Origin of the sequence: Lapidilactobacillus achengensis, from assembly GCF_003946655.1 — a bacterium.
GTDB classification, from domain to species: domain Bacteria; phylum Bacillota; class Bacilli; order Lactobacillales; family Lactobacillaceae; genus Lapidilactobacillus; species Lapidilactobacillus achengensis.
In genome coordinates, this window is sequence record NZ_RHOV01000002.1 from 172,745 (window position 1) to 230,415 (window position 57,671).

A 57,671-nucleotide genomic window follows, 5' to 3' on the forward strand; every position below is an offset into this window, starting at 1 on the left:
TATAGCATCCAGACTACCATTATAACAAAAAAACGGGGCGAAAATATTAAAATTCCATGAGGCTTTGCTTTCGGCGCCTTTTTATTCGCGCTGGCGAGGAAAATAGAAAACTCGCAACCAAGAGCTTGTGGTTACGAGTTTTTCTGTTTTTGAATGGGTGAACTAGCTGAAAAACTAAAGTAGGTTGGCCGCAGCTTGCGCTGCGAAATTCGGGGTTAGCTCGCTGTGGGCGCTGTTTTGAGCCAATCCGCAAAGTGCGCGGCTTGTCTCAAAATCAGGCCTTGTCCTAAGCGGCAGAGCCGCCAAGGACAATTTCACGGCGATCTCACCCCGAATTTCTCCGCTCCAGCCGCTCAACGTTATAGCAGCCGTTTGAGCACTCACGCCCGTTTGAGCACTCACGCCATTTGGCAAGCTATCGCCAATTGATGGGGATCCCCGCAATTGATGGCCGTGGTTAGTGGGTACCAGCTTTAAATTGGTGACACCAGTGCAGTCTGTCTGATGAACAGACCAGATTCTTGATGAATCTGCCAAATCGGTCGGTTTTCAACCAGAATCCGTTCAAGTGCGATAATGATGTTCAGCTCACACAATGTGTCCCGATCTCCTAATCCAAATCCGTTGGCATTGCTGTACCACTCCAAAATTGGTAATTGTTTTGACCTCTCGCTTGCAAAACCTCTTCGTCAAATCCTTCGCTTCATTTGCAGATAGGCTCAATGCTGCCTAGCAACCGCCTCAGGACGTGTGGCTCAGCGGTGAGATTATTCTTAGCGATTTATCGCTTAGAATAAGGCCTGATTTTGAGACAAGCCGCCGGGCTTGCGGATTGGCTCAAAACAGTGCCCACCGCGTTCGGAACAGAGTGTGAACCGACCCGGTCAGCTCCTGAGCATTAGCCTAGCAATTGTTTTGGAAGCCGCACTTTGCTTCCGGAAAAATTGCGTAGCTAAGCGCAGGGAGCTGGGTCGGTGAACACGTTTCCAGCCACGACAAACGTCCTGAGGCGGTTGCGTTCCCATCCCAACCCAGCACACCTGCAATCAAGCACGGACTTCCGGAATCAGTTGGCATTGCCGTACCACCCTAAAAAGAGTGATTGTTTTAACCTCAACCTTGCAAAACCACTTCGTCAGATATCTATCTTCGATTGCAGATAGGCTCAATTCTGCCTAGCAACCGGCTGGGACTGCGCGGCTCAGTGGTGAAATTGTCCTTAGCGGCTTTGCCGCTTAGGACAAGGCTCGATTTGAAGACAAGCCGCGCACTTTGCGGATTGGCTTCAAACGACGCCCACCACGTTCCAGTCCGCATCAGCAGTCCCAGCCGGTTGCGCTCACGCGCAACACCCCGCACACCTGCAATCAAGCGAACAATCAGGAATAGAACCCCGCCGTTATCACAAGAAAGGCTACTTCAACCCCAGTCGCCGGAAAATCAAATCGACCCGGCGCAAATGCCAGCGATAATCAAAGGCGTCATCCAACTGTTCCGGCGTCAACTGCGCCATCACCTGGGGATCATCCGCCAACAAAGTCTTAAAGTCCAACCCCTCATTCCAAACCAAGGCGGTTTTGCCCTGAACCAAATCGTAGGCTTGCTCGCGGCTCAAACCGCTCTCAACGAGTTTCAACAAAACTCGTTGGCTGAAGATCAAGCCGTGGGTCAGGTTAAGATTCTGGAGCATTTTATCCGGGAAGACGCCAAGGTTGGTCAAGATCTGGTTGAAGCGCGTTAACTGATAGTCCAGCAGGCTGGTCGCGTCAGGTAAGACGATCCGTTCAACTGAGCTGTGGGAAATATCCCGTTCGTGCCACAGACCAACATCCTCCAACGCAGGCGTTTGATAGCCGCGAAGAACGCGGGCTAGACCGGTCAAATTCTCAGAACCGATCGGATTGCGCTTATGCGGCATCGCCGAAGAACCCTTTTGACCAGCGGCGAAGCTTTCTTCGACTTCGTGGACTTCAGTTCGTTGGAGGTGGCGGATTTCTAAGGCGAAGCGCTCGATGGAAGTGGCAATCAAGGCAATCGTCGAGAGATATTCGGCATGAAGGTCACGGGGCAGGACCTGCGTGGAAATGTCTTGCGCGCGCAGCCCCAACTTTTCGGTCACAAAAGCTTCGATTTCTGGTGGAATATTGGCGAAGGTGCCGACTGCGCCGCTGATTTTACCGGCTTCGACTCCTTGGGCCGCGTGTTCAAACCGTTCAATGTCCCGCTTGAGTTCGGCGTACCAAGTTGCCAAAACCAGGCCGAAAGTGGTTGGCTCAGCATGAACGCCATGGGTGCGCCCGATCATGACCGTGTCCTCAAATTCCACGGCCCGCCGCTTGATTGTGGCCAACAACTCATTCAAATCGGCGCGGATCAGGTCGTTGGCTTGTTTTAAGCGGTAGCCTTGAGCGGTATCCACCACATCCGTTGACGTCAAGCCAAAGTGGATCCATTTGCGCTCGGCGCCTAAAGACTCGGAAACGGCGCGGGTAAAAGCGACCACATCATGCTTGGTCACTTTCTCCAATTCTTGGACACGCTCGGCGTCAAAGCTGGCGTTGGCTTTGATTTTAGCCGCGTCAACCGCCGGGATCTCACCTAGGGTTGACCAAGCTTCACAGGCCAAAACCTCGACTTCTAGCCAAGATTGATATTGGTTCTGTAAGCTCCAAATTCGCGCCATTTCTGGGCGGGTATAACGTTCGATCATGTGCTCTCTCCTCCGCTACTGTCCATTGTTGAAACGTGCTACACACAACTGACTTTTCCGCTTAACTACGCTAGGATTCTGGAAGCAAACCCGCTTCCAAACTCCTAGCTAGGTTAATGCTCAAAGTCAACCCGTTGTGTTCCGCACTCTAAACGTGCTCACCACCCCAGCTCCCTGCGCTTAGCTACGCAATTGTTCCGAAAGCAAAGCCCAGCTTTCAAAACAATTGCTAGGCTAATGCTCAGAAGCTGCCCAGGTCGGCTCGCACTCTGGTTTTACCATAATTCCGTGTGTTCGACCAATTCTATTAAACTGGCGTGGTCATTGGCGATGATCATGGCCTCGCCAATGGTGGCGCCGTCAGCGACGCCGGTGATCACTGGCCAAAACAGGAACTGCCAGTTGGCTCGCTTCTGGATCTGCGCGAAAACTTGCGGCTCTGATTTCGCGGGCAAACTTAATAGCGCCCCTGCTTGCCGCAAATAGAGTTCCGGCAAGGGCCACTCGCAAAGGCTGCGCAACTGTAAGTCATACTGCGAAAAATTAGTCACACTGTCATACAGATCGGCGCCTTGATACGGTCCGGGATAAATGCGATCAACGAAGAGAATCCCCGCCTCAGTAGCGAAGAAAGTCACCCCCAAGAGACCTTGATAATCAAGGTTCTCAGCGATTTGAGTGGCCACGCGCTGGATCTCGTGAACCAGGGGCGCCGGCATTTCTTGATGGGCCAAGGCGCTATGGAAACGGCCTTCGCGGGCAACGGTTTCCAACACCGGCAACGTTTGGATTCGTTGTTGCGCGTCCTTCGTGACCATGATCGCGTATTCCTTGCTGACTGGCACCCACGATTCCAAAATATAACTACCATCACTGAGCTGCCCGGCCAGGCGGTTCACATCTTCCGCGGACTTCAAAATATAATGCGCCTGACCGATGCCCTTTTGGATCGGCTTCAAGACGCTGGGAAAGCCAATGGAGTCAACCGCCGCGCGAATATCGGCCAGCGAAACCGCCATCGCGTAAGGGGGAATATTAATGTTATGGTCTTCTAGGAATGTCTTCTCCAAGTACCGATCTTGCGTCATCGCCAACAACTCGGTGCCCTGAGGTAATTTGGCGCTGATCTGGGCTTCATTTAAACTGTTGATACTGATTTTCTCGTCTTGGAAAATCACCACCGAACTTGCCGCGGCTAACTGCCGCAACCGCTGAACATCAGTGGGCGCGCCAACGATCACCTGGTCGGCTTCTTTGGTGGCCAGGTCACTGGCGTCGGGCACCAGTAGATTCACCAAGAAACCCATCCGATGGGCCGCTTGCGCCAATTGCCAATTACTTTGGCCACCACCAATAATGCCAATATAAGAACGTGGATAAATGAAACTCATCTGCACAAACCCTCTAACTTCATGATTTGACGGCAACACGTGCTTGCCGTAACGCGACTACTATTGTCATTCTAGCAAATTTGACCGGGAAAAACACTTCTTATGCCGTCAGGACGCCGATTGTCGCGTCCGCGAACTGACATTGACACCGTCTGTTCAGGCTAGGCGAAAACAACCTGACCATCGGCGAAGGCTTTGATCCGTGCCAAAGATTCGGTCTGGATCCCTTTTTCATCCAATAATTGCCGACCTTTTTGGAAGGATTTCTCGATGACAATACCCACGCCTTCAAGGGTCGCGTCCGCGGCGGCGATGATTGCCATCAAACCTTCGACCGCCTGACCGTTGGCGAGAAAATCATCAATGATCAGCACATGATCATTGGCGTCCAGGAATTTCCGCGAGATCGAAATCTGATTACTGGTTTTCTTGGTGTAGGAATAAACGGTGGCCGTGTAAAGATCGTCTTTCAAAGTCAACGACTTGTGCTTGCGCGCGAACACCACCGGCACCTTCATCGCTAACCCGGCCATGACCGCCGGCGCGATCCCCGAGGACTCCACCGTCAGAATCTTCGTGATCGGTTTGTCCGCGAAGAGCCGCTGGAATTCTTGACCAATGGCGAACATCAATTGGGGATCGATTTGGTGGTTCAAGAAATTATCGACCTTCAACACGTTTCCCGGTAAAACTTGACCATCTTGGCGAATCTTTTCTTCTAAGGCGCGCATAATTCATCCTCCTAGTATTGTTGCGTGATTTTAAAAGTCTGTAGTTGATGTGTTTCTGCGATCATTGGTGTTGGCGGCGCTTGGTTGACGCTTGGGCAACGAAGCCTTGGGCGCCAATCATTGAGCAGCTATGCATTGAGTAGCTATGCATTGGACAACAAAGCCAAGCGCGACTGAGCTCTCCGGCGACGCTTTAATTGGCGCTGGTTTGATCATACTGATCCAGCTTGTAGGTTTCCACTAAAGAGACGATTTTGGCGGCATATTCTGGATCGGTGGCATAGCCATCTGTTTCCAAGGCCTGAGCCGCCGCATGGTAGTCTTTGGCCGCCAAGAAATGCTGGTACTGCTGGGGATTCCAGGTTGTGCCGCGCACAAATAATTGGGCATGGTCCAAAATCGAAGCGGCGTACGAGTCATAGACGCGAAAACGGGCGGTCACCGTTTGCCACTCGCCGTTAACATATTCTTGCGTGGTCATTTCCTGGGTATTCGCGGGATCCGAGCCCTTCACCCCAAATAAATTGTTATATTTGGCGCTGAGGGCACTCTTGCCCCAATTACTTTCCAGGATCGCCTGGGCAATGGTCACACTGGGCAGCACCGCATAAGTTTGGTGTAACTTAACGGCTTCCGGTGCCACTTTCTTGATGAAGTCCCGCTTTTCCTGCCGCTCGCGGGCAGCCGCTTGCGACGAGGCCGCCTGTTGCGCCGCAAGGTTTTCTTCCTGTTGATGGGAGTGGAGAAACAACACCACCACGATTCCCAAGACAAAGAAGATCAAGATCCCCAAGAAGAAATTATTCGTATCGACCATTTTGCCGCGCGACCGCTTCGGCTTGCGCGGTGGACGCGCCGGCGTGGCTCTTTTCTTTTTAGGCTGATAAGGCAACAACGCCCACTCCTTTGTTTCGCTAAATTTACCCCATTTTTCAAAAAAACAGTTGCAATTAGTTGACCGGTCGAACGAAGCAGCGGCTTGGCGCTCAGCCTCTTGGACCCACCTTGAGGAAATCGACCAACACTTGTTGCTTTTGCCGCCTAGGTAATTCTTGGGCTAGCACGACCATATCACGTAATTGGATCCCGTCTTCGAAAATCGGTTGATCATATTGCTTAAAGAAATCGCGGCGCACATGATCGAAGCGAAAACCTTGACGCAAATAAAAACGCAGATTCGCCAGCGAAGCATCACCCGTTCCCACCAGCAAAGTTTCTTGATGGGTAAGGACCGCTTTGTGCCAGATCCAAGCCACCAACCAGCCGCCCAATCCCTGATTTTGCCTGGTGGGGGCCACCGCCAGATTCATGATCTCCCAAGTCGGCGCCATCGCTTCATCCGCCGGTACCGGCCGCACCGCAATGCTGGCGATAAACCGATCATCCTGACGCAAGGCCCAGTAGTCACAGTCCAGTAAATAGCGAGCGATCATCCCCTGATCCTCATCGGCCAAGCAGAGTAACGCCGCCAATTGCGCCCACGCTTCGTCCGCCGCCAATTGCCACAAGCTGATTCCTGACGACCACTTCAGTAGCTCACCCATCTGATCATTTCCTTCCATCTTTCAGCGCGCGATGGCTCCAACCCACCTACCCCGCTAAAAAGTGACTTTGAATTCTATTATAACGATTTTTCTCCCACTTTACCGCCTGATTAGCAAATTATCGCGGTAAACTTGCCTACTAGGACCTCATCTGGTCTTTAAACGAACATTTCGATCTCCTATTCAGGTTGGCGTTTCATCCAGTCATTTCATCCAGGCGTTTCACCCAGGCTGGCAAGGCTGTTCGGCTAAGGATATTGAATTAATTGTACAAAAAAAGGACCGGCACTTTGCCGATCCAAAAAACTTTTTAATCAAAAATTAATTAGTCTTTGTTAACGTTAACGGCTTGAGGTCCGCGATCGCTTTCTTCGATGTCGAAAGTAACGCCTTGGCCTTCTTCAAGAGTCTTGTAGCCGTCGCCTTGGATAGCTGAGAAATGTACGAATACATCGCTGCCATCTTCGCGAGTGATAAAGCCGTAACCTTTTTCTGCGTTAAACCATTTTACTGTTCCGTGTTCCATTAGAACGTTTCCTCCTTGATAAAGCTAAAAATTTGTATGTGTGTATTTCTGTGTGGTACTTGTTGGAAGAAAGTCTATGCGAACAATCGAACCAATACCATTCAAAAAGTACAACTCTTATACTATCATGCAGGGCGAAAGAATACAAGCGTTTTTGCGGAAATTGTGCGGACTTTCTTTATTACAGCAACAATTAAAACGCATTCATGGATCGCCTTTTTTTATCATCTTCCTGCCATTTGTTGGCACTTAATGACCGCCTAGGCTAATCACCGACCAACCTGTCGGCTCATTTTTCAAATTCTTCTTTAATGCGCGTGGTGAATATGGTAACTTATTAACTATAAGGGGAGTCAAACTCATGAAAAAAACACCAGTTTACTTAATTTTATTAGCGCTACCACTGCTGATCCTGCTGACCGCTTGCCAGAAAGCGACCGATCACACCGCCGATCTCAGGAATGACGTGCAAACGATCCAAGCCGAGATCGCCACCCAACGCAAGGAACTCAAGACGATCTACCAAAAATACGCACAATTACAAAAGGCTTTCGCCAAAGAGCAAAAAAATAACCCGGAAACCAATCTATTGACCGACCATTCGACCCGGACCTACCGCCTGAATGAACAGGCGCGAAAAAGTTTGGATCGTCTAGGTCGTAGCCAAAAACAAGTCTTAAAGATCAATGAACGGGTGAAAAAAGTCGATATCACCCGCATCAACGGGCTGACCTCGGCGGAGGTGACAGAACTGACTCAAAGTATCCACATTATTTCTTTGGATCATGAAAACTTTACCAATTTTATTTCGGCTTTCCAGAAAGATCAGACCGAGTTTTATCGCGACGCCCCAGAATTGTTCGCGGCGGACAAGGATGGGCTGGATGAACGCCAATCGCGATCACGGCGCTATCTGGGCGCGGTGGATCAACAACTTGAAATTTTGCAAGTCAATTTAAATAGTACCGAAGCTGCCGCTAAAAAAATTCTCAAGAGCATCAGTTGAGAGTTTTTTTATTTCCGCCAATGTGCTGACCATGAGGGGAGATTGTCCGCAGCTTGCGCTGCGCGTGGCGTTGGTGGTTGGCAGATGTGGTGGGACTCCAGGTCGGGCTGGGGGTGGTGGAACGCGGCGGGCACGATTTTGAGCTTTTCGGAAACCCACCGAAAATCTCAAAACTCGGCCTTATTGTAGGCGATAAATCGCCAACAATAATATCGCGGCTGACTCACCCCCAGCCCGACCTTCCGTCAACAAACGAACGGACCACCAACGCCAGAGTGCGGAACACAACGGGTTGACTTCGAGCATTAACCTAGTCAGGATTTTGGAGGCCGGTCTTGGCCTCCAGAAGACTGACGTAGTTAAGCGCAGAAGTCAGTTGTGTAGAGCACGTTTCAACGCCACGCTCCGCTCCAGCCGCTCAACGTTTTAACAGCCGTTTGAGCACTCACGCCAACCAGTAGGCTATGGTCAAGTGATGGGGAACCACGCAAATGACGACCGTGGTTAGTGGTCACCAGTTTTAAATTGGTGACCCCAGTGCAATTTGCCTGATGAACTGGGTCAGGTTCTTGATGAATCAACTGAATCGTTCGGTTTCACCAAAAGATTGTTACGGAAACGAGTAAAAATGCTCAGCCTACGCAAAAAGCCCCGACTCCTAATCCAAATCCGTTGGTGTTGCCGTACCATCAAAAAAGTGTGATGGTTTTGACCACCACACTTGCAAAAGCACTTCGTCAAATCCTTCGCCTTCGATTGCAGATCGGCTCAATTCTGTTCAGCAACCGGCTGGGACTGCGCGGCTCAGTGGTGAAATTGTCCTTGGCGGCTTTGCCGCTTAGGACAAGGCCTGATTTTGAGACAAGCCGCGGGTTTTGCGGATTGGCTCAAAACAGTGCCCACCACGTTCCAGTCCGCAACAGCAGTCCCAGCCGGTTGCGTTCCCGCCCAAACCCACCAAAAACCTGCAATCAAGCGTAACCCAATGAACAGAAAACATTTTTTCCAGCAGAGAAAACCATTAAGACTGCCGCCGCTGCCAAACATGAATCAGCGGAATCCCCAACAGTGGCACGATAAACAGCGCGCTGATCGCCTCGGCCAAGCCGTTGACCCCCAGCACCGTCAACAAAATGACAAACAAATTCCGCGAATCCCCTTGGTAGCCCAGTTGGCTCAACAAGGTACTGGACTGATTCAAGTAAAATAAGCTGGACAAGGCGATCACGGTAAATGTGTTCAACGCCGCGCCGAAGAACCCGATCAGCCCATAACTCACGGCCTGAGGAATTTTGAGTTTACGCAACCAGCTGGCGCCAAGACCGGTCAACCAGCCAACTAGAAAGCGGGGCACAATGGCGATGACAGGATTAGCGAACAATAGAAACGTGACCGTTCCTGGCATGGTATAAGCGCGGATCAAGGAAGTGACGCCCCAGATCAAGCCCAGTAGCGCGCCGTCTTTTGGCCCCAGCATCACGGCGCCAACCATAACCGTCATGACCATTAATGTAATCACCGGCATCCCTGGTAAAAGTGGAATATAGCCGAGAAACGGAACAAACGATTGTAAAATCAGAATAGCTGTAAAAATACCAAGGATCGCGATTTCTCGTGCCTTACCACGACTTCGATTCATTTCAGTCACCTCATTGAATAAATATGCCGGACAAGATTACGCAACCTCCGCTGACCGCGACAAATCAATCAGCACCATTGTTCTAAACTGGTCTAATTCTACCTGAACCCCTGAGAAAAAGAAAGTCCCGAGCCGTTGAAGTTTGGCAGACTGGTCGAAAATAAAACAGCGGCTCAAAATCAACCCGTTGTGTTCCGCACTCAAAACGTGTTCGCCGACCTAGCTTCTTGCGCTTAGCTACGCAATTGTTCCGGAAGCTGACCATGTCGGCTCACACTCTTTTTTGAAACGTGCTCCACACAACTGACTTTTCCGCTTAACTACGCCAGGCTTCTGGAGGCAAAGCCCAGCCTCCAAAAGCCTGGCTAGGTTAATGCTCAAAGTCAACCCGTTGTGTTCCGCACTCTGGCGTTGGTGGGCTGTTCGTTCGCTCGGCGGAAGGTCGGGCTGGGGGTGAGTCAGCCGCGATATTATTCTTGGCGGCTCTGCCGCCTAGAATAAGGCTCAGCTTTGAGATTTTCGGTGCATTTCCGAAAAGCTCAAAGTGACGCCCGCCGCGTTCGAAACAGAGTGTGGAACGCAATGGGTTGCTTTTGAGCACGACTAGCGATTTTGCTGGATTGATGCAATCAATCAAGTGAAATTGCGTATCGGCGCAGAAAGCAATTGCGTGGAACACGTTTCCACCACCCCCAGCCCGACCTGGAGCCCCACCACATCTGCAATCCACCAACGTCACGCGCAGCGCAAGCGACTGCCGATATTTTTCCACTTGACGGCTTGGAAACATTGCCGTAAACTAAACCTAATCAATCAACGGAAGGACGAAAAGTTATGATGACAAACGTAATGACATTAAATGGACGTTGGCAAAGCCGGTAAGCAAGTCGTCATCGAGGTAGATGCGACTTGTGCTCTTCAGAGTGCTCATCGCATCTGCGCCGGCCAACTTTTCGTATGAAGGGGTCCGCACGGATGTTAATCCGCCAGCGGGCCTTTTATTTTTGGGTATCCAGGTGGACTGGGTACCCTTTTTTTCGAATCATGTTTACCGAACCGGCTTCTTCCGCTTAACTACGCAACGATTCCGGTGGCAAAAATCGCCACCATAATCCTGGCTAGGTTAATGCTCAGAAGCTGACCAGGTCGGCTCACACTCTGCTTTGACCAACAATGATGAAATGAGGTAGGAAAAAATGAAACGGTTATATGGGTTAATTGGGCTGATCCTGGTTTTTCTGGGCTTTGCTTTCGTTAAGGAACGGCAACAAGATCAGCAACAAGCGGCAGTGCCAACTGTCGGGATCTTACAACTGGTCTCGCACCCGGCCTTGGACGCGATCCACCGGGGCATCATCGCCGGACTGGCGGATGAAGGCTACCAGGTCGGCAAAAATATCAAAATCGATTTTCAAAACGCGCAAAATGATCAGAGTAATTTGAAAACAATGAGCGCGCGCTTCGTCAACGAACAGGCCAGCGCCATGATCGGGATCGCCACTCCGGCAGCGCAAGCGTTGGCCAATGCGTCGACGACGATTCCTGTTGTTTTAGGCGCGATCACCGATCCGGAGGGGGCCCATTTGGTCAAGAATAACCAGCGACCAGGCGGTAACGTGACCGGGGTATCTGATCAAGCCCCCTTGAAAGCTCAGCTGAAATTGATTCAGCGGATCATGCCGCAGATGAAAACATTGGGAATCATTTACACCTCGTCTGACGACTCCGCCACCGCGCAATATCACCAATTCGTCAAAATTTGCCAGGCGGCCGGAGTGCCTCTCAAGGCCTATTCGATCGCCAGCACCAACGATTTGAATCAAGTCGCCCAACAAATGATCAGTCAAGTTGACGCGATCTATGTCCCCACAGATAACACCGTGGCCAGCGCGATGCAGACGCTGGTGGCCACGGCCAATACCGCCAAAATCCCGGTTTTCCCAGCGGTGGACACGATGGTCAAGGCGGGTGGTCTGGCGACCTTAAGCATCAATCAATATCAATTAGGCGTCGCCACCGGCAAAATGACGGCCAAAATTCTTAAAGGCGCCGTGCCGGCCACGACCCCGATCCACTTCGAGCGGAAAGGTGAATTGACGTTAAACCTTAGTGCCGCCAAGAAACTGGGCATCACTTTCCCAGCGGATCTAATCAAACAAGCGCAACAAGATGGGGAGGTTTTCAAATGAGTTTAATGGTTTCAGCAATCGGTCAAGGTTTGTTGTGGGCGGTTCTAGGCGTGGGCCTATTCCTGACCTTCCGGATCCTTGATTTCGCCGATATGACGGTTGAAGGCACCTTCCCCTTAGGCGCGGCGGTTTGCGTCGCCGGGATCAGTCACGGGCTCTCCCCGCTGGCCGCCACGTTATTGGCTTTCGTGATCGGGAGTTTAGCCGGTTTGATGACCGGATTATTATATACCAAGGGGCACATTCCGATCCTGTTGGCGGGAATCCTGGTGATGACCGCCTGCTATTCGATCAATCTACGTATTTTAGGCCGGGCCAACTTGTCATTATTAGGGCAAAAAACGCTGTTCAAGCTTCCTTTTCTGAAAAGTTTGCCGCCTTACTTTGACGGGGTTTTCTTAGGGGCGGTGATCATGATCCTCGTCACGAGTTTGGTGATCTATTTCCTGCAAACCGACCTTGGTCAGGCCTTTATCGCGACCGGCGACAATCAAACCATGGCCCGTTCTCTGAGCATCAACACCGACCGCATGAAAATCCTCGGCTTAATGGTTTCCAACGGCCTGATCGCTTTTGGCGGCGCGCTTGTCGCCCAAAATAACGGCTACGCGGACGTGAACATGGGGATCGGTATTATTGTGATCGCCCTGGCCTCGATCATTATTGGTGAGGTGGCCTTTGGCGAATTGACCTTGAATCAACGTTTGGTGGCGGTGACTTTAGGTAGTATTTTGTACCGCTTCGTCTTACTGCTAGTCTTGAAACTTGGCTTCAACGCCAACGACTTAAACTTACTGTCCGCCATTGTCTTGGCGCTATGCATGATGTTGCCGGTCTTCGAGCAACACTTACACCTCAAACACTTATTGAAACGGGGGTTAGATCGCAATGTCTAAACCATTATTGGAATTACAAGATCTGGTTGTAAAAGTCAATCGCCAGACAAACGAAGAATTACGAATCCTGGACGATCTTAATTTGACCATCAATCAAGGCGACTTCATCACCGTATTAGGTTCCAATGGCGCGGGCAAATCCACCCTATTCAACGCCATCGCCGGCGATCTCGCGTTAAGCAGCGGCCAAATCAAGCTCCACGGCAACGATGTGACCCACGATTCGGTGGAAAAACGGACCCGCTTTCTCGGTCGTGTTTTCCAAGATCCAAAACTGGGCACGGCGCCGCGAATGACCGTGGCGGAAAACCTATTATTGGCTGAGCGGCGCGGACAACGGCGCGGCTTGCGACCACGACATTTGAAACAACAACACCAACGTTACCAAGAATTAACGGCAGCCATGGGGAATGGTTTGGAGCAACGTTTGGATACCCCCACCGGGAACTTGTCCGGCGGGCAACGGCAAGCGTTAAGTTTCCTAATGGCCACGATCCGCCGCCCAGAACTATTGCTACTGGACGAACATACCGCCGCGTTGGATCCCCAAACCAGCCAAAGTTTGATGACCTTGACCGAACAGCGGGTCAGCCAGGCCCAACTTACTTGTTTAATGATCACCCACCATTTGGAAGACGCCCTCACCTATGGCAATCGCCTGATCGTCTTACACCAAGGCCGGATCACATTTGACGTCACCGGGGCGGCGAAACAAGCGTTGACCAAAGAGCAGTTGTACCAATTCTTCGCCACGATCGACTGACACTGAGTTGGTCATCGTTTACTCGCAATTTTAAAGGTTGCAAAAAGCCAGTCCGCGGCGATTCACACCACGGACTGGCTTTTCTTAGCTGAAGCTTGTATCGAATTATTTAGACAATTTGCTGGCAGCAGCTTCGTCCAAAATCAAGATCACATTGTCATGATTTTGCAAAGCGCTAGCGGGAACATGAGTTGTCACTGGGCCTTCAACCGTTTCTTTGATGGCATCAGCTTTATCAGCGCCATACGCGATCAAAATAATTTCCTTGCCCTTCATGATCGAACCGATCCCCATGGAGATCGCGAAACGAGGCACATCTTTTTCATCGGCGAAGAACCGTGAGTTCGCGTCGATCGTGGATTGCGTCAAGGCCACTTTTTGGGTTTTGCCGTCCAAGTCAGAACCAGGCTCGTTGAATCCGATATGACCATTGCGGCCGATCCCCAAAATCTGGATATCGATTGGGTGTTCCGCCAATAATTTCTCATAAGCGGCCGCCGCGGCGTCTGTATCTGGATTAGCCCCATCAGGCACATAGCTCGCCTTGAATGGCTTCTTGCTGAAAAGATGTTCATTCATGAAATAGTGATAGCTTTGATCGTTGTCAGGCGTCAACCCAACATATTCATCCAAGTTCATTGAAACCATTTGGGAGAAGTCCAGGTCACTTTGGCACATTGCCTCATAAAGTGAGATCGGTGTGCTCCCAGTCGCCAGGCCTAAGACCTGCGCGCCATGCGCCATTCCTGCTTTGATCAGTTCGAAAGCGGCTTGTCCGCCGGCAAGTTTATCTTTAACAATTTTGATATCCATCCATACATCCTCCTTGTTTGGTCTAGTCCAATTTACCGCGAAATGAGCGTTTTGTCAAGACTGGCATGCATTTTTTCTCGCGCGGTTTTGCGAAAAAGTGTGCGGCTTGGTTCTTGGTCTGCACTTGATTGCTGGTGTGGTGGGTATCGTTTGAATTGATTTAGATGTTTCGATTTCTATTCTGGAATCCGTGCCTGATTGCGGGTGTGGTGGGTGTTGCGCGTGAGCGCAACCGGCTGGGACTGCTGTTGCGGACTGGAACGTGGTGGGCGTCGTTTGAAGCCAATCCGCAAAGGCGCGGCTTGTCTTCAAATCGAGCCTTGTCCTAAGCGGCAAAGCCGCCAAGGACAATTTCACCACTGAGCCGCGCAGTCCCAGCCGGTTGCTAGGCAGAATTGAGCTTATCTGCAATCGAAGCTGGATATCTGACGAAGTGGTTTTGCGAGATTGAGGTCAAAACAATCGCCCTTTGTGGAGTGGTATGGCAATGCCAACTGATTTCAGAAGTCCTGTGATTGATTGCAAGTGTGATGAGTTTGGATGGTGACGCAACCGCCTCAGGACGTTTGTCGTGGCTGGAACGTGGTGGGCATCGTTTGAAGCCACACGTCCTGAGGCGGTTGCTAGGCAGAATTGAGCTTATCTGCAATCGAAGTTGAATATCTGACGAAGTGCTTTTGCAAGCTAGAGGTCAAGCAATTGCCCACTTTTGGGGTGGTACGGAAACCCCAACTGATTCGGATTAGGCGGTCGAGACATTTTGCGTAGGTTGAACAGTCTCTACTCGTTTCCTTAACAATCTTTTGATGAAACCGACCGACTCAGATGATTTATCAAGAACCTGCCATAGTTCATCAGGCAAATTGCACTGGTGTCACCAATTTAATGTTGATAACCACTAACCACGGTCGTCAATTGCGTGGTGCTCCATTCATTGGTTATAGCTTGACAGTTGGCGTGAGTGCTCCAATGAGTAAGATATCGTTGAGCAGCTGGAGCGGAGCGTGGCGTTGGTGGTCCGTTTGCTTGCTTGGCGGAAGGTCGGGCTGGGGGGTGAGTCAGCCGCGATATTATTGTTGGCGATTTATCGCCTACAATAAGGCCGAGCTTGAAGATTTTCGGTGCACTTCCGAAAAGCTTCAAGTCGTGCCCGCAGCGTTCCACCACCCCCAGCCCGACCTGGAGCCCCACTACACCTGCCAACCACCAATGCCACGCGCAGCGCAAGCTGCGGCCAAGCTACTTTCAGCAGCAACATCAGCCAAAACTACCGGGTAACCTGCGCGCAAACCCGGCACAGATCGCTTCATGGATTAGAAATATTCATAAAAAACAGTATTAAGCCAAAAGGAGGAAATGAGATCGCTTTTATTTTACAGAAAATTCATTTTTTATTGACAAAAGACGGAATTTATACTAGTATAAATTTAAAAGAGTGGCCTTACCATCATAAGCTACACGTCGGGCACCCATGCCCGTAGGCAAATGTGGGTTAGGATACTTGGGAATGAAAAACAAAATATAGTTGATGAATGACAGGTTTTCAACACTTTATTGAGGAGGATTATCAATGATTGGCGATAAAATGGTGATTTTGACAGCACTTGTAATCGTGATTGTGCTGCTTTTGATTTTGACGATTGCTGTTCTCCATTTAGTGAAGGAAGTTAAGCGTTAGCAAGAAAGCAGCGCCACTGTTCCTGACGAATTGATCTGGGCCACTTCACACGATTAGGAAATGAGCTGGTCCGTGTCAAAGCGAGCAACCAATTCATTAAAGATTTAAGGCAATTTCTTTGACGGCATGATTCTGATATTCCATCGGGATCATGTCGTTGCGCATCTCTAGGCCAACGCTTGATTTCCAGATTCCGCCGCTCAATCCAGTGAAGCGCACAGCGTCTTCCTTGGGTCTTGACCCCGGCGGTCCAAGTAGACACGGGCATTAAGCGGTGGGCGCAACCTGCGCGCAAACCTGTCGCAAAATTTTGTTGACCTGGCTTGTAAAATAACTTATAATTAATGTTGCATTGTTTCGCGGGCATGGCGGAACTGGTAGACGCGCAAGACTAAGGATCTTGTGGCCACTTATGGCCGTGGAAGTTCGAGTCTTCTTGCCCGCATCGTGCAACCTGTGAGTGCTGTGATCATTTGATCCAGCGCTTTTTTTGTGGGCAAAATCGCGCGCCAGCCAAGCCTTGATGGTCGGGCTTTTTTTGGCTACGGACAACAGCGATTAGATCGCAAACTAAAAAACCAGCGTTACCACGAGGGCAACGCTGGTTTGATGGTGACTCAGTCTTGAGCCGGCGCGCCAACAACCGTGGCGATGGCGCTGATCAACTCGTCGGCGGCGTCGAAATCTTCATCGCATTCCATAAAGGCCGCGTGGGCGATTTCGCGCCAAGGATCGGTCACATCCTTATATTGGTGCTCGAACTTCTTGATCTGATAATGCCCATCAGTGGTAACCAGTACGATCAGGCAACCTTGCGCCGATTTATACGCGTGGGTAAATTCTATTGGAAAAGTGGTTTCTGCCCGCGCCGGTCGCTGCTGGCGTCCTTTGATCGTATCCCCAATGTTTTGGGCTAATAAAGCCAGTTGCATGTTATCTTTCACCTCAATATCTTCAAATCAATGGCCGTAGCTTCAATGGGCCCGCACACCAAGCCGAGTCTGCTGATGCGGCGGGAGCTAGCAGCCTGCTATCTCTGCGTTGCGGTGGTGCTAAGCCGAAGCCTGCAGGCGTAACTGGCCCTGACAGCGACCGCAAACAAAACGTTGCAGATTGATCCGTCGTTGTCGCCAATAAACCTGACCACACTTTTGGCAGCGGTACTGATAGCGGGCTGGGTGTTGCGGCTGGCGACTCGACGCCGCTGTCGCGGGAACATAGCGGGAACCGCCCACTTGCGCCAACAGCGTTTTAAACGCCGGGCTGCGATGCTGATAAGGCTGACCACTTAAATGCAAGTGGTAGTGGCACAACTCATGTTTCACGATCCCGACAAAATCCGCAGGGCTCAGGGTGGCCGCATATTTCGGATTGAAATCCAAATGATGATCACCAATGAAATAACGACCGCCGGTGGTTTTCAGCCGCGGATTGAAGCGCGCTTGGTGCCGAAAAGGCCGATGAAAAGCGGTCAAAGAAACCTGTTCTACCAAGCGCTGCAGCTCCTGATCAGTCACGAGGAAGCCCCCGCATCGTTAAACTGATGCGGTCCCGGTCCAAGTCGACCTCAAGGATCTTAACCTTGACGATGTCCCCCACCGCGACTTCACTGCTAGGATTTTGGACAAAATAATCGGCCAGTTGGGAGATGTGGACGAAGCCATCATGCTTAACGCCAATATCCACGAAGGCGCCAAAGTCGACCACGTTGCGGATGGTCCCTTGCAAAATCATTCCCGGACGCAGATCCTCGATGGCCATGACATCTTGGCGCAACAAAGGCGCCGGGACGTCATCACGCAGGTCACGTCCCGGCGTGATCAGTCCCTTAACGATATCCTGCAGGGTGCTCCGCCCAACTTGATATTCCTTGCTTAATTGTAAAAAGTTCAGAGATTTGGTGGCTTTACGCATTTTATCCGAGCCCAGATCAGCCTTGGTCAAGTGGACGCGGGCCAGTAATTGCTCCGCCACCGCATAACTTTCCGGGTGAATATCGGTATTATCCAAAGGCTCGGTGCCCCCGATGATTCGTAAGAAACCAACCGCCTGTTGGTAGACTTTCGGCCCAAGGCGCGGCACTTTCTGCAATTCCGCCCGGCTGGTAAAACGCCCGTGCTCATTGCGATAAGCGACAATATACGTCGATAACATTGTGGACAAGCCGGACACGCGCCGCAACAGATCAACGCTGGCCGTGTTCAAATTAACGCCCACACTATTGACCACATCTTCGACCACGGTATCCAGGCGTTCACCCAGCGCTTTTTGGCTCACGTCATGCTGATACTGACCGACGCCGACTGCGCTCGGGTCGATTTTCAACAATTCAGCCAGTGGATCTTGCAGGCGCCGGGCGATGCTGACCGCCGAGCGTTCCTCCACGTGCAATTCGGGGAACTCAGCGCGCGCCGTGTCACTGGCGGAATAAACCGAGGCGCCAGCTTCATTGACAATGACATAATAGATCTCCCGCGGACTGTGCTTGATCGTTTCCGCCACGAATTGTTCCGACTCGCGACTGGCGGTCCCGTTGCCAATGGCGATCATCGTCACTTGATATTTTTCTAAAAAGTCGAGAAAAGCTGGTCCAGCGGCGGCTCGCTGTTGTTGGCTAGCGGGCTTATGCGGATAAATGACCAGCTTGTCCAGAAACTTCCCAGTACCATCGACGACGGCCAACTTGCAGCCTGTCCGATACGCCGGATCGAAGCCTAAAACGACCTTTCCTTTTAGCGGTGGCTGTAACAACAGGTGACGCAGATTCTCACCGAAAACATTGATTGCTTGGGCGCCAGCGCTTTCCTTCTGATTGGTGCGGAATTCCCGCGCGATCGCCGGCCGAATGAAGCGGCGATACGCGCCAACCGTGGCGTCTTTCATCTGCTCGGAGGCGAAATAATTTCGCCGCGAATCCGCTTCTTGGCTAAAGCGCGCCAAAATCGGCTCGCTATCAACATTGATCGCCACCCGCAAAACGCCTTCATTTTCGGCCCGATTGATCGCCAAGATCTGATGGGCCGCCAATTTCGTTAAAGGTTGCGTGAAATCGTAATACAGGCGATAAACACCCTTCTCATCCGCCGCCTCATCCTTAACTTCAGCCGTCAACGTCCCGTGGCGCAAAGTGTAATCCCGCGCCCACTGCCGCCAAGTCGCCAAATCACCCAGTTCGTCAGCGAGAATTTCATGAACCCCGGACCAAACTGCCGTCACATCTGGCAAACCTTTTTGCGAATCACAATAAGGCAGGGCCTTGCTTTGCCACTGCTCCGGAGACAGATCCAATTGCTGTTTGATCTCCTCAGCTAATGGCACCAGCCCTTGAGCGCGCGCCACGGTCGCCTTACTCTTCCGCTTTTGTTTAAACGGCAAGTACAGGTCTTCCACCTGTTGTAACTTGTCCGCTTTTTCCAAGGCCCGCTTCAACGCCGGCGTCAGTTTACCCTGTTCCGTGATCACCCGCAGGACATCATCCTTGCGTGCGAGCAACGCCTCCGCCCGATTGAAAGTCGCCTCAATCTCGCGAATCTGGACCTCATCAAGACTGCCCGTCCACTCTTTACGATAACGGGCAATAAATGGCACCGTATTGCCTTCGTTGAGCATAGTCAAGACCGTGGCCACGGCCGCCGGTTTATAGGACAATGCCGCCTGTGTTTGCATTAACGCTCTTGATTCTAAAATCATAACCGTTGTAATCCCTTTTCCTCGGCCAAAAAATGGCCGTTTCTCCTAATTTATCCCAAATGACGCGCTGATTTAAACCAAAGCGGTGATGCGTTGTAAGTACTTGCTCATCCGCTCCGTCGCGTCATCTTGTTGCGCTTCCGCCGCCGCAAAAGCCGCTTGATCGACCGTCTGATCTTCATGCAGACTGGCCGCCATCGCCTGACAACCATCAGCAAAGTCCTGATAAGCCGCGACCAACAATTTGTGATTGCCCATTAATCGCGCTGGAGCAGTTCCCTTCGCCAAACGGGCGCAAAGTTGCTGATACTCTGCTGACCGCTCCGTGAAAACGTCCCGGGTTTCTGTGTACTTAACAGGGGCCATCGTCGCAACTTGATCCGCGGCCAACGCGTCCTTCAACGCTCGAAACATTGGATCCAATTCTTCTTGGATCTGTTCAGTGCGCTCCACGACCTGATTGATTGTCACGCCATAGTGCATCGCTTTTTGCTGCATTTTATTAGCCATTTCGTCTACCTCTTCAAAATTGATATTTCTATTATAACAGAGTGCGGAGCGCAACGGGTTGACTTTGAGCATTAACCTGGCTAGGATTTTGGAAGCGGGTTTCGCTTCCGGAAGCCTAGCGTAGTTAAGCGGAAAAGTCAGTTGCGCTCCGCACGTTTAGAGTGCGAGCCGACCTGGGCAGCTTCTGAGCATTAGCCTAGCAATTGTTTTGAAAGCTGGGATATAGATTGGCCGCAGCTTGCGCTGCGAAATTCGGGGTGAGCTCGCTGTGGGCGTCACTTTGAGCTTTTCGGAAGGACGCCGAAAATCTCAAAGCTGAGCCTTGGTCTAAGTGGCATAGCCACTAAGACCAATTTCACGGCGATCTCACCCCGAATTTCTCCGCTCCAGCCGCTCAACGTTCTAACAGCCGTTTGAGCACTCACGCCAACGGGCAAGCTATGGTCAATTGATGAGGATTCGCGCAATTGACGACCATAGCTAGTGGTTACAAGCTTTAAATTGGTGACACCAGTGCAAACTGCCTGATGAACAAATCGAATTTTCAGTGAATCAACTGAATCGATCGGTCCCAAATCAAATTTTGATTAAGTATGCGCAACAAAGTTGTTGGCACAACCCAAGATATATCACCCTATTCATCAAATCCGTTGGCCTTGCTGTACCACCTCAAAATGGGCGATTGTTTGACCTCTAGCTTGCAAAATCGCTTCGTCAAATTCTTCGCCCATATTGCAGATAGGCGCAATTCTGCCTAGCAACCGGGTCGGGCCATGCGGCTCAGCGGCGAGATTATTCTTTGCGGCTTTGCCGCTTAGAATAAGGCTCGATTTTGAGACAAGCCGTGGGTTTCGGATTGGCTCAAAACGACGCCCACTGCGTTCCAGCCGCACAAATGGCCCGACCCGGTTGCGTCCCCACCAAACCCGCTAGACCTACAGGTTCAAGAATAGCGCCCATTCCTCTGGAATCAGTTGGCATTGCCGTACCATCCCAAAAAGGGCAATTGTTTGACCTCTAGCTTGCAAAACCACTTGGTCAGATACCCAACTTCGATCGCAGATGGGCTCAATTCTGCCTAGCAACCGGCTGGGACTGCGCGGCTCAGTGGTGAAATTGTCCTTTGCGGCTTTGCCGCTTAGGACAAGGCTCGATTTGAAGACAAGCCGCGCACTTTGCGGATTGGCTTCAAACGACGCCCACCACGTTCCAGTCCGCAACAGCAGTCCCAGCCGGTTGCGCTCACGCGCAACACCCGCCACACCTGCAATCAAATGACTGAACAAAAAAAAGTCAAAAAAACTACCGACAAAAATACTGTCGGTAGTTTTTGATGACGCATTAACTGTGGCTGCCACAAGGAGCATCCTCAGCACCTGACAAGCTGATCAACGTTTTCTCAGGAAGCAGTCGTTATTCCTTGCCTGCGCGGCGTTGGAAGAATTTGACCAATTCGACGATCAACACCATCAAGACGCCGGCGCCAAGCACCATGCTCCATTGCAATAGATTCAATTCAGTGACGTGGAAGAGGCTGTTGAAACCCGGCACCACAATGGTCAAAGCAACCATGATGAAGGAAGTTCCCACACCGATATTGAACATCCGGTTGGCAAATGGATGCACGCTGAAGATCGATTGATGGATCGACTTCACGTTGAACGCGTGGAACAATTGGATCAGCGCTAAGGTCGCGTATGCCATGGTCAGCGCGTCCGCGTGCATCGCGTCATTTGAAGCGTGCACAGGGAAGAGAATCGCTAAGCCGTAAACACCCAAGGTCAGCGCGCCTTCCAGGATCCCTTGATAAATGATCGAGGAGCCCACGCCGCCACTAAGGAAATTAGATTTCCGTCCGCGCGGTTTCCGGTCCATGATCCCAGGTTCCGTTGGTTCTACCCCTAAGGCGATCGCCGGGAAGGTATCTGTCGCTAAGTTGATCCACAACAATTGGACTGGCTGCAAAATATCCCAACCCATCAAGGTCATCATGAACAGGGTCAAGACTTCACCTAAGTTGGCTGATAACAAATACTGGATCGATTTTTGAATATTGGCGAAGACCTTACGACCCTCTTCGACGGCCACAATGATCGTCGCGAAGTTGTCGTCGGCCAGAACCATGTCAGAGGCACCTTTGGAAACTTCTGTCCCCGTGATCCCCATCCCGATCCCGATATCCGCTGACTTCAGCGCTGGCGCGTCGTTAACCCCGTCACCAGTCATCGCCACGACCTTGCCTTGATCCTGCCAAGCCTTGACGATCCGCACCTTATGTTCAGGTGAGACCCGGGCATAAACGGAATATTGTTTCACTTTCTTTTCGAAATCGGCGTCACTTAATTGATCCAATTCCGCCCCGGTAATGACCGCTTTGTCGTCACCAGGCTTGATGATGCCCAAGCGTCCCGCAATTGCTTCCGCGGTGTCTTGGTGGTCACCAGTGATCATGATTGGCCGGATTCCGGCTTTCTTCGCGTCAGCGACAGCCTTAGCCGCTTCTGGCCGCTCAGGATCGATCATGCCAACCAAGCCGGCGAAAATCAAATCTTGTTCCACATTATTAGTATCAGGCTTTTCGGGAACGGTGGTAATGACCTTGTAAGCCATCGCCAAAACCCGCAACGCCTTGGTGGCCATCCCTTTGTTTTGCGCCAAGATCTCTTGCTTGTCCGCATCAGTCAAAGCGCGAACTTCCGTTGGTGACGTTTGGATCTGGGTCACCCGTTTCAATAACATATCAGGTGCGCCCTTGACCGCAACGAAAAACTTACCGTCGGCCAATTGATGGATGGTGGACATTAATTTCCGTTCAGAATCGAATGGCACTTCTGCCACTCGGGGTTCTTTTTGCAGTTCGCTGGTGACGTCATAGTGATGATCCAAGCCAAATTGAACCAAAGCGGTTTCCGTTGGATCACCAACTAATTTGCCATCACCTTGCGCTTTCGTATCGTTGCTGAAAGTCATGACTTTCAATGCCATGTCAGCGCCGGTGATTGGATCCGCGGCATTTTGTAAATGACCGTATTCGTAGACTTTCTCCACGGTCATCTTATTTTGCGTCAAGGTCCCGGTTTTGTCAGAAGCGACGATTTCCGTGCTACCCAACGTTTCCACGGCCGGTAAATTCCGCACCAAGGATTGGCGTTTGGCCATCCGCGTGGTTCCCAAGGCCAAGATGATCGTCACGATCGCCGGCAACCCTTCTGGAATCGCGGCCACGGCCAGTGAAATTGCCACCAGCAGCATATTGATCACCAATTCGTTCATTGGTAAGCCATCATGATTGTTCAAGATCCCGACGACGAAAATAATCGCGGCAATCACTAAAATCAACCAAGTCAAGGTCTTACCTAATGAGTTCAAATTGTCTTGTAACGGGGTGTTGGTTTCTTCCGCTTGGTTGATCATACCGGCGATGTGGCCCACTTGAGTCCCCATCCCGACGCCAACAACGATCCCAACCCCGCGACCATAAGTCACGTTACTGTTCATGTAAGCCATGTTTTTGCGGTCACCAATGGCGATTTCTTCATCGGGTAACACGCCCGCTTCTTTCTCCACTGGCACCGATTCACCGGTCAACGCCGCTTCTTCGATTTTCATCGAGGCCGAATCGATCAAGCGCACATCAGCAGGGACAATATCGCCGGCTTCCAGCAAGACCACATCACCAACGACTAATTTCTCGCTGCTGATCGTCTCAACTTGACCGCCGCGCCGCACATGCGCTTCCGGCGTGGACATTTCCCGCAAAGCATCAATGGCTTCTTCCGCCTTCGATTCTTGGAAGACCCCGAAGATCGCGTTCACGATCACCACGGCCAAAATCAAACCAGCGTCAGCCCATTCTTGCGCGACCACCCCGGAAATCAAAGCTGCGACTAATAAAACCAAAATCATGAAATCTTTGAACTGATCAAAGAAACGTTGGAACAAGGTCCGTTTCTTCCCCTGCGCCAAAGCGTTTGGCCCATTCTCCGCTAACCGTTGTTGGGCTTGGTCAGCGCTGAGACCCTGTTCACTGGTTTTGAGCGCGGCCAGCAAGTCGGATTTCTTCAGGGCATAAAACCGTTTGGACGATGCCTTGCTTGTCTCTGTCAACAATAATTCCTCCTCTTTCACTCAGGAATAAAAAGAGACCTGTACGCTAAATACACGCACAAGTCTCACTAATTAAGACAAAACCAGAACTTATGTCTTGTTGATGGTTTTGTCGCAGCGAAGTCGCTGCCAGTTACTCCCTTGTTTTCAAAGTCATTATACCAGAAATAGCCGCGTAAAGCAAAGTAAAACCACGAAAAACTAATATTTCTTAATTGCACCTAATTTTTTCAGATCGTATTACTGAGGAACACGCCGAATTCGCCCGCCGGCCACAGTACCTAGCCTTAATGTTTCTTTAACCAAACTGCGCCTAAAACCATCAGCGACAACCCAGCCAAGACCGTGCCCAGCATACTCAACCCGGACTTGGCCTCATTGGTTTGCGGCAAAACCGGCGTCAGTTGATTTTGATTGGTGGGGTCAGCAGTTTCCTGACCTGTGATTGGCAACGTCGGCCGGGTCGGGTCAGGGTCTGGCGTTGGGTCAGGGTCAGGTGTCGGATCCGGATCTGGCGTTGGATCTGGATTCGGCGTTGGATCTGGGTCAGGTGTCGGATCCGGATCTGGTGTTGGATCTGGATTCGGTGTTGGATCCGGATCTGGCGTTGGGTCGGGATTCGGTTTTGGATCTGGCGTTGGGTCGGAATCTGCCTGATAGACTAATGTCAAAGTTTGCGGATCTTGCTGGAAGGTCCCCATTAACGCGCCGGCGCTAACCTTCTTAAAGGTATAGCCTTCGATCTGAGTCGCCTGCAGAGGCGTCGCATCATATTCCGCTCCAATTGCCGTATCCGTGTTCCCTAATGTCATTTGGCCGTGGATCACTTTGCCGGCCTCATCGACGAAATTGACGGTAACTTGCGGGTGCTCTTGCCAATTGACATTGCTATAGTAAACGGCCGCGTCATATTCGATTTCGATTTTGTTGTTGTAATAACCAGGATAAACAATGCTATTAAACCAAGCCCCATAAATTCCCTTCTGATAGTACATAAACATTTTCGAGTTAGGAAGTAGGTTTGCAGCAGAAATCCGATAGCGTAAGGATGAGGCTGGTCCAAGATGCTCTAACGCGGTCGATTCGCCATTTGTGGTATTGTAACTAAAAATGTCAACCGATTCATTCCCAACTGCGCCGGGAACAACTGGATTACCACTTGAATCTGCTTTCAAATTCATTGGCTTACCGTCAATTCCGATAAGGTCATCCATATCAAATTCTCCGGGTTGACCAATGACAAAATTCAGCTTTTTTTCTCGATTCAGATAGCACTGCGCTAGGCCCTTGATCCAGAAATGATTTCCCTCGGCAATTTGACTGGGGTCAATGATGCCCAACGAACTAAAATCACTCAGGCAATTATTCTGTAAATCGAGTGATTTGTACGATGTCGAATACACGTGATTCTCAGCAAAGTCTTTGATCCAAGTTGCTAGGAGTCCTAATTGTCGATTGGTTAAGCCGTGTGTATTTGCTTGATATAACTCCCCTGAACGATCGAGTTGAAAGCCACTCAACGCGAGATAATTAAGACGCTCCACGCTGATATTCTTCAATTCTGACAAGGACTCATCGTTCACCTTTCCCCACATTGGTGTATTCAGTGCAAGCTCCGCTGGCCGCAAAGTCTTCAACGGGTCAAAACTGAACTCGCCAGACGTAGGAATAGATAAATCAAGATTGAGTTCCAGTTTAACTTGCTCCGGTAAATACTGGAACGCCTCCAGTCCCTGCAAGCTTGTCAGCGCGAACCTCTTACCAGTATCGTCTTGAGGCTTAATCGTCAATTTCCCGCCCAAATACTGCTTGATCGTCGCCAGGGTGATCGGGTCCGCTTGCGGGATTCCGAAAACCTTGGTCTTCAAATAATTGCTCAGATTCTCATCGCCAAACTGAACCACCTCCGCGTCTTGGGCAGGCGTTTCAGTCGTGGTCGGCCCTGCATCAGTCGAGTCAGTTGAGTCAGGATCTGCTGAATCAGATTTGTTTGTTTGATCTGAATTGGTCGTTTGGTCCGAATTGGCCGACTGCTCAGAGTTAGTCGGCCCAGCAGCGATTGTAGGTTCGGGTTCAGTTGTCGATCCAGAATCCTTAGCCACATCACTTGAATTTCCGGTTTCACCAGGCTCTGTGTTGCCGTTTTCCGTGGCAGTGGTGGTGCTGGTTTTGCGTACCGTTGTTCCTAACTGGCTCGAAGCCGCTGTTGATTTAGTGTTAAGGCTACTTGCCTCGGTCGTTTCCACATTCGCTGCCGCTTTCACCAACACATTCGGCGCGTACAAAAATAGACCCACTGTCATCACTAATCCAGCCTGAACTAAATGTGCTGTCACTGATGGTGTGTCCTGTTGCTCTTTTAATCTTTTCATGATGATTCCCCCATTGGCGCAAAATTCCCAATAATTTTGCCAATCATCAACTACTGGATAAATCTCAGACGTCACTTTAAGCGCAAATACACAAGTTGTTTCCCCCGAAACCGCCTGTTGTCGCTTATTGGACAGTATGTATTCAGTGAATGGCCGTCGCTTTTTTAATCAACATTATTATACCTAGATTAGCTTTAAAAATCCAGTAAGCGCACCCAAAAGGAAGTAGCCTGCCTGCGGCTTGCGCTGCGAAATTCGGGGTGAGCTCGCTGGGGGCGTCACTTTGATCTTCGCAAAACCCGCGAATCTCAAAGCTGAGCCTTGGTCTAAGCGGTAAACCGCTAAACGTGTTCGCCAATCTAGCTTCTTCCGCTTAGCTACGCAACTATTCCGGAGGCAAAGCCCAGCCTCCAAAATAGTTGCTAGGCTAATGCTCAGAAGCTGGGTCGGTGAGCACGTTTCCAGCCACGACAAACGTCCTGAGGCGGTTGCGTCACCACCCAAACCCCACCAAACCTGCAATCAAGCACGAAAAAAAGGCCATTATTTTCCCGTCAGAAAATAATGACCCGCAAAAACTTCAAGCTTCAGAATGACGCCAAAAATCATCAAAAACGGTGACCGGTAAATGCCGCTTGTGCTGGGTTTTCAAGAACCACTGCTCGATTTTCTCGGCGGCGGCCACTGGCACTTCCCGACCTTCAAGATAATCATCGATCTGATCATAGGTCACGCCCAAGGCCACCTCATCAGGTAAAGCCGGCCGGTTCTCTTCCAAATCGGCGGTGGGGATTTTCTCATACAGATGGCGCGGCGCATCCAAATACGCCAACATTTGCTTGCCCTGCCGCTTATTTAACCGATATAACGGCGTAACATCGGCGCCACCATCACCAAATTTGGTATAGAAGCCGGTAATGTTTTCCGCGGCGTGATCGGTGCCAACAACAACACCAGCATGGGCGCCGGCGATGGCGTATTGCGCCAACATCCGTTGCCGCGCCTTGATATTACCCTTGTTGAAATCAGAAATCGTTTGGCCCGCCGTGGTTAATTCAACCAGCATCGCCTCGGTCGCCGGTTGAATATCGATCCGCATGACCTGATCCGCCTGCATCCACTCGATCGCCGCCATCGCGTCACTTTCGTCGGCCTGCACGCCAAACGGTAAACGCACCGCGTAGAATTGATAAGCCGCATCCCCAGTTTCTTCACGCAATTCAGTGATCGCGATTTGAGCCAACTTACCGGCCAAGGTGGAATCTTGGCCACCCGAAATACCTAAAACATAACTCTTTAAGAAAGGCTGTTCGCGCAAGTAATCTTTCAAAAACTCAACGGAACGGCGAATTTCAACCGCTGGATCGATTTCAGGTTGCGTCCGCTCGATCGCGATAATTTTCTTTTGTAGGGGCCGCATACGCCCACTCCCTTTCTAACTTAAGCTGCTTGTGCTCCTTTACCTAGTCGAACGAAATCAAATCGGCGAACGAAATCTCCGGATCTGACTCGGCCAAACGACTGGCTTACAGATGCTTCTGGTCACCTTGCGGATTCAAATTCTTGACCATTTGCCGCATCCGTTCGATGTGGTTCATTTTATGATCGTAAAGCTTCTGGGATAAGTCGACTGGATATTCCTGCGGGTTCAGATCCCGCTTATATTCTTCCCACAAGGAATCCAGGTTCTTGCCCGTCCGCGCCTTGATTGTCTCCAAGCTAGGCAGATCGTAAACCAAATGACCGTCCACGAAAATATCTTTCAAAATCGGCACCGCGTCAAAATCGGCGATCGTTTTGTTGATGTAGGTATATTTCGGATGGAACATGAATAATTCTTCATGAGCCAATGGACTTTCATCCCACAACGTAATGTAGTCACCCTCGGACTTGTCGTGCTTTTGCCGGTTCGTGATCCGCCAAACCTGCTTCTTGCCTGGAGTGCTGACCTTCTCGGCGTTGCTGGACAACTTGATCGTATCGACCATTTTGCCTTGCGTATCCTCGATGGAAACCAACTTGTAAACCGCGCCTAACGCTGGCTGATCAAAAGCGGTGATCACTTTGGTCCCCACGCCCCAAACGTCGATCTTGGCCCCTTGCATTTTCAAGTTCTGAATGGTTTTCTCATCTAAGTCGTTGGAGGCGTAAATCTTCGCCGCGGTGAAACCGGCCGCGTCCAATTGTTGGCGCACCCGCTTGGAAATATAAGCCATATCCCCCGAATCGATCCGTACGCCTAAAAAGTTGATTTGATCGCCCATTTCTTTCGCGACCCGAATCGCGCTGGGGACACCGGATTTCAAGGTGTCGTAAGTATCCACCAGAAAGACGCAATCATGATGCGTTTCAGCGTAAGTTTTGAAAGCTTGATAATCGTTTTGATAGACCTGAACCAATGAATGCGCGTGCGTTCCGCTGATCGGGATCCCGAAAATTTTCCCGGCGCGAACATTGCTGGTCGCGTCAAAACCACCGATATAGGCCGCCCGCGTGCCCCACAAGGCCGCATCCAATTCTTGCGCCCGCCGCGTCCCAAATTCCATCACCGGATCGCCATTGGCCGCCGACTTGACTCGGGCCGCTTTAGTCGCGACCAAAATCTGGAAGTTGATGATGTTCAACAACGCGGTTTCCACCAATTGGCACTGATCCAAAGGTCCTTCCACCTGAATCACCGGTTCTTCATTGAAAACCAAATCGCCTTCCTGAGCGGAGCGAATCGTGCATTCAAACTTCATGTCTTTCAAATATGCCAAGTATTCTTCAGGAAAATTCGTTTGCTCACGCAAATAGTCCAAGTCCGTTTCTGAAAAACGGAAGCCTTGTAAGTAGCGAACCATGCGCTCTAGTCCAGCGAAAATCGCGTAACCATTTTCAAACGGAATTTTGCGGAAATAGCCTTCGAAGACGGCGTGGCGCTTGTGGATGCCCTTCTTCCAATATGAATACATCATGTTGATTTCGTAGAAATCGGTATGGAGCATTAAGCTATCATCAGGATATGTTTTTTGCATTTCTGCACCTCGAAAATTGTTTATGGGTCTAATGATACCACATTTAAGTACAAATGGACTTTTAATCACTTTCCGCAGTTGCTTGGCCCGGCGTTTTAATCCTGACCGCGGCTTGCGCTACACGGCACTGGCCAGATGAAAGTATGTTGGCCGCAGCTTGCGCTGCGAAATTCGGGGTGAGCTCGCTGTGGGCGTCACTTTGAGCTTCGCAAAGTGCGCGAATCTCAAAGCTGAGCCTTATTCTAAGCGGCAAAGCCGCTAAGAATAACGACACGGCGATCTCACCCCGAATTTCTCCGCTCCAGCCGCTTAACGTTTTAACAGCCGTTTGAGCACTCACGCCATCTGGCAAGCTATCGCCAGTTGATGTGGAACCACGCAATTGACGACCGTGGTTAGTGGTTGCCAGTTTTGAATTGGTGACACCAGGACAGTCTACCTGATGAACAGCGGCAAGGTCTTGATGAATCAGCCGAATCGGTCGGTTTTCAACCAAGGATTGTCTAGTAAGTAGATAAAGACGTCCAACCAAAGCAAAATATCCCAACCTCCTAATCCAAATCCGTTGGCATTGCTGTACCACCTCAAAAACGGCGATTGGTTGACCTCTGGCTCGCAAAAGTACTTCGTCGAATCCTTAGCTTCAATTGCAGATAAGCTCGATTCTGTTCAGCAACCGGCTGGGACTGCGCGGCTCAGTGGTGAAATTGTCCTTGGCGGCTTTGCCGCTTAGGACAAGGCTCGATTTGAAGACAATTCCCGCTTTTGGAATTGGCTTCAAACGATGCCCACCACGTTCCAGTCCGCAACAGCAGTCCCAGCCGGTTGCGCTTACGCGCAACACCCACCCACACCTGCAATCAAATACAGGTTCAAAAATAGGAACCAATCATTTCCAAGCAATTCAAACCGATGCCCAGCAACCAACAAAATCAGCGCTGCTCACGGGCAACCCGTTTGACGACGCGCAAGAACTTCGGCAAGACCAGCATCCGGCGCCAGCGCGAAGGTTCTTTCAATAAACGGTAGAACCATTCCAAATGTAAATTTTGCATCCACTGAGGCGCTCGCTTGCTCTTGCCGGAGAAGACATCAAAGCTCCCTCCAATGCCCATCAAATAGGCAGCTGGTAAACTTTGCTTCAATTCAACGAGAAATCGTTCTTGTTTTTTGGCACCGAGGCCGGCGAAGACCATTTGTGGTGCGGCGGCGATAATGTCGGCTTGAACGGCGGCAGTGTCGGTGAAGTAACCATTGCGGCACCCAACCAGCTCAATGTTGGGGAAATCAGCTCGCAAACGCTTTTGGGCTTGTTGGATCACGTCTGCCTGCGCGCCAATCAAATAGACACGGTAATGTTGCTGGTTAGCTAACGTTAGCAGGGCCATAAATAAATCAAACCCCGTGACCCGTTCTTTCAACGGTGTTCCCAGGATCTGGGCGCCTTTGACCACACCGATCCCGTCGGCGGTAATGAAGTCAGCCTGCGCTAAATAGCCTTGAAACTCAGCATCGTCGCGCGCGGCCATGACAATTTCCGGGTTGGCTGTCACCACGAAAGTTCCTTGTTGCTGGGCCAGACGTTGGGCAAAGAGCGCCATAAATTCAGTTTGGGTATAGTTATCAAATCCAACCCCTAAGACATCGACTTTTGTCACTTTTTCATCCTCCATTTACACTGAATCAACGCGCGCGCCGCTTCGCCACGAACTGTTGGACGCGGCCAGTCAGGTCTTTGATCATCTGATCTTTCAAAACGATCAACAGAATCAGATAAATAAGACTGCCCATGATCGTTTGTAACACCAAGTTAACAAATAGCGAGCCCCAATTGATCGGCACGAGCAGACCCAGCGCCAGCGTCACCCCGGCCGCCAACAAGGGGCGCCATTGGTTTTGGAAAACTTGACGCAAAGGGAGCTCCCGCCGAATCAGCCAGATGCGCAAGAAACAGACCAAGCCCTCGGTGGCCACGATTGTCAGCGCCCCACCGATTGCTTTTAGATTGGGGACCAACAGGAGATTCAGCGTCACGGAGAAAATCGCGCCGGCATAATAAGGAATCGAGAACTCGCGATAAAGTCCGCGGGACAAGGTGTACTGGTTGGCGTAAACACCGCCGTAACTGACGAGGACAATGATCAGGCTGGTGATCAACATCACGGGGCCCATAGGTTCGTACTTACTTCCCCAATACCAAACAACGAATTTATTGGCATTGATCATAAACATGATGGTGAAATACAAGCTGATGACCAGGGTATAATCCAGTACCGTTTTCAGCAGCTTGACGACCTGTTGTTGACCGTTCTTCTGGAGTAACATTTGCGCCATCTTGGGCATCAGAATCGTGCTGATCGAGCCGACCATGGTGATGATCGCCCGGGAAAGCTGTTGCGACTGGGAATAGAAGGCCAGCTGAGTGCTGCTAGTCAACCACTTCATAATCGTTTGATCGAAACTAACGTAAAATTGGACCGCGATCGACGGCAAGACAATCTTCAGCGCATCGAAAAAGTACTGGCGTTGGAAGCCGAAATCGACTTTGGTCAACTTGCGGCCCAATTGCTTGCGCATGCCAAACCAGAAGACGATATTGGCCAAATAAGTGATGGAATTGATCAACAAGTATTTCCATAGATCATCTGTGCTATGAACAAAAATAAAAATGCTGGCGAAAATCGCTAATTTAATGATCGAATTTCGGGTGACCACGGTTTTGATTTGACCTAAACCGATGTAAAACCAAGAAATATCCAGCACATAGCCAATCAGAAAGGGGATTTCCAGCAAAAAGAAGAACTTATAATCTAAGAAAAAGAACACGGCAACCAAGTAAACCAGGATAGTGGCTAACCCCACCATCAATTGGATTTGCCACAACCGGGCAAACCGTTGCGGTAAGTCCTTCTCTTCGGTCTGGGCGATCACTTTGGCGCCATATTGGTTCATCCCAAACAGAATGATCACACTGAGGAATACCGGAATCGAATTGACGTATGCGTTGATCCCCAAGGATTTCTGACTCAGGGTCCGCGCCAAATACGGCACGGAGAACAGCGGTAGCACTAAGATCAGCAGCTGGTACAACCCGTTATAAACAATGTTAACAAAAGTTTTGCGCACGTTTGATTCCTCCTGTGCCTATGATTGAATGTGCTTAGGTTGGCGCGCGGAGGCTGGCGGTGGCGTCATGTAATCCCCGTACATCCGCGTGAGGATCGCGTCGTAGCCTTGGGCAATCGGAAAGTCTTCCTGTTCAAAAACAGCCGGCACCGCCGCCGCAACCTCATCGCGGCGATACATCTCCCGATCCCACGCGTAGGGACTGCCAAAGTTATAAAATAAATAACCGTGACGCAACCCGGCAAACTTCGCGATATCGTGGCAATAACGCGCCGCTAATTGTGTTGGCGTGTGCCGGGCAGCCTGGCGCACAGACCAGCGGCGGAACGGTCCCAAGTGATTGCCAGTCGCCGAATCACCGCGAGCAATGTCTAACGCAACTTGATCCAAGCGGACTTGCAACTGATGGACCCGCCGCAGCGGTTTCCAAGCAAACGTCTTATCCAGCGGGAAAATGTCGATAAAAGCGCCGCGCAAGCCGGTCCCAGCGTCCACGAGATCTGCTAAGGGGCCGCGCTGATCCAACATCTTATAGGTAGGAAAGTAATAGTTAGGTTCTTGACCTGGAATGACCAAATGATAGGGCTGTGCCAAGGGCGACGCCGCGAACGCTGCGACAAAGGCGGGGATCTGTTCCCGTTTGATGCCCACATCGATATCATCATCCCACGGGATCATCCCTTGATGCCGCACCGCCCCAATCGCCGAACCTCCGATCAAGAAAAACGGGATTTTCGCCGCCTCGAGTATTTCCTTTAAATCATGACACATGGCGATCAACGCTTGGTGATTATCTGGTTCCATCTGTTTCCCCTTGCCTTCGATTTAACGAATCATTATATTGCGGATGTTATTTTGATATACTATACTTAGAACTGATTGTTGGTTGCCGGTACTATTATGGGCAACCATGTACCTACTATTTTAGCATAACTTGAACGTAACTAAATAGGGCAAGATACAATCAAAATAACGGGCAAGACCGCTTGGGTCCTTTCCTTAATTAGCGTTGGAGGTTCCACGTTTGGATTCGAAATTTAAAACATATTTAAAGAAAAGTATCTTACTCTTTGTCATCTTACAGCCATTTCTAGATATTTTCTGGCTCTATCAACCACCGATCGCCGATTTCTTAGGGATGTCCCCGGCGACGATCATTCGTTTGTTGTTCATCGCCGCGATCGGGATCTTATATTTGATTGCCAGTTCGAACAAGAAGACCAATCTCTTTTTGGCTGGTTACGGCGTTTTACTGATTGTTTACTTCGTCTTTCATCAAATGAACGCTAGTAAATTCACGTCCTACTCGCCCACCAATTTCTCTTATTCCACGATGGGCGAGCTCTTCTATCTTGTCCGGATGGTCATTCCTATTTTCTTGATCATCGTGACCGAACAAACCACTTTCTCCAACCCCCAAATCGAACGGGTTGTCGACTGGCTGGTCGGTTTGGTGGCCGGCTCGATCGTGGTGACCAACTTGCTGGTCATCAGTTTGGGTTCTTACCTGCATCAATGGGGCAAAGGAAATCTGATCCAACAATACGCCCACCAACGGATCACCGGGAATATTTTCATGTGGTTTGTGCCCAATCAAAGCGCGGGCACTTACTATGGCCTAGCTTCGAAAGGCTTCTTTAATCATGCCAATACAACTGGGGTAGTTCTGGCCATGTTGACGCCGCTGATCTGCTACTACTTGGTCAAGAAACTGAACGCCAAGAACATTATTTTGGTGACCATCCAGATCTTGGCCTGTTTCGAGATTGGCACAAAAGTCGCAGCTTATGGCGCTTTAGCCACGGTTTTCATCTATCTGGGCTTGTATTTATTCTTCGCGCTGGCCAAACACGAATTGAGCTTCAATTGGAAAGTCCTCATGGTCTTGGGCATCTTCTTAGTGGGCAGCCTAGGCCTGCGCCAATTTGCGCCAGGAGTCAACCGCCAATTCTCCGAAGAAGAAGTGGTCGAGCAACGCAAGGAACAGAAGAAAGAGAAGAAAATCAACTGGAAGAAAGAACTGAAGCGCTTAGAAACCGCCTCGAAGAAAGAAAAAGTTGCCTTTATCACCAAGCACAAAGATAGTTTGGCGGTCACTTCAGACTTTGTTTTCAAATACTATCCGGTCAAAAATGATCCGGATTTCTGGTTGGATGTTTTCAGTTGGCCGATCAGTCAACAGATGAACTATCGGCTGTTGCACAAGTCGATCTGGGCGCATGTCAGTGCCATCAACAATAATCCTAAGGACAAGTGGCTGGGCTTTGGTTATACCCGTTTGAGCAACCTGGGGCTGATCGAGACCGATTTCGTCTCCCATTTCTATTCATTGGGTATCTTGGGAATGTTGCTTCTGGTTGTCCCATACGTTGGCTGTCTCCTTTACGCGATCATTTACATGCTGTTCCACTTCAAGCGCACCGTCACCTTGTTCAATACCAGTCTGGTCTTGAGCATCGCCCTGTGCCTTGGTGCCTCGCTTGTTTCAGGGTATGTGATGGATTATTTGACCGCCACGATTATTCTATCCTTCTTGGTGGGGTTACTCTTCAATCGCATCAAGCGCCCCAAGCCAAAGGTGATCAACTATGCCACAAATTAGCGTTGTCATGGCTGTTTACAATGAACAGCCCCGCGAATTACAAGCGGCTCTTGATTCGATTCGCCAACAAACTTTCGCAGATTTCGAACTGATCGTGATTCTGGATAATCCGACCAACACGACCTTGAAACAGCTGCTGGTGACCACGCAACAAGCAGAACCGCGGCTTCGTTTATTGATCAACCCTCATAATTTAGGGCTGGCGCCGAGCCTGCAAAGAGGCTGCGCACAGGCACAAGGGACTTGGATCGCGCGCATGGACGCCGATGACATTGCCCTGCCCGACCGTTTGGCGACCCAGCTTCAGGCGATCCAAGCCCAGGACTTGGATGTGCTCTCGGGAAACGCCGCGTTGATCGATGAAACAGATCAAGTAATCGGTCAACACGCCCCGATCCCCGCAACTGCGGCGCAACAAGCGCAACTTCTGCCCTTGGCCTCAACCTTGATCCACCCAGCGGTCCTGATGAAACGAGCCAGTTATCTTGCGGTGGGGGGCTACCAGAATATTCCCACTTCGGAAGATTACGAATTGTGGTTGCGTTTCTTAAGCCACGGCTATCGCCTGGGGGCTTTGAATCAGAACGTGCTCCACTATCGGATTCGTCCCAATAGCATGACTCAAGGAGATTTCTACAAAATTTTCCTAACCAGTCAGTTTCTCCGGCAACGCTATCGCCGGGATCCCCGGCAGTTCCAACAACCGTTCGATCGGGCTGCCTTAGATGCCTATTATCAAGCGCACCATTTGGACGACCAGCAGCTCAAGGACCGCTTCCGCCAACGGACGCAACGATTGAGCCAGACACTGCAACGTTTACCTCGCGCCAATCCGGTGCACTTGAGTCAAGTGGCTTGGTATTATCTAACCGACTCGGAGATCCGCCAATATGCGCAACACTCCTTGCGCGTCAAGAAAATGGTCAAATCCTTTGGCCCCCTGACCTGATTTTAATGAGAATCAAGAATTGTTGAGACCGATCAAGCTTGATCGGTCTTATTTTTTAGAAAAGAGGTTGTTTTGTCATGACAACGAAACCAAAGATTCTGTTTGTCAACGCCGGTCTAGAAGATGGCGGTGGTTTGACCCATATCATTCTCCTGCTGACCAAACTACGGTCGCTGGGCTACCAAGCAGACCTGCTGGTTTTCAGTGACGGTCCGGTGGCGGCAGCAGCCCGCCAAGCCAACATTCCCGTTCAGTCCTTGGCCAGCACCGGGCGTGTCGATCTACACTTGAAAAATCGCCTGTACCAGGCAATCCAGCAGGGTGGCTACACCATCGTTCATACCCATGGCCCGCGAGCGAATTTGTACGCCTCACTACTGGCCAAGCGACTTAAGCGTGCGCAGATCACTTGGACGATCACGGTTCACAGCGACCCTTATCTGGATTTCATGAATCGCGGTCTTGCCGGCAAATTGTTCACCACGCTGAACCTACACGCCTTGAAAAAGGCCCCAGGCATCTTCGCCGTTTCTGATCGGTTCACTCAGATCATTCATGATCGCGTCGGCGTTCCCACCACGCGGATCCAAACCATTTACAATGGTCTGGATTTCCGGCCGACCACTGCTTTCGCGCCCCAACCCCATCAAACCTTCAATTTGATCGACGTGGCCCGACTAACCCCGGTCAAGGACCATGCCCTCTTGTTGAACGCGTTTAAGGCGGCCCAGTTGGAGAACGCCCATCTCTATGTGGTTGGTGATGGTGAATTGCGCGCCACGATCACGCAACAAGTCCAGGACCTGGGATTGAGCCAGCAAGTGACCTTGACCGGTTTTTACGACCATCAAGAACTGGATCACCTATACCAGCGCATGGATCTTGCTGTGCTCTCCTCTCAATCAGAAAGTTTTCCCTTGGTCATTTTGGAGGCAGCCGAGCATTGTTTGCCCGTGCTAACCACCGCCGTTGGTGATGTTACCAAAATGGTCACCCCCGAACAAACTGGTTGGATCGTGCCGGTGGGTGATGTGGCGGCGTTCAGCGCCAAATTGCAACTAGCGGCGCAGAAATTTGCTGACGGTGAGCTGGCGGCGATGGGGGCGGCAATGCGGCGAGATGCCAGTGCGCATTTTTCCCTCGATCGGCAAGCTCAGCAGGTTCTTCAGGGTTATCATAATTTCCAGCAACACGTCTGAGCGGCACTCGCCAGATAACAGTAGATTGGCCGCGGCTTGCGCTGCGAAATTCGGGGTGAGCTCGCTGTGGGCGCTGTTTTGAGCCAATCCGCAAAGTGCGCGGCTTGTCTCAAAATCAGGCCTTGGTCTAAGTGGCAGAGCCACTAAGACCAATTTCACGGCGATCTCACCCCGAATTTCTCCGCTCCAGCCGCTCTGATAAGCTATCGTCAATTGATGGGGAACCACGCAGTTGACGGCTGTGGTTAGTGGTCACAATCCTTGAATTGGCGACACCAGCGCAGTCTGTCTGATGAACTGGGTCAAGTTCTGGATGGATCAGCCGAATCAGTTGGTTTCCATCCATGAATTATGACGAAAACACGCAGAGATGTTCGACCTACACAAAATGGTCCCGACCTTCTAATCCAAATCCGTTGGTATTGCCGTACCACCCAACAAAAGTAGGATGGCCGCGGCTTGCGCTGCAAAATTCGGGGTGAGCTCGCTGTGGGCGCTGTTTTGAGCCAATCCGCAAAGTGCGCGGCTTGTCTCAAAATCAGGCCTTGGTCTAAGTGGCAGAGCCACTAAGACCAATTTCACGGCGATCTCACCCCGAATTTCTCCGCTCCAGCCGCTATTGTCAATTGATTGGGAACCACGCAATTGACGGCCGTGGTTAGTGGTTACCAGCTTTAAGTTGGTGACACCAGTACAGCCGGTCTGATGAACTGGGGCAAGTTCTCAGTGAAGCAACTGAATCGGTCGGTTTTCAACCAAAGATTGTTGAGTGAGCAGGTAAAGATGTTCAACCAAAGCAAACTGTACCAACCTACTGATCCGCATCCGTTGACATTGTCGTACCACCACAAAAGGGCGATTGGTTGACCGCTCGCTTGCAAAAGCACTTCGTCAGATTCATCGACTCGATTGCAGATAGGCTCAATTCTGCCTAGCAACCGGCTGGGACTGCGCGGCTCTATCCAGAGTGAGAGCCGACCTGGTCAGCTTCTGAGCATTAGCCTAGCAACTATTTTGGAGGCCGGTTTGTGCCTCCGGAATAGTTGCGTAGCTAAGCGGAAGAAGCTAGGTCGGCGAACACGTTTCAGTGGTGAAATTGTCCTTGGCGGCTTTGCCGCTTAGGACAAGGCTCGATTTTGAGACAAGCCGCCGGTCTTGCGGATTGGCTCAAAACGATGCCCACCACGTTCCAGTCCGCAACAGCAGTCCCAGCCGGTTGCGCTTACGCGCCACACCCAACCACACCTGCAATCAAGCAAAAAACAAAAAACAGGAACTACTCGTTCTTGGTCGATACAAAAAAGCAGCTAGCCTGAATGGTAATCCACGTTAGCTGCTTTTTGCATGACCCGAACTAGAATTTGTCCAGTACGGTTAAATCGTAAGTTCTGATTGTATCTTGAACACTGGTAACATACTTGGAAGCAGTTGCCCACTTGGTCAACCCTTCGGCTGCCGCAATCCCATCAGCGGCATTGATCCGGAAAGTGCCAGTATAGTATGAACTGTTGGCGATTTTCTCACCATAGTCTGCAACTGATTCGCTTAAGCTGTTGTACTTGCGGAAGTTCGCGGTGGTATCAGTCATCTCACCATCGACTTCTTCTTGCGTCTTCGCGTTGAAAATCGCGCCGGTCCAATTCTTGTCAGCCTTGATGCCAAAGTAGTTATTGGCCTTTTGTGCCAAGACGCTGGTGCCCCAGCCTGTTTCGATGGCGGCTTGGGCCACGATCACAGATGGATACAACCCACGTTTAGCGGCGACGGTAATGGCTTCATTACTGACCTGCGCCAGGAATGAACGTTGTGCCGCGGAAAGTTTGCTGACGTCCATCCCCGCGTAATTGTTCTCTGCGGAAACATGGGCAGCGATAAAGTTCCGGGCATTGGCGTAGAACCAGTACTTGCCATCAAGTGAGTAATGGTACCATGTTTCCCCATTAGCCAAGGTCAACTGTTGGTTCACAGTGGCCATCTTGTTGTTGTATGAGGATAAGGCGGAATTCTTATGGTTACCAGCAACGCCGGCCGGTTTGTAGTCATAAGCGTAATCGCCACTGACTGCGGTGATCTGCATGGTCAACCGGACGTTCTTCGAATCAGAGATCGAAGTGCCCGTGAAACCAGTTGCTAAGGCATAGAACCAGTACTTGTTATTGACCGAATAGTGATACCAAACCTCACCATTGGATAATTCGACGACTTGGTTGATTTTAGCAGTTTTACCATTGAATGCCTTTAAGTTAGAATTCTTCCGCGCTTTAGCGGTACCGCCTGGTGCATTGTCATAAATGACCTCGCCATTATCGGCTTGAATCGACTTCGATAAGTTCGCTGAGGTAGTCGATTTGATCGTTGGCAACGTCTTAAAGTTCTCGGCCTTAGCAAAGAAGTAATACTTCTTATCTAGGGAATAGCGGACCCAAGCTTCACCATTGGATAGTGTGATTTCTTGGTCAACGTATGCAGTCTTCCCATTGAAGTGGCTCAACGCAGCATTGCGACGATACTTGGCTGTCCCAGCAGGGCCGAAATCGTAAGCGTAAGCCGAGTTGATTGCCTGAATCGTGAGGGCAACTGGTGTGCCAAGCTTCTTCGTGGTGCTTGTTAGAACAACATCGCTGAAACTACGAGAATTCCCATAGAACCAGTATTTGCCATTCACAGAGTAATGGTACCAAACTTCACCATTGGATAACGTCAGTTTCTGGTCGATGGTCGCACTCTTGCCTTCAAAAGCAGTCAGGGCCGCGTTCTTATGCGCTTTGGCAACACCCGCTGGCGCATAATCGTAGGCATTATCACCGGAAACAGCTTTGATCCGCATCGTCGCGCTGAATTTATCGGTCTTTTTGATGGTGACATTGGCCGTTGCAGGCTTGTCATCGCTGTCAGCATCCTTGACCCCGGCAAAATCGGTGCTCTTCGCATAGAACCAATACTTGCCATTGGTTGAATAATGGTACCAAACATCGCCATTATCCAAGGTCAACGCCTGGTCGATTTGAACAGACTTGCCATCATAGCCTTGCAGCTTACTATTGTAGCGGCTGCCAGTCGTGTTGGCCGGTCCAATATCATAAATACCGGAGGCAGCACTAGTTGTGGCAACTGTCCCGGTTTGGCTAACGCTCTTCGTCGAAACAATATTTCGAACAAGGGTATCATCATTCTTGAACCCGCTAGCCAGCGCGTAGAAGAAATTCGTGCCATCGGTCGAATAACGATACCAGATCCTACCATCTTTGGCAATCAGCCGTTGATCGATCGTAACGGTTTTGCCATTGTAGCTGGACAGTCGGGAATTGTAGCGCGACTTGTAGGTACCATTAGGACCGTAATCATAGACATACTCATTGTTCTGGGCATTGATCGTCCCCGTGGTTTCATACTTCTCTTGTTGTGCAAAATCGTAGCCATAGTAATATTCAACTAACGCCAAAAAGTCAGGCATGCTGTAGCCCCAACGCGATAAATATTCGTCAGGGTCACTATGGTTCGTCCCGCCAAGCATATTGGTTACATCACCATGTCCCCAAATTGTCCCACTATTACCACTGACCCGGGCTAATGATGGTTTCAAGCCATATTGATGTAGTAAATATGCGGTGTACCAAGCAGAATAGCTGGTGGTCTTGATGAAGTCAGCTTCATTGTTGGCTGTCACCATTTCAAATTGGGCAAAGCGCGCATTGCCGACCCCACCAGCACCCCAGCAAAGATAATCTGTCGGCGCAATGTTCAAAATCATGCTGGAGTCAATAAAGGTGTGCACGAACACATAGTTGGTATCGATCATGCTCACCATATAGTCAGCTTCGCGCCGAGCACTAAAGTTATTTTCATTGGCGGTCCAATGAACCACGACCCCGTTAGGTTTCCCTGTTGACGTTGAATAATCATTCTTAGGGAAAACTGAATGCGACTCGATCGTGATCTTCGGCATGGTGTAATTGCCGTTGATGATCACATTATTCATCGCCCGCCCCGTTGACGTTTGCGTTGTTGGCAAGTCTTTGGCGGTTTTCGTCAACACGCCGGAACTCAACGCGTTGCTATTTAATGCAACGACACCACTACCCGAATTAGTGCTTGTTGCGGCCGTGGATTGTCCCGTCGGTAACATTTGGACTGCCAAAAGCGCAGCAAATCCAGTCAGATAAATCGTCCAATTCTTCTTCAAAAGCGAATTCCTCCACATAGTAATCATTACATTCATTCAGTATAACATGGATCTGTCACTGATTAAATTTCTTTTTGATAACATCTTTGCTAGTTTATTCACTAGCCATATCACGACTAGAGCCCGGATTGGTGTAGGTGAAAGCCGCCCCGCTGACAGGGCAAATGAACCGTCAAGACGTTGGCGAAACAGCTCTCATTTTATGCAACAAATTGATGATGGGGGCAAACCTGACAACTGACCGCAAAAAAAAGCTTGACGCGCAGTCGAAACTGGCAATCAAGCTTGATTTATTTAAGCACACTTGTGACGGGACACCAGTGGCGGAACCGGCGCTGATTTATATCTGTCAACCCTTAGACCAACATGGCGCCGGTCAAGGTCAGCGTTCCAAGAAGAATTCGAAGCGCTGACCAGCATATTGAGTACGTACATATTCGAAGGGCCGCCCATCGCTTAAATAAGTGATCTGACGCAGGCGCAAGATTGCGTCGCCCCGCTTCAGGTTCAGATAATCGGCGATGCTTTCCGAAGCCAAGGTCGCCGTAATCGTTTGTTTTGCTTGGCCAATCACGTAGCCGCCCTTTTGTTCCATGGTCGCGTAGAAGGACTCAGTGACCTCTGCCCGACTAAAATTCTTCACCATGTCGGCGGGGATCGTCGCAACCTCGAAACAGATCGGCAAACTGTCAGCTAACCGGATCCGCTCCATCCGGACGACCTTGTCATTCTCACCCAAGCTAAGCCGTTCCTGTTCACTCAAAGATGGGCTGACCGTGCGGTAGGAAATCGTTTGGCTGGAGGGAAACTTGCCTTGGGACCGCATCAGCTCCGTGAAACTGGTGGTCCCGGACATTTTCTCTTGGACCTTTTGCCGGGCGACAAAAGTACCCGCGCCCACGCGACGTTCCAAGATGCCCTCTTCAACCAGCGTTTGTAAAGCTTGGCGCAAAGTCATCCGACTAACTTGAAATTGAACGGATAACGCCCGCTCTGAAGGGATCCGGTCGCCAACTTTCCAAATCCCCGACTCGATATCTCTTTTTAATTGGTTGTGAATCTTAATATAGACTGGAGAATCCACTGAGGCCACCTCGATCTTCTATTCAGGATGATATTCAGTGCCGTAACTGTAAGTTGCTTGCAAGTCTAGATTTTGATCGAGGAGGTTCAAGTCAGCGTCGCGACCTGCTGCCAACAAGCCTTTAGAATCCAAGTGGAATTCCTCGGCTTGATTGACACTACTCATCAAAACAGCTTCATACATGGAGCAACCGGTAAAGCGTTGAATATTCTTGAATGCGTCAATAAACTGCAAAACAGAACCAGCCAAGGTGCCGTCAGCCAAACGTGCTTGCTTGTCTTTAACGAAAACCTTCTGGCCACCTAATTCGCTTTCACCTTCTGGCATGCCTTTGGAACGCATGGAGTCGGTGACTAGTTCGATCCGTTCAGGACCTTTTTGATCGAAAGCTAAGCGAATCATGTCCGGAACAATGTGGAACCCATCGCAAATCAATTCTGCGCGCATGTTATCTTCCAGCATCGCGTGTCCAGTCACCCCTGGTTGGCGATGTTTGAATTCCCGTTGCGCGTTGTACAAATGCGTCACGTGGGTCGCTTTGCTATTCAGCAATTGTTCCCGGGTCGCGTTACTATGACCAACTGATGGCACGATGCCATTAGCCAAGCAGTAATCTTCAAAGGCCGCCGCGCCCTCATCTTCTGGCGCGTAAGTGATCAATTTGACCAACCCGCCAGACAGTTCGTTCCATTCGCCTAACAATTCAGTGTTTGGATCTTTGATATATTGTTCTGGTTGCGCGCCTTTGTAAATCGCGGAAATAAACGGACCTTCCAAATGCACACCCTGAATGATCGGGTTCTTCGCCGCCGCCGCTTTGACACCGCGCATAGCGTGAGCGATATTATCATTGGATTGGGTCATGGTGGTCGCGAACAAAGTGGTGACCCCTTCATTGCGCATCATTTTCGTAGCCATGGTGTCGATTTGTTCAGGATCACCATCCATCGCGTCGTATCCGTAGCCGCCATGGGCATGAACGTCAATGAATCCCGGCACGATCGTCAAACCTTGAACATTCTTGACCTCATCGCCGGCTTGCGCCACATATTCGTAAACGGGACCGACTGCTAAGATCTGTTGATCGAAGCGAATGTAGCCATCATCGATGACTTGATCCCCTGTATAGATTTTTGCATGCTTTAAGACTTTTGCACCCATAAAGACATCTCCTTATTATTCTATCCATCCTTCAGTATAGGTGGTATAGACCAAAAAAGCAACCGTCTTCACCCTTTTTCTTACCTAACTTCTTGGGAAAAACAATCGCCCAACAATGAAAAGTCAAGAGAGAATCTCAGGGAAAACAGTTGCTCGCTGATGCCGATTTAAGGATGGAATCTTGGTACTGATCAAGCGATGCGGGTCAGTTGCGGCTTATTTCGCTACTTGATAAAATTGCTTCTTGTGTTTCAGCGTGTATTGCTTGCCAGCAGTAATATCGTATTGGATCAGTTGGTAATCATGGAGGAGCGCCTTTTGCTGCTTGGATAATTCGGCCTAGGTCAATTCCTTCTTCGTCGTCATAAACTTGCCCCGTTCGCCAGCTGGCAGCTCTTGCCAAACCTGCGTTAACATCGCGTTATACGGCGAAACTTTACTCTTCGTTTGCGCCAAGACCATCGGCGTGAAATTGACCGGACTGACCACGGCACTGGGGCTGACCTGCTTGCGCGTGAAATTACTGTAGATGAAATAATCGGAATTGTACATCGTCCGCTTATAACTACTAGGCAGCTGGTAACTGCTTTGGTAATCGTAAACGCTGGGGTTATGATCCCCATAAAAGACCACGGTGATTTTCCGGTCCATTTTGGAAATGGTCTTGATGAAATCTGCGGTGGCGTCATCCGTGAAGGAAAGGCCCTGAACATAGGTTTCCAGCGCTTTGTTGGCGGATTTCTTCAGCTTGCTCGTCGTGGTGTACGTGTTCTTATACTTGCTATCATAAGGCATATGATTTTGCATTGTGGATAACTGGATGAAGGTGGATTCCGGCGCCGTCTTCAAGTGCTTGAGCGTCTCCGCGTAGGCCGAAGCGTCAGAAATGTATTCGGAATCCTGGATCTTCTTCCGATAGGTCAGCCGATCGGTGGTACTTTCAGTGTTATAAAATTGGTCAAACCCTAGATCAGCAAAGGCCCGGGTCCGACTGTAAATATAAGGGGTGTAAGGGTGGATCGCGATCTTCTTCTCGAAGTCATTGAGCACCGAAGGGATGTAGGTCATCTTGGGCACGAGATAAACGTAAGGCACCGTCAAACTAGGGGCGAAATTATTCATGGACAAGCTGGTCAAGGCCTCAAACTCAATGTCAGCCGTGCCGCCGCCATAACCAAAGCTGTTGATCACCCCGCTGGCATTCTTCGCCATCAACCGCTGGATCTTCGGGATCGGATCGCGGTCGATCTCCACCGTCGGCATCCGTTCGGGATCGGCGAAGGTCTCACTGAGCACATAGATCACGGTTTGATCCTTCAGCTCATTTTTGCGCTGCTGATTCAATTGGTCTGCCTGCTTCTGATACTTGGTCAACAACTGATCGATGGCTTTCTCGGAGTAGCCTTCAGGTTCATCCATGACCTTGATCCGCGACATGCCTAAGAAGCTGAACGCCTCACCGTTGAAAAGGAAATAGGATAACGGCCGTTGCGGTGAGTTATGGTAGCCCAACGTGTCCAAGATTGTCTTGGCGGGACTGTCCTGGGCATGATAACTAAAGAAGTTGCCGTACTCTTGCGGTAAATAAACCGTGGCCGCACTCAAACCTAGGACTAAAACGCTGCTAACGATCCGCGCCGGTAATTTGAAGAGCCGTTGCTTCTTAAAGTACCGAATCAAAAAGACCAACAGCACCACAGACAGCGCGATCGCGACCACCGCCAGAACCAGGATCCGACGGTCGACCATTTTCATCAGGGCCGGTAGATTGGTCAAGTTGACCATTTCAATCGGCAGGATCGGTTCCTTGCGATCGAGGATCTTCAAGAAGTTAGCCAGTGTGAATGTCCCAAAGACTAAGGCGTACACCGCCAAGGGCACCAATGGTCGGTTGATCAGCATCTGCAAGATCAAGAAGAAACCGAACAGTAGCACCCAATTCAACAGGATGATCAATGGTCGCTCACCGGCGCTGTACATCAGGTTGAAGGAACTCTTATCGATCCCCACATAATTCGAGAGGGTCATCAGCCCATTCAAGAGCCCGGCCATGAAGGCCCCCGCGGCCAGATTGACCCGCCGCGACTGCCACCCGCGAGCATGCCAACCTTGACTGACCTGCTCCACAAGAAATTGCACCAAGCCCCCGGCCAACAGGATAACGACCGCATAACCAGCCAGATTGCCCAGCAAATTGGCCCCCCCTGCTTTGCCCGAGATCGGCCAATGGAAGGTGATGATATTTTGCAATAAGCCCAAATAATTGGTGGCAATGATCAACCCGCTTAGCCGCAATAAGCCCCGCAAGTCACAGGTCAGCTCGCCCCGTTCCATGATCAAGACCAGCCAAGCCAGCAAAACCATAATCAACGGTTGTGCGACAACATCGAGACTGCCATAAGCCAATTGGAACCGATTGACCCCGGTCAACAACAGCACCGCCGTGAACAGTCCGGTCCCCAACGTCAAATAGGCCAGTAGCCGATCGGGATGTGCTTGGCGCTTGAGCCAATCATAGAAGATTGCTGCATAAATAACCACAACCAACCAGCTTTGCCCCCAAGGCTGGTTGGCCCAACCGATAAAATAATTGCCGTAAGTGGCCAGCATCACGAAGATTCCGCCACCAATGACCAACCCTGTTTCGTTGGCCAAGCTCAAACGGTGCAAACCACGGAAGAGCGTTGGTCCTAAGGCAAATAGCACCAGTAAAGCGAAGATGATCGGCAAACTATTATGAATAAATGGCAGATAATTAGCAAACAGCTTTTTCGACGGTACCGGTAAGAAGTTCATCCCAAAGGTCGCGGCGGTGATCAAGCCGAAATAGAGATAACTTGAACTTAGAAAGGCCGCACCATGTTGCCCCCGTTTTTCCGCCGATCGCCGCAAGAAACTCAAGGTCAGAAAAACCAACCCATAGAGAAATAGCGGCTGAAAACTGTGTAGCACCAGCATAATCAGATTGCGCAATGAGAAGGTCCCTAAATATTCCCAACTGCGAAAGCGCTGCGCTTGTCCCAGCGCATAAAAGAAAGCGGCCACCAACCAGACTGATTTATTCTTAAGAAACGACTTGATTGCACTCATCATCCCGACTCCATCTATCCAAAATCAATTTTAATTAGAATCTCATTTAACTAAAGAGCAAGTATATCATAAAATTAGGCCTTTTTGCGGGGAAAGTGTCTTTTTCCACAAGTTCATCTGCGATTGATATCTAGTCCTTCGCATAAAATCACACGCAAATGCCCGAAAAATGACGGCATGAAAAAACAGGAGCCCAAGTCAATGACTTGAGATCCTGTACTCTGATTTGAAGGCGCACCCTTAACGGGGTCCGCACAATTGGGTGGACATTGGCCTGATCAGCATTAATAAGTTGATGCTTGAGCCTTGATCAACCGCAGGCCAGTGGCGGTCACGCGGAACAAACCAACGTTCACCTTTTGGCCATAGACCTCAGCCACTAATTTACTGAAGTCTGCGTGTGCTTTCGGCACGGCGATGTAATCATACTGTTGGATCATCGCCTTGAAGCCGGCGGGATCCATGGGGAATTTCTGTTTATTGACAACTTGATCAGTAAAATAATAATACCGCCCGACATAACCGGCATAATAATTGACCACCACCCAAGGATCTGGATAAATGAGCAGGAAATTATCCTTGGTCAGTTTAGTCCGAGGTCGTGAGATCTTCGTTAACTGCACGGGGATCGTGTTCTGACCGGTTGTCTTGATGTGATCAAGCTCATTGACCTCAGCCAGCATCATCATGACCGACAAAGCCAACAAACTAAAGCTCAGCGGTTTATAAGCCCGCGCAGCGATTCCCGAATTGATCGGCCGGGACCGTCGCCGCAGCGGCGAAGACGGTTCCCGGTCGTTGTCCCGGTTTTCCCGGTCGTGGATCACATCATCGATGACCGCGGCGAGGCCCATTGCGGCCACGAAGAGACTCAACACCACGGCACTGGCCAAATAACGGGCCAGGCCAGCCAGGTTAAGCGCCTCGATCGGTGGCATGGAAACGAGATACATACCCAACACACTCAGCGCGTACAAGAAGTAGCCGAGATCGATCACGATCAATAATTTGAGTAAGGGATTCCGATGTTTCCCCAGGTAGCGAACCAAGATCCAAGCCAGCAAGAGACTGACACTGACCAGGATCATCCCCCTGGCGGCCAAAGTAGTCGGATCGGCCAAGACATGGAAAAACTTCGCGGCGATCTTGTTCAAAGTCCCATCATTTTCACGATGCAGCCGCTGGAGATAGGCTTGAAAATCAATTTGATGTTTGGTGGAACTGGTGAAAGTCAGCTTCACATGACGCTGCCACCACAGAAATGGCAACACCCCGGAAACAACCGCCGCGCTAAACGCCAACAAATCTAGCAGATGCCGCTGACCACCTTGGCCATGCAAACGTTTAAGATTGAGATACAGCCCATAACCAACTAAGACGACCACGAAAAAAGTACCTGAGTTTTTGATCAGCAACAAGTTGGCGCTAAACAAGGCCAAGATCACCCATTGCCAGCGCGGTTGATCCCGATGGGCATATAAATCGGCCAGTCCAGCTGCCGTCACGATCGGCAAAACATAATCCACCAGCAAATTGTTGAACCGGATCGTGGTATTGAACACATTGGCCAACGAAATCGCAAAACAGAGAACCATGGTCGTCAACGCCCGCGAGCGGTCACGCAAGACCGCAAATAAGGCGTATGACGCACTCCAGATCATGCTGAACTGCGCCACTAAAATCACGCCATCGTGATAGCCGATCAGCGTGGCCCATTCCGTCATCCATAAAGCGGTCGCCGGCGGATATGAGGTGAACGCAATGATTTTATCAGTCGCGCCAGGTAAATGCCCCGTGTAAGTCAGGAACTTGGCGATCAAGGCCCAGTGCGAATAATTATCATAATGAAGCACAGGACTGTGCAACAAAATAACCGCAATCACGACGCCGAAGACGACCATCCACAAGTCAAACAAATGAACATCTTTCGAAAAGAGCTTAATCTTGTGTAGCAAGGCCAACGGAAGTAAGACTACCGTCGCCAAAACCCCCAAGCCCACCACCAGATAAATGCCCAAACGCAAATGATCCAGCATGGCAAAGATGTAAATCGTCACCACTTGCGCCAACAGCGCCACGATCCATGATGCATAGAAATCAACGCCGCCCAAGCGGAACAGCCATTGATAACCGACCCAAGCCCCTAGGATCGCCACCAGTCCTAACCAATTCAACACGCTCACCTCATCTTCTTCTTGATGCCTATCAGTGCCCCAAATCTTTGCTCAGCGCGCTTGGCTGTATCCACACCCAGTTGGTGCGTGCCCGAAAGAGCCAACCGTCCGACCAAAGAATGCCCCCGATCAGATCATGGGAAACGAACCGCCAACAGACTGACCCAGCTCAATCACGTTGCCGCTCTTTAAAAATATAGTTCTTCTGCAAATAGTAACTTAAGAGAAACAACCCCAGATCGACGATCATTTTGGCTAAGACAGAGGTAAACTCGCCATGACCTGGGAGCAGGGTGGTAAAACCACTGGTCAGGATCCCTGAGAGCAACATCTGCCCCAGAAACAGCGCCCCATATTTGAGCAGGGTCTGCTGGCCCGCGTTATCGAAGACGATCCGATGATTCAGCGCGTAATTGACCACCGCCGACAATAAGCGGGCGCCGATCGTGGCAACCATGATGCCCCTGAAGCTCCGATTGCCCAGCCACGCGGAGATCAGCGCAAAAAGACTAATATCCACCACGAAGGAAATCAACCCACTGGCGGAGAATTTCAGAAAACGAGAATAAATCGAGATCGAGTCCCGGATCACCCGGAAATGGGAAGAAGCGTTGCCGTCCAAATAAATCGTAGGAATGGGTTGTTCCCGCAGCACGATCCCAAATTCACGCGCCCGTAACAACATATCGAATTCAAACTCAAAGCGTTGTCCCGGAAAATCAACCAGCTCCCGAACATAATCGATGGGAATGACCCGTAACCCCGTTTGCGTATCGGAGACCGGGATCCGAGTCAGTAGCCGCACGATCCCATTGGTCAAGACATTGCCAAAGCGGCTGCGGAACGGGATCTCTTGCGTGAATTGGCGGGTACCCAAGATCAAATCATGGGGAAACTGCCCAAACATTTTCAAGCAATCCAGTAAGGCTGTCACGGTATGTTGACCATCCGCGTCCAAAGTCGCAATGCCCTGTGGTTGCGGTTTTTGGGCCAGAAAATATTGAAAGGCCGTTTTTAAAGCCGCACCCTTGCCATGATTCTGTTCGTGATGTAACACAACGACCTGACGTTCAGCCATTGCCTCGATTTGATCGAAAATCGCTGAACTGGCACTGCCATCATCGACGACAACGATTCTTTTCGTTAATTGATCTAACTGTAATAATTGCTGAAGTAACGTCAACAAACGCTGATCCGGATCCAGTGCCGGGATCACGATGCCCACAAAAGGTAATGTGCGTAGCTCGGTTTGCTCAACATCAAATTGTGTGGTGGTCTTCTCCATGTTATGAACTCCTCCAATATGCTTAACGCAGGCTAATCTTAGCCGACTTTGCCAAACGTGCACATTGTCCTATTATACGCATAAACCAGCTAAAAAGGAACAGGAATAAAAGGCGCCTTCTCCCCGATCCAATGTTAAAAAAATCAAATAAACTTAGCAACCGCTGCCCCAGCTCGCCCTATTTTGCCGCCTGATCCTTGGCAATGACCGCATCAACCGCCTGGGTCAGGGCCGTTTCGAACCCACCAGCTTGTAACGCCAACACCCCCGCGATCGTTGTGCCGCCAGGTGAAGCGACCGCATCGATCAACGACCAAGGTGCCTGGTCCGCTTGCTGGATCATCTGGGCGCTACCAACGGTCATTTGACTAACGATCGCCAGTGCCTGCGCCTTCGTCAAGCCATATTTGACCCCAGCGTGGGCCAAAGCGTCCATGAACAAATACGCAAAAGCCGGTGCACTTCCTGCCAGCGCCACAAACGTACTGAAATCGGCCTCGGGTAGAGCCAGCGTTGTCCCGATCCCCGCAAAGAGTTGCGTGACCGCAGGCAAAACCGTCGCCTGCGCAGCCTGGTTTGCGGCCAATGCGGTCAGTCCAGCGCCGATCTGCACGTTCAAATTGGGCATCACCCGGACCAATGGGATCTGGTCGCCCACTATAGCCGCCAGATCCGCCAAACTAACGCCGGATAACAGGGACAAGACGGGCCGTTGTTGCTGCTGCAATCGTGGTACTAGCGGCGCCAGCACCGCCGAGGCCTGACTCGGCTTGACTGCCAAGATCACCAAGTCGGCCGCCGCAACCACCGCCTGATTATCTGCTTTGTCCTGCAGCCCGTGTGCTTGCGCGAAAGGCTGATAATGTTCCGGATGAGCGCTGTGGATCAGAATTTCGTCTGGCGTCAAGATGCCTTGACCGAGCAAACCTAAAATAATCGCTTGAGCCATGTGTCCAGCCCCAATAAATCCAAGTTTCAAAAACGAGCCCGCCTTTCTGGGTCGACCTGAACGATCGCCGGTTAGTTCTTCGCCGACTTGACCAATTTCAGGCTATACTGTTTTCCTGCCGTAATGTCATATTGCAATAGCTGGTAATCATGGAAAATCTCGCGTTGTTTCTTCGTTAATTCGGGATAACCTAAGAGGTTGCCCATTTGGTCGACAAATTGGGTGCCGTAAACCGCGCTGGTATCCGAATTGGCCGTCTTCTCCCATTGGGCAGGTAACTGCTGCTGCACATCCGTCAATAAAGCGATGATCGGATCGACTTTCGCATTGGCCTGTTCAAAAGCCAGGGCGATGAAGTCGTTGGTGCCGACATAATTGGTGCGCTTGGTCAATTTGCTGACCGCGCCATGCTCGCGAGCGTACTTATTAGCATAAACGAAATAATCAGTCGCGTGCATCTGAACTTGATTGGAACTGTTATACAATCCGGCCAAATGATCGCCATAGAACACCCAGATCACGGGCTTGGCCAACTGATCCAGTTGCTTTTGGAATTTTTTCACGGCGGCGTCGGTATAGGCCAGCCCTTGCGTATAATGCTCGATCGCCGTCTTGTTCGCTTTGGTGAAGCCGGTGCCTGAGACCACGTAATCGTGATCGGGGTAATAATCCGGGGTAAAAGGCATGTGATTCTGGATACTGATCAAATTGATGAACTGCCCGTTTTGCTGCGCTTTGATTTGCCGCAGGGCATTATCATAGGCAGTCTCGTCAGATAAGTATGGTGAGGTGCCGATCTTCTTCTGGTCGTAGATCTGATATTGACTGCCGAGAAAAGCGAACTTGTTGAAGCCGAATTTCTGATAGACAGCCTTGCGATTGTAGAATCCACCTTGGTAAGGATGCAGGGCCGAGGCATAACCGAAATAGTCGCCGATCGAAGGCGCACTAGGCAACCCAGTCACCAGTTGGGTGAAGGGCGTGCGCATGGTCGCGTCGAAATTACCCATGGAGATCCCGGTCAAGGACATGTACTCCATATCAGCCGTGCCGCCGCCATAACCAAAGCTCATCATTTGACCACCTGTAGCGGTCTGCTTCAAGCGCTCAATCGTTGGGATCGGGTCGCGATTCAACTTCAGGCCAGTGATCCGCCGCGGATCGGAGAAACTTTCCGAGAGATTGAAGAGGAAGGTTTGATCGCTGACATTGTTGGTCCGGGTCTGATTGAGTTCCGCCGCGCGCTGCTGGTACTTCTTGATCAGGGCCTTGATCGTCGCCTGTGAGTAATCTTTCGGCGTGGTCATCACCTTGATATCCATTTGATTCAAATAGGTCAAAAGGGGGCCATTGTTTTGGGCGTGCATCAGAAGATTCATCGACTGCGTATCCCCACCCATGGTTTGGACCAAGGCCAGCCCCAACGAATCGGGATGATGCAATTGCGTCAGCGAGAACAAGAAACTGCCGGCCAAAACCAATTTCACCACGCGCACGCGCCAGTTCTGGTGGGCGCTACTGGACCGATGTTCGATCAGGATCATCAACCCGATCAAACCCACGATCACCACAATAATGGCGATAAATGTCCCCTGTCCGATCATTTCGATCAAAGACGAGAACGACTTCAACTCCGCCAAGTCCGCCGGAATGATCGGTTCATTGCGACTTTTGATTTTCAAAACATTGGCGATCGTGAACAAGATGTCACAACTGGCCACCGTTAAAAGGGACAACCAATAACGGTTGGTCAGGCTTAAGAGCACCCAATAAACCGCCAGCAGCAAAACCGTGCCCATGACCATTTGGGGAAAATTGCTGATCAACGTTTTGGCTAGGACACTGTCATTGGGACGGACAATGTTCTCGACGGTACGCCAAGAACGGTTCATCGCCAAAGTCGAGCCCGTTTGGACCACGTACAAAATCACCCCAGCCAGCACCGGCCGCTGGAGTTTCCGCCAAAGTTGGGGCAACCACTGCCGGTAATGATGGGTCAACGCGGTCAACCCTGAAGTGAGATCGACCAAGCCATGCGTTTCGCTCCACTGCCACAGCTGATGCCGCTGCAGTAACCAAGCCAACACGAAACAACACAGCAAGAGGGCCAATGTAATGATCAGCGCCGCCACCGGGACCCAAAGCGCGTGAAACAACGGACTGAGCCAGTCCCGCATGCCCGTGAATAACTGCCAGGAAAATTTCGCATAGGCAGAACTTCCCAGGCCCAACATGGCGATCAAGACCGCCAGTTTGCCAGTGCGGTGCCATAGACGTGCCCCGAACCCGGCCGCGCCAAGCGCACCAACCTGCGGCGCGCTCGTTGTTGGAACAGGCGTTTCACTAGTTGTGACCGTTGTCGCTGACGTTTTGCTAGCAATCGTTTTTGCGGCCACTGCCGGGCGCAACCGGAACCATTGTTGCAGCACTTGCGCCAGAACTAAAGCCGTGATCAGCGTCAGCGGCGACAAGGGGGCCAGCCAACGTTTGGTCACCAAGTTAGGGTCAAAGCCCCGTGTTGGATTGATCCAAGCAGCGACTAACACCAACAAGTAAGCCACTCCGACGCCGCCTAGCCACCACCATAGTTTGGTGAACAGCCGCGGCCGTTGTCGCAACACCTCGCTTAAAAGGCCCAGCACCAGAATGGCCGTCCACGACGTCAAAATCGTGCCGAACCCCCAAAGATCGCGCCCAGCGACAACCGGCAAACAAAGTACTGCGCCTAGGATCCAAGCGACCTGCAGTGAGCCCGCGATTTTCCGGAAATAGGGTTGGACTAGACTATACAGCAACAACCCCGTGATAAACGGAAATTGGTTGCGACTGATCAGAAATAGCTGGTCGTACAAGTTAGTCCACGTGAAGCTGACCTGACTGGCGACCGCGCCAAACAGCAGAAGCAAGCCCCCTGCCCAAAGGAGCCACCAACCGCGCAGACTATCGCGCAAGTAAAGTGCCGGCCCCGTGGTCAAGACCCACAGCAGTGCCCAGATCCAGCCGATCGTCAAGGCGTATTTCAAGGTCGTGCCCGCCAACCAACCCAAGGTGATCGTGGTTTGATTCAAATGATAAACATAAACACCAGACGGACCAAAGCCGATAAAATAAAACACCGTCAGTCCGACCAAGATCAAACTGGTCCAAATCGCTCGTGAAATTTTTTTGCTTTGCAAAGTGATCCCTACCTATATTTTCTTCATAATAAATTGCAGCAACTAGTGGCCTAGTAGATTACGGTGAGCGGTTTGACGACTACGCCAGTACCGCCAACCCCACCAAGCTAAGACCAGCAACAGACTGAGTAGTGATACCCAAAGTCCCCGCCGTAATCCTGGCACCTGATAAGTCAAGGTGATTTGATGTCGGCCGGGCTTGAGCTTCAAGGCGATGAAGGTCCCCAAGCCTGTTTGTAACGGCACCGTTTGACCATCCACTTGCGCCTGCCAGCCTTTGACAGTGGGAATCGTAGTCAAGAAGTTCGGCTGGGCCGCCGTGGTCGTGATCGTTCCTACTACCTTGGTATCCGAGAACTCACTGAGTTGCCACTGCCGTTGTTGCAGCCGTTGCCAACCCTGGGCGAAAACGTTCGCTTCAAAGCGCGCCAAGTCCAGCGCCCGATAATTCAACTGATCGGTTTTCAGCTTGATTTTGATCGTGATCCGCCCGTTGACCGGTTTGACGCCTAAAATCAGTGGCTGCACCGTAACCGGGAAGAAATCAATTTTCTTCCCATTAACATAAAAATCACTGACACTCGGCCGGAAATGCTGATCGACGGACAAATAATAACTCGTTTCGGCGTCCAGCCCCTGATAACTGGTGGTCAAACTAGCCGCCGCCCCTGCCCGCTCCTTGGTCAAGGTGGTCACCCCAGATTCAGTGGTCGCGGTCAGATTCCGCAGCCGCAACGAACGACGCTTGAGCAGACTTAAAGGCTGCTCCCGACTTCCCGTCAATTCTTGGAACAAGCGATTCTGATTGGCCAAAGGGTCACTGGCTGCCGTTGTGGGTAAGGCGGCGATGCCCGCCGCCGCAAAACCTAAGCCCAAGGCCTGGTCGTTGCGATAAGTGACCCGGGTACCGTTTTTGGCGATGATCGGCTCACTGGTCAAATCAGCCCGCACCCCATAATAATCCACACCTGTTTGTGACTGTGACTGGGTTTGCGGATCATCAATGAAATAACGGATTCCCAAGAGCGCGTCTGTCAGCTTGGACCCATTGGTGTAGGCCACAGTATAGCCGAAGCCAGGTAGTCCCAATTTTTGATAAAATTCCGGGACGACAGCCGCAATATTCGAGGTGTACAACGACGCGCCATGATAGCTATGTTGATAGGCATCGCCGCGGTCGTGGGCCCGCATGAAATTCTTGTCGATCCGATAAAACTGGGTCTGATTGCCAGCGTCGGCCTTGATCTGGTCGATCTCATCGCCCAACTCGGTCGCGTACTGGCGATAAACCGTGCCACTATCCGTGTGCACCGTCCGTTGGATCAGCACCATATTCAGGCCCAGATCCAGACAGGTCAACACCAGTATCCCCGCGTAGGCCCAAGTTGGTTGGCGTTTTTGGAGCCAGAACAACAACGCGACCCCGGCCAAGAGCACGCATAAGCCCCAGGCCAAGCGTGTGGCCGAAATGGCGCTAAAGTTGTGCCGCCGCCAGAAGAAATACCCAGTGTAAACGACCCCAAGCCCCACCAACGTGAATCCTTGCCAGCGTGTCAGTGGCTCTAGACCCGCCTGCCAAGCCCGAGCCGCGACGAAAAGGAGCCAAAATGATAAGAGATAAGCAAACCGATACGGGAAACTGATCGGCGGTTGGAACCCATGCCAAAGCAAATAGATCGGTTCAAACATCAAGCCGCTGCCTAGCAGCAAGGTCAGCCCCAAGGTGATCAGCTTCTCCCGCCACCCGATCCGCTGATTCAAGAAGAATAGAATAAACAGCAACAACGCAAAAGTCCCGATAAATAAGTTGGGATAATGATTGGAATTATTTCCCACCACAAACTTCGAGAAGAATTGCCATGAGCCCAATCGCTCCGTGGACAAATGCGTCTCGGTCAGCTTAAACTTACCACCGGTCAAATTCTGCCACGTGGGAATCAGCACAAAGGCGGCCAATCCGCCAGCTAGGATCGAGGCGCCCACGAAATTAACGATCACCCGCAATTTTCGCTGGATTTTAGCCCAATCCAACAAGCCGAAATACAGGAACATCAACACCGAGAAAATACACAGCATGAAGCCCATGTAATAGTTGGTGATCAGTGCGGCTGCCAGCCAGAACAGGTAAGTCAGCGGCGAACCGTCCCACGTCAGCCGCCGCAACCCCCAAACGATCAGCGGCAAGCAGATCAACGCATCCAACCAGAGCAAATGCAGATAGTAGACCACCACAAAGCCCATCAAGCTGTATGCCACCGCTAAGGACCACAATTGCAGCGCCTGCAATTGCGGGTAACAACGCCGTGCCATGTAAGTGAAGGCCAGACTAGCACTCCCCAATTTCAGCATGATCACCACGTATAACCCCAAGGGCAACTGCGCCTGGGGGAACAGCAATAAGATCAAATTAAAGGGACTCAGCAAATAGTAAGCCCAATCGCCGGCCATGCTGCCACCTAACCCGCTGGAAAACGAATAGCCGATCGTCGCCTGCCCTTGCCAAACCTTCCGATAATAGGCAAACAGCGATAAATATTGCTGACTCAGATCATTTGATAGAATCGAACCACCGAGAAAGGCATTTTGCCCACTGAGTGCCGTCGCAATGAAGTAAAGCAACATCGTCAAGCCAAAAGCGCCGAACATCAGCCGAGTCGTTTGCCGCCGCTCGCCTGCTGACTGCCGTTGTTGAAACTGATTTGTTCGTAACATCCGATCTACTCCCAACTTCTCTTCTTTCTCAAGATTAGCACAACTTCCGCCAACAACCAACGCTTTTTGCTACTGAGAGACTGGCAAAAGGGAAAAATACCAACGAAATTCAGATCACCGGCTCAACGCCACCAAAAAAACGCCGACTTGCGCAGTCGGCGTTTTGACTAGTTCTGGGTTTCCACTCATTTCTGATCGAGCGTGGGCTTGGTTGGTGTTTCTTTAGTCGCGGCTGGCTCGTCTTGTGGGACTTGGGTCGCCGCGTGCTGCCGCGCGTAAAGACGTTCATCTTCACGGACGATATACTGTGGGCGCTTCTTGGTTTCGAGGAAAATTTTGCCAATATACTTGCCAATAATGCCCAGACACAGCAGTTGCGTGCCCCCGACCAGCAGCAGG

The 57,671-nt window shown here is 50.7% G+C and carries 49 protein-coding genes, 1 tRNA gene and 1 pseudogene (1 of these 51 cut by a window edge); 12 read left to right on the forward strand and 39 right to left on the reverse strand.

Annotation, left to right across the window (positions count from 1 at the left end; genetic code table 11):
- Window positions 1-174: 174 nt before the first annotated feature.
- The 8 genes from EKM94_RS02275 to EKM94_RS02305 all read right to left on the reverse strand — a co-directional run bounded on the left by EKM94_RS02275 (window position 175) and on the right by EKM94_RS02305 (window position 6,902).
- Entirely contained in the window at window positions 175-537 is a 363-nt protein-coding gene (locus EKM94_RS02275) for a hypothetical protein (protein WP_125596832.1), read from the reverse strand.
- A gap of 606 nt (window positions 538-1,143) precedes the next feature.
- Complete coding sequence (locus tag EKM94_RS12270; protein WP_164511062.1) at window positions 1,144-1,317, reverse strand: hypothetical protein; 174 nt, start codon at window positions 1,315-1,317, stop codon at window positions 1,144-1,146.
- 97 nt (window positions 1,318-1,414) lie between these two features.
- Window positions 1,415-2,710: an adenylosuccinate lyase gene (gene purB / locus EKM94_RS02280; protein WP_125596835.1), complete on the reverse strand. Its 1,296-nt coding sequence runs from the start codon at window positions 2,708-2,710 to the stop codon at window positions 1,415-1,417.
- Window positions 2,711-2,985: 275 nt separating this feature from the next.
- Window positions 2,986-4,101 carry an ATP-grasp domain-containing protein gene (locus EKM94_RS02285; RefSeq protein ID WP_125596838.1) on the reverse strand — a complete coding sequence of 372 codons (1,116 nt, stop codon included), beginning with the start codon at window positions 4,099-4,101 and terminating at the stop codon, window positions 2,986-2,988.
- A 161-nt stretch (window positions 4,102-4,262) separates the two neighbouring features.
- Window positions 4,263-4,832 (reverse strand): xanthine phosphoribosyltransferase, encoded by a 570-nt coding sequence (locus EKM94_RS02290; protein WP_125596841.1) that lies wholly within the window; start codon window positions 4,830-4,832, stop codon window positions 4,263-4,265.
- A 193-nt stretch (window positions 4,833-5,025) separates the two neighbouring features.
- Window positions 5,026-5,649 carry a glycoside hydrolase family 73 protein gene (locus EKM94_RS02295; protein WP_125596987.1) on the reverse strand — a complete coding sequence of 208 codons (624 nt, stop codon included), beginning with the start codon at window positions 5,647-5,649 and terminating at the stop codon, window positions 5,026-5,028.
- Between the two features lie 169 nt (window positions 5,650-5,818).
- Window positions 5,819-6,376, reverse strand: a complete 558-nt coding sequence (locus EKM94_RS02300) for a GNAT family N-acetyltransferase (protein WP_164511063.1) — start codon at window positions 6,374-6,376, stop codon at window positions 5,819-5,821.
- Between the two features lie 325 nt (window positions 6,377-6,701).
- Complete coding sequence (locus EKM94_RS02305; RefSeq protein ID WP_125596848.1) at window positions 6,702-6,902, reverse strand: cold-shock protein; 201 nt, start codon at window positions 6,900-6,902, stop codon at window positions 6,702-6,704.
- Between the two features lie 361 nt (window positions 6,903-7,263).
- On the opposite strand from EKM94_RS02305, the gene EKM94_RS02310 reads away from it, so the two are divergent.
- Window positions 7,264-7,908 (forward strand): hypothetical protein, encoded by a 645-nt coding sequence (locus EKM94_RS02310; RefSeq protein WP_125596851.1) that lies wholly within the window; start codon window positions 7,264-7,266, stop codon window positions 7,906-7,908.
- Between the two features lie 392 nt (window positions 7,909-8,300).
- Here EKM94_RS02310 and EKM94_RS02315 read toward each other — a convergent pair whose 3' ends face one another.
- Window positions 8,301-8,489 carry a hypothetical protein gene (locus EKM94_RS02315; protein ID WP_125596854.1) on the reverse strand — a complete coding sequence of 63 codons (189 nt, stop codon included), beginning with the start codon at window positions 8,487-8,489 and terminating at the stop codon, window positions 8,301-8,303.
- A gap of 229 nt (window positions 8,490-8,718) precedes the next feature.
- On the opposite strand from EKM94_RS02315, the gene EKM94_RS12275 reads away from it, so the two are divergent.
- Window positions 8,719-8,889: a hypothetical protein gene (locus tag EKM94_RS12275; RefSeq protein ID WP_164511064.1), complete on the forward strand. Its 171-nt coding sequence runs from the start codon at window positions 8,719-8,721 to the stop codon at window positions 8,887-8,889.
- Window positions 8,890-8,929: 40 nt separating this feature from the next.
- Here the strand turns inward: EKM94_RS12275 and EKM94_RS02320 are convergent, their stop codons facing one another.
- Window positions 8,930-9,547, reverse strand: a complete 618-nt coding sequence (locus tag EKM94_RS02320) for an ECF transporter S component (RefSeq protein ID WP_125596857.1) — start codon at window positions 9,545-9,547, stop codon at window positions 8,930-8,932.
- A 1,196-nt stretch (window positions 9,548-10,743) separates the two neighbouring features.
- On the opposite strand from EKM94_RS02320, the gene trpX reads away from it, so the two are divergent.
- Genes trpX through EKM94_RS02335 form a run of 3 tightly spaced genes read left to right on the forward strand, consistent with a single transcriptional unit; the run spans window position 10,744 to window position 13,395 of the window.
- On the forward strand, window positions 10,744-11,736 hold the full coding sequence (gene trpX / locus EKM94_RS02325) for a tryptophan ABC transporter substrate-binding protein (RefSeq protein ID WP_125596860.1): 993 nt from the start codon (window positions 10,744-10,746) through the stop codon (window positions 11,734-11,736).
- Window positions 11,733-12,632 (forward strand): ABC transporter permease, encoded by a 900-nt coding sequence (locus EKM94_RS02330; protein WP_125596863.1) that lies wholly within the window; start codon window positions 11,733-11,735, stop codon window positions 12,630-12,632. The genes trpX and EKM94_RS02330 overlap by 4 nt, the downstream gene beginning before the upstream one ends.
- On the forward strand, window positions 12,625-13,395 hold the full coding sequence (locus EKM94_RS02335; RefSeq protein ID WP_125596866.1) for an ABC transporter ATP-binding protein: 771 nt from the start codon (window positions 12,625-12,627) through the stop codon (window positions 13,393-13,395). The genes EKM94_RS02330 and EKM94_RS02335 overlap by 8 nt, the downstream gene beginning before the upstream one ends.
- Before the next feature lie 105 nt (window positions 13,396-13,500).
- Here the strand turns inward: EKM94_RS02335 and EKM94_RS02340 are convergent, their stop codons facing one another.
- Complete coding sequence (locus EKM94_RS02340; RefSeq protein WP_125596869.1) at window positions 13,501-14,208, reverse strand: glucosamine-6-phosphate deaminase; 708 nt, start codon at window positions 14,206-14,208, stop codon at window positions 13,501-13,503.
- A gap of 54 nt (window positions 14,209-14,262) precedes the next feature.
- The gene (locus EKM94_RS02345) at window positions 14,263-14,565 is read right to left on the reverse strand and encodes a hypothetical protein (RefSeq protein ID WP_125596872.1); all 303 of its coding nucleotides are present in this window, start codon (window positions 14,563-14,565) and stop codon (window positions 14,263-14,265) included.
- 158 nt (window positions 14,566-14,723) lie between these two features.
- Here EKM94_RS02345 and EKM94_RS12280 point away from each other — a divergent pair, with 158 nt between their 5' ends.
- From EKM94_RS12280 to EKM94_RS02355, 3 genes are all read left to right on the forward strand, one after another.
- A complete protein-coding gene (locus EKM94_RS12280; RefSeq protein WP_164511065.1) occupies window positions 14,724-14,867 on the forward strand; it encodes a hypothetical protein in 144 nt (47 codons plus the stop codon).
- Window positions 14,868-15,033: 166 nt separating this feature from the next.
- The gene (locus EKM94_RS02350; RefSeq protein ID WP_125596875.1) at window positions 15,034-15,486 is read left to right on the forward strand and encodes a hypothetical protein; all 453 of its coding nucleotides are present in this window, start codon (window positions 15,034-15,036) and stop codon (window positions 15,484-15,486) included.
- Between the two features lie 759 nt (window positions 15,487-16,245).
- A tRNA-Leu gene (locus EKM94_RS02355) sits at window positions 16,246-16,331 on the forward strand.
- 172 nt (window positions 16,332-16,503) lie between these two features.
- On the opposite strand, the gene EKM94_RS02360 is transcribed toward EKM94_RS02355, so the two are convergent.
- From EKM94_RS02360 to EKM94_RS02430, 16 genes are all read right to left on the reverse strand, one after another.
- A complete protein-coding gene (locus tag EKM94_RS02360; protein ID WP_125596878.1) occupies window positions 16,504-16,830 on the reverse strand; it encodes a hypothetical protein in 327 nt (108 codons plus the stop codon).
- Between the two features lie 108 nt (window positions 16,831-16,938).
- The gene (locus EKM94_RS02365; protein ID WP_125596881.1) at window positions 16,939-17,403 is read right to left on the reverse strand and encodes a SprT family protein; all 465 of its coding nucleotides are present in this window, start codon (window positions 17,401-17,403) and stop codon (window positions 16,939-16,941) included.
- Window positions 17,396-19,576 (reverse strand): Tex family protein, encoded by a 2,181-nt coding sequence (locus EKM94_RS02370; protein ID WP_191987491.1) that lies wholly within the window; start codon window positions 19,574-19,576, stop codon window positions 17,396-17,398. Before EKM94_RS02370 ends, EKM94_RS02365 begins: the two co-directional genes overlap by 8 nt.
- A 72-nt stretch (window positions 19,577-19,648) precedes the next feature.
- Window positions 19,649-20,086 (reverse strand): hypothetical protein, encoded by a 438-nt coding sequence (locus EKM94_RS02375; RefSeq protein WP_125596884.1) that lies wholly within the window; start codon window positions 20,084-20,086, stop codon window positions 19,649-19,651.
- A gap of 275 nt (window positions 20,087-20,361) precedes the next feature.
- Window positions 20,362-20,661, reverse strand: a complete 300-nt coding sequence (locus EKM94_RS02380) for a hypothetical protein (RefSeq protein ID WP_125596888.1) — start codon at window positions 20,659-20,661, stop codon at window positions 20,362-20,364.
- Between the two features lie 66 nt (window positions 20,662-20,727).
- On the reverse strand, window positions 20,728-20,979 hold the full coding sequence (locus EKM94_RS02385) for a hypothetical protein (protein WP_125596891.1): 252 nt from the start codon (window positions 20,977-20,979) through the stop codon (window positions 20,728-20,730).
- 42 nt (window positions 20,980-21,021) lie between these two features.
- Window positions 21,022-21,444, reverse strand: coding sequence for a hypothetical protein (locus tag EKM94_RS02390; protein WP_125596894.1), 423 nt, complete (start codon window positions 21,442-21,444; stop codon window positions 21,022-21,024).
- A gap of 55 nt (window positions 21,445-21,499) precedes the next feature.
- Window positions 21,500-24,196, reverse strand: a complete 2,697-nt coding sequence (locus EKM94_RS02395) for a calcium-translocating P-type ATPase, PMCA-type (protein WP_379861023.1) — start codon at window positions 24,194-24,196, stop codon at window positions 21,500-21,502.
- Between the two features lie 284 nt (window positions 24,197-24,480).
- The gene (locus EKM94_RS02400; RefSeq protein ID WP_125596897.1) at window positions 24,481-26,565 is read right to left on the reverse strand and encodes a MucBP domain-containing protein; all 2,085 of its coding nucleotides are present in this window, start codon (window positions 26,563-26,565) and stop codon (window positions 24,481-24,483) included.
- Between the two features lie 580 nt (window positions 26,566-27,145).
- A complete protein-coding gene (gene nadE / locus EKM94_RS02405) occupies window positions 27,146-27,985 on the reverse strand; it encodes an ammonia-dependent NAD(+) synthetase (RefSeq protein WP_125596900.1) in 840 nt (279 codons plus the stop codon).
- A gap of 106 nt (window positions 27,986-28,091) precedes the next feature.
- Window positions 28,092-29,582 (reverse strand): nicotinate phosphoribosyltransferase, encoded by a 1,491-nt coding sequence (locus tag EKM94_RS02410; protein ID WP_125596902.1) that lies wholly within the window; start codon window positions 29,580-29,582, stop codon window positions 28,092-28,094.
- Window positions 29,583-29,643: 61 nt separating this feature from the next.
- Window positions 29,644-30,114, reverse strand: coding sequence for a hypothetical protein (locus tag EKM94_RS02415; RefSeq protein ID WP_164511066.1), 471 nt, complete (start codon window positions 30,112-30,114; stop codon window positions 29,644-29,646).
- Between the two features lie 111 nt (window positions 30,115-30,225).
- On the reverse strand, window positions 30,226-30,363 hold the full coding sequence (locus tag EKM94_RS12285; protein WP_164511067.1) for a hypothetical protein: 138 nt from the start codon (window positions 30,361-30,363) through the stop codon (window positions 30,226-30,228).
- 151 nt (window positions 30,364-30,514) lie between these two features.
- Window positions 30,515-31,240 (reverse strand): WecB/TagA/CpsF family glycosyltransferase, encoded by a 726-nt coding sequence (locus EKM94_RS02420; RefSeq protein WP_125596908.1) that lies wholly within the window; start codon window positions 31,238-31,240, stop codon window positions 30,515-30,517.
- 25 nt (window positions 31,241-31,265) lie between these two features.
- Window positions 31,266-32,708 (reverse strand): oligosaccharide flippase family protein, encoded by a 1,443-nt coding sequence (locus tag EKM94_RS02425; protein ID WP_125596911.1) that lies wholly within the window; start codon window positions 32,706-32,708, stop codon window positions 31,266-31,268.
- Between the two features lie 18 nt (window positions 32,709-32,726).
- A complete protein-coding gene (locus EKM94_RS02430; RefSeq protein WP_125596914.1) occupies window positions 32,727-33,512 on the reverse strand; it encodes a LicD family protein in 786 nt (261 codons plus the stop codon).
- A 220-nt stretch (window positions 33,513-33,732) separates the two neighbouring features.
- On the opposite strand from EKM94_RS02430, the gene EKM94_RS02435 reads away from it, so the two are divergent.
- From EKM94_RS02435 to EKM94_RS02445, 3 genes are all read left to right on the forward strand, one after another.
- Window positions 33,733-35,310: an O-antigen ligase family protein gene (locus EKM94_RS02435; RefSeq protein WP_164511068.1), complete on the forward strand. Its 1,578-nt coding sequence runs from the start codon at window positions 33,733-33,735 to the stop codon at window positions 35,308-35,310.
- Window positions 35,297-36,259 carry a glycosyltransferase gene (locus tag EKM94_RS02440; protein WP_125596920.1) on the forward strand — a complete coding sequence of 321 codons (963 nt, stop codon included), beginning with the start codon at window positions 35,297-35,299 and terminating at the stop codon, window positions 36,257-36,259. The genes EKM94_RS02435 and EKM94_RS02440 overlap by 14 nt, the downstream gene beginning before the upstream one ends.
- 77 nt (window positions 36,260-36,336) lie before the next feature.
- Window positions 36,337-37,458, forward strand: a complete 1,122-nt coding sequence (locus EKM94_RS02445; protein WP_125596923.1) for a glycosyltransferase family 4 protein — start codon at window positions 36,337-36,339, stop codon at window positions 37,456-37,458.
- Window positions 37,459-37,860: 402 nt separating this feature from the next.
- On the opposite strand, the gene EKM94_RS02450 is transcribed toward EKM94_RS02445, so the two are convergent.
- Window positions 37,861-38,103: a hypothetical protein gene (locus EKM94_RS02450; RefSeq protein ID WP_125596926.1), complete on the reverse strand. Its 243-nt coding sequence runs from the start codon at window positions 38,101-38,103 to the stop codon at window positions 37,861-37,863.
- A gap of 445 nt (window positions 38,104-38,548) precedes the next feature.
- Here EKM94_RS02450 and EKM94_RS02455 point away from each other — a divergent pair, with 445 nt between their 5' ends.
- A complete protein-coding gene (locus EKM94_RS02455) occupies window positions 38,549-38,791 on the forward strand; it encodes a hypothetical protein (RefSeq protein ID WP_125596929.1) in 243 nt (80 codons plus the stop codon).
- A 21-nt stretch (window positions 38,792-38,812) separates the two neighbouring features.
- Here EKM94_RS02455 and EKM94_RS02460 read toward each other — a convergent pair whose 3' ends face one another.
- From EKM94_RS02460 to EKM94_RS02505, 10 genes and pseudogenes are all read right to left on the reverse strand, one after another.
- A complete protein-coding gene (locus EKM94_RS02460; RefSeq protein WP_164511069.1) occupies window positions 38,813-41,641 on the reverse strand; it encodes a GW dipeptide domain-containing protein in 2,829 nt (942 codons plus the stop codon).
- Window positions 41,642-42,023: 382 nt separating this feature from the next.
- A complete protein-coding gene (locus EKM94_RS02465) occupies window positions 42,024-42,725 on the reverse strand; it encodes a GntR family transcriptional regulator (protein ID WP_125596934.1) in 702 nt (233 codons plus the stop codon).
- An 18-nt stretch (window positions 42,726-42,743) separates the two neighbouring features.
- The gene (gene nagA, locus EKM94_RS02470) at window positions 42,744-43,886 is read right to left on the reverse strand and encodes an N-acetylglucosamine-6-phosphate deacetylase (protein WP_125596937.1); all 1,143 of its coding nucleotides are present in this window, start codon (window positions 43,884-43,886) and stop codon (window positions 42,744-42,746) included.
- Between the two features lie 339 nt (window positions 43,887-44,225).
- Window positions 44,226-46,976, reverse strand: a complete 2,751-nt coding sequence (locus tag EKM94_RS02475; protein WP_164511070.1) for an LTA synthase family protein — start codon at window positions 46,974-46,976, stop codon at window positions 44,226-44,228.
- Between the two features lie 284 nt (window positions 46,977-47,260).
- Window positions 47,261-49,150: an ABC transporter permease gene (locus tag EKM94_RS02480; protein ID WP_125596943.1), complete on the reverse strand. Its 1,890-nt coding sequence runs from the start codon at window positions 49,148-49,150 to the stop codon at window positions 47,261-47,263.
- Between the two features lie 169 nt (window positions 49,151-49,319).
- Complete coding sequence (locus tag EKM94_RS02485) at window positions 49,320-50,435, reverse strand: bifunctional glycosyltransferase family 2/GtrA family protein (RefSeq protein WP_125596946.1); 1,116 nt, start codon at window positions 50,433-50,435, stop codon at window positions 49,320-49,322.
- A 178-nt stretch (window positions 50,436-50,613) separates the two neighbouring features.
- Window positions 50,614-51,414, reverse strand: coding sequence for a pyrroline-5-carboxylate reductase (gene proC / locus EKM94_RS02490; protein ID WP_125596948.1), 801 nt, complete (start codon window positions 51,412-51,414; stop codon window positions 50,614-50,616).
- A 41-nt stretch (window positions 51,415-51,455) separates the two neighbouring features.
- On the reverse strand, window positions 51,456-54,560 hold the full coding sequence (locus tag EKM94_RS02495; RefSeq protein WP_125596951.1) for an LTA synthase family protein: 3,105 nt from the start codon (window positions 54,558-54,560) through the stop codon (window positions 51,456-51,458).
- Window positions 54,561-54,602: 42 nt separating this feature from the next.
- Entirely contained in the window at window positions 54,603-57,272 is a 2,670-nt protein-coding gene (locus EKM94_RS02500; RefSeq protein WP_125596954.1) for a YfhO family protein, read from the reverse strand.
- A 281-nt stretch (window positions 57,273-57,553) separates the two neighbouring features.
- Window positions 57,554-57,671 (reverse strand): annotated as a pseudogene (locus EKM94_RS02505) (glycosyltransferase family 2 protein); its annotated part runs 806 nt beyond the window's last position; the annotation flags it as partial.

Coding starts and splice junctions, on each gene's coding strand:
- EKM94_RS02305 (WP_125596848.1), bottom strand. CDS start 6,902: ATGGAACACGGAACAGTAAAATGGTTTAACGCAGAAAAAGGTTACGGC.
- EKM94_RS02295 (WP_125596987.1), bottom strand. CDS start 5,649: ATGGTCGATACGAATAATTTCTTCTTGGGGATCTTGATCTTCTTTGTC.
- EKM94_RS02310 (WP_125596851.1), top strand. CDS start 7,264: ATGAAAAAAACACCAGTTTACTTAATTTTATTAGCGCTACCACTGCTG.
- EKM94_RS02340 (WP_125596869.1), bottom strand. CDS start 14,208: ATGGATATCAAAATTGTTAAAGATAAACTTGCCGGCGGACAAGCCGCT.
- EKM94_RS02300 (WP_164511063.1), bottom strand. CDS start 6,376: ATGGGTGAGCTACTGAAGTGGTCGTCAGGAATCAGCTTGTGGCAATTG.
- EKM94_RS02375 (WP_125596884.1), bottom strand. CDS start 20,086: ATGGCTAATAAAATGCAGCAAAAAGCGATGCACTATGGCGTGACAATC.
- EKM94_RS02500 (WP_125596954.1), bottom strand. CDS start 57,272: ATGTTACGAACAAATCAGTTTCAACAACGGCAGTCAGCAGGCGAGCGG.
- EKM94_RS02400 (WP_125596897.1), bottom strand. CDS start 26,565: ATGAAAAGATTAAAAGAGCAACAGGACACACCATCAGTGACAGCACAT.
- nagA (WP_125596937.1), bottom strand. CDS start 43,886: ATGGGTGCAAAAGTCTTAAAGCATGCAAAAATCTATACAGGGGATCAA.
- EKM94_RS02335 (WP_125596866.1), top strand. CDS start 12,625: ATGTCTAAACCATTATTGGAATTACAAGATCTGGTTGTAAAAGTCAAT.
- trpX (WP_125596860.1), top strand. CDS start 10,744: ATGAAACGGTTATATGGGTTAATTGGGCTGATCCTGGTTTTTCTGGGC.
- EKM94_RS02410 (WP_125596902.1), bottom strand. CDS start 29,582: ATGCAAAAAACATATCCTGATGATAGCTTAATGCTCCATACCGATTTC.
- EKM94_RS02290 (WP_125596841.1), bottom strand. CDS start 4,832: ATGCGCGCCTTAGAAGAAAAGATTCGCCAAGATGGTCAAGTTTTACCG.
- nadE (WP_125596900.1), bottom strand. CDS start 27,985: ATGCGGCCCCTACAAAAGAAAATTATCGCGATCGAGCGGACGCAACCT.
- EKM94_RS02445 (WP_125596923.1), top strand. CDS start 36,337: ATGACAACGAAACCAAAGATTCTGTTTGTCAACGCCGGTCTAGAAGAT.
- EKM94_RS02330 (WP_125596863.1), top strand. CDS start 11,733: ATGAGTTTAATGGTTTCAGCAATCGGTCAAGGTTTGTTGTGGGCGGTT.
- EKM94_RS02440 (WP_125596920.1), top strand. CDS start 35,297: ATGCCACAAATTAGCGTTGTCATGGCTGTTTACAATGAACAGCCCCGC.
- EKM94_RS02350 (WP_125596875.1), top strand. CDS start 15,034: ATGATTTATCAAGAACCTGCCATAGTTCATCAGGCAAATTGCACTGGT.
- EKM94_RS12270 (WP_164511062.1), bottom strand. CDS start 1,317: ATGCGGACTGGAACGTGGTGGGCGTCGTTTGAAGCCAATCCGCAAAGT.
- EKM94_RS02320 (WP_125596857.1), bottom strand. CDS start 9,547: ATGAATCGAAGTCGTGGTAAGGCACGAGAAATCGCGATCCTTGGTATT.
- EKM94_RS02370 (WP_191987491.1), bottom strand. CDS start 19,576: ATGATTTTAGAATCAAGAGCGTTAATGCAAACACAGGCGGCATTGTCC.
- EKM94_RS02285 (WP_125596838.1), bottom strand. CDS start 4,101: ATGAGTTTCATTTATCCACGTTCTTATATTGGCATTATTGGTGGTGGC.
- EKM94_RS02485 (WP_125596946.1), bottom strand. CDS start 50,435: ATGGAGAAGACCACCACACAATTTGATGTTGAGCAAACCGAGCTACGC.
- EKM94_RS02475 (WP_164511070.1), bottom strand. CDS start 46,976: ATGAGTGCAATCAAGTCGTTTCTTAAGAATAAATCAGTCTGGTTGGTG.
- purB (WP_125596835.1), bottom strand. CDS start 2,710: ATGATCGAACGTTATACCCGCCCAGAAATGGCGCGAATTTGGAGCTTA.
- EKM94_RS02430 (WP_125596914.1), bottom strand. CDS start 33,512: ATGGAACCAGATAATCACCAAGCGTTGATCGCCATGTGTCATGATTTA.